The organism is Fictibacillus terranigra (assembly GCF_030412265.1).
Taxonomy (GTDB): Bacteria; Bacillota; Bacilli; order Bacillales; family Fictibacillaceae; genus Fictibacillus_C; species Fictibacillus_C terrinigri.
Genome location: NZ_JAUHLN010000006.1, coordinates 168,971 through 224,670 on the forward strand (window position 1 = coordinate 168,971; position 55,700 = coordinate 224,670).

A 55,700-nucleotide genomic window follows, 5' to 3' on the forward strand; every position below is an offset into this window, starting at 1 on the left:
CATTGGACAATCCGAGGCCCAGAACCGTTAAGCCATCCGTGTTTGCTGAAAAGCTTCGAATCATGCGCTTGTTGTCCCCAGTTGCCCGGAGTGCAAGCCCGATCTCCGTTTTCAGGAACCAATCGGCTGCCCATTTGATAAGCAGGGTCACAATGGCCATAACAATAAAGATGCCCCACGTTTTCGGCAGACTATCTCCCAGTCCAATCGCTGTGAACAGCTGATTAAGCATGCTGTCGAGTCCCAGCTTCTGCCAATAGGAAGTGGTTATAGAAAAGATAGTGCCCTCTCCTAATAGGGGCACATTGGACCGCTGCTCCATAATCCTGAGATTGATAGAATAAAGAGCGATCATCATTAGGATTCCGGAAAGAAGCGGATTGATTTTGCCTTTTGTATGTAAAATGCCGGTAAAACACCCTGCGATAAAACCAGCGAGCATTCCTGCCAGAGTGGCGATGAAAGGACTCTGTCCGTGTACAATTAAGCCGGCAGATATGGCCGCCCCCGTGACAAAGCTTCCATCTACCGTTAAGTCCGGAAAGTCGAGTATACGGAACGACAGGTAAACACCAAGTGCCATAATGGCATAGATCACACCAGATTCCAAAGCGCTAAAGAGTGCAAACATCTGAATTCCTCCCCTAGAAACCGTTTCTATCGAAAAAACGTACTGGGGTTTGGCCAACAGCGGTGCGCCAAACCCAGCACGCGAGACTTACTTTATATATTCAGCCATCGAGTCCCAATCAGGTTTCAGTTGGACATTCATGGCCTCTGCCGCCTTCTTGTTGATGACGAGTTTCAGCTTTTGAGGGTACTGAACGTTGATTTCGCTCGGCTTCTTTTCACCTTTTAGAATCTTGGCTGCCATCTGCCCGGCTTCATAGCCGATATCATAATAGTCGAATCCGTAAGCTGCAAAAGCTCCTCGTTTGACAGAATCCAGCTCTCCGGCAAACATCGGGATATCCTTGTCCTCAGATACACTGATCACCGATTCAAGGGCAGAAACGACAGTATTGTCAGTAATGATGTAGAATACATCTGCACGTCCTACCAGTGATTCCGCAGCCTGCTTGACATCTGCAGAGGTTGAAACACTGGCCTCCACAGGCTTAAGATTCGATTTCTTCAGCTCTTTTTTCACAAGGTCTACTTGTGCAACAGAGTTTTGTTCTCCTTTGTTGTAAATCAGCCCGACTGATTTGGCATCGGTCTGCTTGTCGATGAACTCTATCGTTTTTGGAATGGCATCAGGGTGGGTATCTGTTGTTCCCGTTATATTTTCCCCTGGCTTGTCAAAGCTTTGGACGAGCTTTGCACCTACCGGATCGGTTACGGAGGTAAATACGATCGGGATATCTTGTGTTGCGTTAAGAGCATGCTGGGCACTTGGTGTAGTGTTGGCAAATATAAGATCGACTTTTTCACCTACAAGGTTTTTAGCGATCGTCTGGGAATTGTTCTGATCCCCTTGTGCGTTTTGGAAGTCATATTTTACATTTTTCAGCCCGTTGGCTTCGATGGCTTTTTTAAAGCCTTTGTAGGCTGCGTCAAGCGATGGATGCTCAACAAGCTGAGTAACGCCGATCTTGATTTCCTTGCCGCTTTTCTCCTCACTACTCGTTTCTTTCGTTGCTCCACAGCCTGCAAGCAGAAGCATTCCAGCCAGTGATACACCGAGTAAACCTTTCCATTTCTTCATTCTCTTTTCCCCCTTTAACTTCAGCAGACGCTCGAAAAAAGTTTTCAAACTATTTTCAAAATTAATTATATTATAAATCCTTTTCCTTTTAAAGGTCTCTTACCGTTTTTGCCATTGGGACAGCGCGCTGTTCCTTTGGCTCACTGCCGTACAGGCATCATCCATCATTTTCTGTATCAGCTCACTTGCACTCGGCAAGTCGCGAATGAGTCCTGCAATCTGCCCGCTGTTGATGAAGCCTCGATCAAAATCCCCCTTTACAGCACCAGCAATGTGCTGGTCTTCCGTCGTCAATGCATTAAATTCTTCGAGCGTAATGCCCTTTGACTCCCGCGATAGCAGCTTCTCGGCATAAGGTGCTTTCATCAATCTCCGGATTCTGCCCACCGACCGGCCAACGACGACTGTGCCTCGGTCATCTGCGTGAATGAGCGCTTCTTTATACCGATGATGGAAAGGCGCCTCCTTAACCGCTATGAATCTCGTTCCGAGCTGCACGCCGTCTGCCCCGAGCATCATCGCGGCAGCGATACCTCTTCCATCCCCAATGCCTCCAGCTGCAATCAGTGGAACCTTAATCGCGTCGGCTACCTGCGGAATGAGCGTCATTGTGGTCGTTTCAAATGGAGAATTCAAACCTGCTGCCTCATACCCTTCTGCCACGATAAGGTCGGCTCCTGCGTCTTCTGCCTTTTTTGCATGATAGACGGAAGCGGCCACACAGATCACTTTGATGCCGTGTTCCTTCAGCTTCGGAATATAAGGAGCCGGATTGCCCGCTGATAAGGCTACGGCCGGCACGCAATGCTTCATGATCAGCTGAAAAATTTCTTTTACATTTGAAGCCACAGTGAGTGGGACATTGACAGCGAACGGCTTCGATGTTTTCGAAACCGTCTCAACGATCATCGCTTCCACTTCTTCAGGAAGCATTGTTCCCACCCCAATCGTTCCAAGTCCACCTGCGTTCGAGATAGCTGCCGTCAGCTGTGCGTTGCTGACATTTCCCATCCCTCCTTGGATAATGGGAAATTGGATGCCTAAAATTTTGCATACAGGGTTCATTTTGTTACTCCTTTCTACGAATCTGTTATACTTTTAATAACCATAGTCAAAACAACAGGGAGGATCTATTCTATGAATTACACATTTAACGGAAAAGAGCCGCAAGTTGATGAAAGCGCTTTTATAGCGCCTGGCGTACATATCATTGGCGATGTCAAAATCGGTAAAGAATCCAGCATCTGGTTTAACAGCGTCCTTCGCGCGGATGAAGGGCCGATCACGATCGGGGACCGGTGCAATGTCCAGGATAACTGTACACTGCATCTATACGAACAGTATCCTCTCGTTCTTGAGGATGAAGTTTCAATCGGCCACAATGTGATCCTTCATGGATGTACGGTCAGAAAAGGGGCGCTGATCGGCATGGGAGCGACAATCCTCGATGGCGCTGAGATCGGTGAACAAGCCTTTATAGGTGCTAACGCCCTTATTCCTCCCGGAAAAAAGATTCCGCCCCGTACGATGGTGATGGGTGCTCCGGGGCAGGTCATCCGGGAGTTGAACGCCAAGGACCTTGAGATTATCCGCATAACGATTGAAACGTATCAGCAAAAAGGACAGATGTTAAAGAAGGAGCTAAAATAAAGGTGAAAAAAGCACTTTCCCGCTCAGGATGAAAGTGCTTTTGTTTACAAATCTACAGTTCCTGGATGAGCGGATGGTTCATGGCGTTGTAGGATTTGTCTCTTTTCAGTTCATTGCCTTCTTGATAGATCTCTTCAAAAAACCGGCTGGAAGGTCCGGCGAGAGTTCTGTAATAGTCTCCAAATAAGGATGCCGCATAATCACCGAGCCAGTCTGATGGAAGGAGTTCCTGAGGAAGCCCGGGATCAACAAACAGGAACTTGCGGTATTCATGCACCAGCTTAGTCCGTTCCACAAAACACTCGCCATCTGTCATCTCGCCTTTTTCGATCTTATTCTTATCAATCACATACTTTTGGGAGTACGTTTTGATGAACTCATCATATTTTTGATTGGTTTCTGCCAGATCCCAGCACTCTTTAACAAGCTGAGCGTTTTCATGCGGCCCTTCGTATTTCGCCGTGAAAAAGTGAACAAAATCCTGAATCTCGTATTTCTCCATCATCTGCTTGATCTGCTCCTTCTGGTTGTTGGGAGAGATCCAGAAGCTGTTGGCCAAAAGACCGAACCCGCTCCATACCAATTCTTTTCTTAGTTCGTCCCTGATGCTTCTCTTTTCTTCCGGAATAGTATACGTAAACATGTACCATGTACCATCCCACTTCTCAGGCTGAAGCTTGAATATCCGTTTGGCTGCCTCATCCATTCGCCTGGCTCCGCGCGGAGTCAAGTAATAGAAACTCTTATTCCCCTGCTTTCGCGACACGATCCAGCCCTGTTTGTTCATACGGGAAATGGCTGCCCTTACCGCCTGTTCGTTGTGGCCGAACTCCTCCAGTAAACGGATTAGGCTTCCAATCCATATTTCATTGCCGTAATGGCGTATGTAATCTCCATACAGCGTAAAAATCATTGAACGCGTGTTTAAACTGTTTTGCATGACTGTCCCTCATTTGCTTACTGTCAATTTTGATGACTCTTATCCTACCAAAACAGCTTGAGCAGAACAAGCCCTACTCCCCTTTAAAAACAGGAGCCCTTTTTTCACTGAAGGCTTCCAGCGCCTCCACTCTGTCTTTTGTAGGGATGGTCACTTCATAGGCTTTAGCCTCGATCGCAAGCCCTGTCTGCAGGTCCGTTTCCATACCATGCTTGATGGAGTACTTCGCCTGCTGTACAGCGATCGGCCCGTTCTTTAGTATGGCCGCTGCATACTCTTCACAAACCGGTATGAGCGCTTCTCTCGATACCGTTTTATTCAGAATGCCGTATTCCCAGGCTTCATCCGCCCTCAGTTTTTTCGCTGTCAAAATCAGCTCCATCGCTTTCGCCTGCCCAATCAGCCGTGGAAGCCGCTGTGTGCCGCCTGCACCCGGAATAATCGCCCAGCTAAGCTCAGTGAGTCCCATTGAAGCTGAATCAACAGAAACTCTGAGATCGCAAGCAAGTGCCAGCTCAAACCCCCCGCCGAACGCATGGCCGTTAATCGCAGCGATCGTAGGCTGCGGAAGCGCCTCAATACTGGAGAACACATCCCTGATTTTCCGCACGTTGCGCTTAACATCCGCTTCCGGCAGAGTACGCCTCTCTTTAAGGTCCGCCCCTGCACTGAATGCCTTTTCTCCTGCTCCTGTGAAAATGACGACACGGATGCCTTGATCATGATGGATCTCCTCAACGACCTGACCCAACCGCTTCAGTGTGGGGTAGTTAAAACAATTGAGCACTTCCGGACGGTTTAACGTAACGTAAGCAATATGGTTTCTTACCTCAAAAAGTATGGCTTCCGGCATTTCATTCTCCCCTTACTCTATATTTTCAACGACGGCAGCGATGCCCTGGCCTACACCAATACACATCGTCGCGAGCCCATGCTGCACGTTTCTCTTCTTCATCTCATGAATCAGTGATGTAAGAATTCTTGCGCCGCTCGCTCCAAGCGGATGTCCAAAAGCGATGGCCCCTCCGTTCACATTTACTTTTTCAGGATCAAGCTCCAACTGTTTGATGCACTCCAGTGACTGTGAAGCAAAGGCTTCGTTCAACTCGATCAGTCCGAGGTCATCCAGCGTGATGCCGGCCCGCTGCACCGCTTTTCTGCTCGCTTCAATCGGGCCGAGCCCCATCACTGACGGCTCAAGTCCCGCCACAGCAGCAGCCTTATAACGCGCCAGCGGCTTCACACCCAATTCTTTCGCTTTTTCAGCGCTCATCAACAACAGCACTGCTGCACCGTCGTTCACGCCGGAAGCATTTCCTGCAGTAATCGTACCGCCGGCAAACAACGGCTTGAGTTCTGACAATTTTTCAGCCGTTGTACCTGGTCGAGGATGCTCATCCTTGTCAAAAATGCTTTCATTGCCTTTTCTATCTTTTAAGACCACTGGAACGATTTCTTCATTCAAGCGCCCCGATTCAATCGCTTTCTGGGCCCTGTGCTGGCTCTGTGCCGCAAAGCTGTCCTGGGCCTCACGGGAAATATTATAACGCTGCGCCACATTTTCTGCTGTCTGAGGCATGGAATCCGTGCCATATTTTTCGTCAAGGAACGGATTGATGAACCGCCAGCCGATCGTTGTGTCAAACATCTTCATGTCACCGCGCGGAAACTCTGCATCCGGCTTGGCCATGACAAAAGGTGCTCTCGTCATGCTTTCCGTTCCGCCGGCAATGAAGATGTCCCCCTCATTCGCCATGATTGCCCTTGCTCCATAAATAACCGCATCAAGACCAGAACCGCACAATCGATTGATCGTCGTACCGCCGACTTCTACAGGAAGTCCAGCCAGTAATGCAGCCATGCGAGCTACATTCCGATTATCCTCTCCAGCTCCATTTGCGTTTCCAAGTATAACCTCTTCAATGTCTGCGGCTGGTACATTCGGGTTTCTCTTCAACAGCGCCCTAATGGCAATACTCGCAAGATCATCCGGCCGGACATTTTTCAAACCGCCTTTGTATCGGCCGATCGGCGTCCTTACGGCATCGACAATTACCGCTTCTCTCATTTGGTTACGCCGCCCTTCTCCGTCATATAATCATAGACGCCGCGGCCGGTCTTGCGTCCAAGCCTTCCCGCCTTCACATACTTTACCAGCAGCGGGCATGGACGGTATTTTTCTCCCAGGGTCTGATGCAGATAGTTTAAATTGTTCAGTCGTGTATCCAGACCGACCAAATCGCCGAGTTCAAATGGACCCATCGGATAGTTGAGACCAAGTTTGACCGCTTTATCGATTTCTTCCGGAGTACCTACGCCTTCCTGCAGCATATAGAACGCTTCATTTCCGACCATGGCCGAGATGCGGCTCGTCACGAAGCCAGGAAATTCGTTAACAATGACTGTTTCCTTGCCCATCCGCCCGGCTGCCTCTTTAACAGCAGCTGCTGTTTCATCGCTCGTCTCATGTCCTCTGACAATTTCAACAAGCGGCATCTTATGGACCGGGTTAAAGAAATGCATTGCGATAACCTTCTCAGGCCGCTGTGTAAATGAACCAATCTCTGTCGGGCTCATGGTCGATGTGTTGGTCGCCAAATAACAATGGCTTGGCGCCGCTTGATCAAGCTCGGTAAATACCGCTTTTTTGATCTCAAGATTTTCCGGTACGGCTTCAATGATCAGATCCGCACCTCTTGCGGCTTCTGACATATTGCCTGAGTAAAAGAGACGCTGTTTCGCTGCTTCTGCTTCTTCTGCCGTTATCTTTCCTCTGGCAACCCCTTTCGAAAAAATGGATTCTATTTCGGCTTCAGCATTTTTTAAAGCTTTCTCCTGTACGTCCACAAGCTGTACGTGGAAACCGCCTGCCGCTGCACTGTAGGCAATCCCCCTTCCCATTACTCCTGATCCGATAACAACGATGGACTGCATCAATGGTTCTCCTCCTCTGCGTTCCCTGAATGTCGGCAAAAAGCGAGCCTTGCTGCAGCCCGCTTTTATATACGTATAAGCTTATAAAGCCACTTATTGAATCACTTTCCTGTAAAAACGGGCTTTCGTTTCTCCATAAAAGCTGTGACCCCTTCTTTATGATCCACTGTGCCCCCAGCGGTTTTCTGAGCAAGCGCCTCGTATTCCAAAACCTCTGTCAGATCGCTCTCCCAGCTTTTATTCATATAACGTTTGATCAAACCGATCGCCTTCGTCGGCATGTTGGCCAGCCGAACCGCAAACGTCTCCACTTCCTGAACGAACGTTGCATCGGAAACAACCTTAGTAACAAGGCCGAATTCCTTTGCCTGTTCAGCAGTAACCTTCTCACCTAAAACAGCAAGTTCCATCGCCTTGGCATGTCCTACCAGCCTGGGCAGGAAATACAGGTTGCCGGAGTCCGGTACCAGGCCTACATGGATGAATGCTTCAATAAAGCTGGCTTTATCAGAAGCCACCCTGAAATCACATGCAAGTGCCAGGCTCATTCCGGCACCTGCCGCCACTCCGTTTACAGCTGCGATGACCGGCTTCTCAATGGAAACAAGTGCCTGCACCATTGGATTATAGCCTTGGCGGAGAACTTCACCGTAATCCGGGTTTTCACTTCCCCCAAGGTCCTGTCCGGAGCAGAACGCTCGCCCTGCGCCGGTGATGACGACAGCACGGACTTCTTCATCTTTGCCAGCCATTTTTAAAGCGGAAAGCATCTCTTTGTGCATCACACTTGTGAACGCATTGAGCTTTTCAGGCCTGTTCAGTGTAATCCATGCCACTCCGGCTCTTGTTTCGTACATGATCGTTTCAAACATCGGTATCCCTCCTTATTTGCCTTTGAAATTAGCCCGCCGTTTCTCAGCAAAAGCTTTCATGCCTTCTTTTTGGTCTTCAGATGAAAACAGCAGGTAGAAGTTTTTCCTTTCAAACTGCATGCCGTCAAGAACCGAATCATCAACCGCTTTGTAGACCGTCTCTTTAATCAATCTTAAGGAGAGCGGCGCTTTTGAGGCGATGGTTCGTGCGAATTTCACAGCTTCTTCCAACACGAGTTCAGGAGCTACTACCCTATTGATCACCCCGTGCTGATGTGCTTCCTTCGCAGACATCGGTTCACCGAGCCACAGCCATTCCAGAGCCTTCTTCTGACCCATAAGCTTGGTCAGCTTCACAGTTCCTCCTGCGCCAGGCATCACGCCAAGCTTGATTTCCGGAAAACCGAACTGCGCTTTTTCGGATGCGAAAAGGATGTCACAGCACAGGGCAAGCTCAAATCCGCCACCGAAACAATATCCGCTTACTGCGCCGATGATCGGTTTTTTAATGGTGTGCAGCTGATCCCAGTCCTTAAACTGGTTAAGCAGTTCAAGCGTGATGGCGTCGTCATTCATCATCTCATCGATATCAGCCCCGGCCGCAAATGCACGGTTGTTTCCGGTAAGAACGATGGCTTTCACTCGGCCATCACGGTCAAATTGCTCAAAAGCAGACAGAAGCTCAGATACCATACTTCGGTTTATGGCATTCAGCACTTTAGGGCGGTTGAGCTCAATCAGTGCAATGCCGTCTTCTTCAACTTTTGCCGTTATCGTTGTAAATTTACTCATTCACTTCCTCACCGATCATCAAAGTGACAAGCTCACCGGCAAAGGACATCAAATCTTTTCCGGAAGCTTTTCCTTCAGCGGATTTCATGCCTGCTTTCAACGACTCATGATCGTCATAGTACATTTCACAGAGCAAGTAATATTTGCTTTCTCCCATCGGTGAACCTACAATCTTTGTGACCTCCATTTTGCGAAGCCCTGGAATCTTTTTCGTTACTTCTGTATGTGTGCCGAAATAATGGTCATCAAAACTTTCCTTGTTCTCCGGAGTTTTATAAAGTGCGATCAATTTTACCATCAGTATCTTCCTTTCGACTGTTTATTTGGTGGTTCGACGTATTGAGGCAGCATTAAACCTTTTCTATAAAACTGTCTTTTTCACCTTTTTCTTTCAGTTCATATCGGCTACTGGCTTCATCGCCTCGAATGGATTTTTGCAAGACTTGCAATACAGGATGCTGCGGCAGGCGGTCGGCCCAAATATATTTTCCATGGTTACATAGGCTGATCCGCAGTAAGGACAATCGATGCTCCAAGGTTCCCCCATCACATGGTCTGCCGGGGGAGGAGCGATTCCAAACTCTTTTAATCTCTTTTTTCCTTCATCAGTAATCCTGTCCGTCGTCCAGGCTGGTTTATACACAAACTTCACTACCACATTTTTCACACCTTCTACCGCACTGGCAGCCCGTTTGATATCCCTTTCAATGATCGGAAGGGCCGGACAGCCGACAAACGTAGGCAGCGCCTTAATAAGTACAGAGCCTTCGCTTTCCTCAATGTCTTCAATCATTCCAAGGTCCAATATACTGACTGAATCCATCTCGGGGTCTTTCACCTCTTTTAGCGCTAATAACACTTTATCCTTGAGATTCATAGGCTGTGTGACCATGCTGTCTCTCCTTTCCGGTCCCGCCTTTCTGTTACCAGCCGGATGCCGGGTTGGTCGCATAAACTTCGGATAGAGTGGCCAAAGCTTCCGCAAGATCCGGAGTATGCTCGCCTTTACGGCCGTTCCCGCTCTCGATCGCCGGTTCTCCGGCAAGCTCGATTCCGGTTTCCTTAAACACCTTCTCGATCCTGTTCAGCCAGCGTTTTTTCAGCAGTGGTTCATCTTCAATCAATCCGGCTTTTACAAATTCTCCATAGGAAGGACCGAGGGTCAGGACCCCGCCAAATTCCTTCCATACTTTATCCACGGCAATGAGCATGCGCTGCCTCGCATCATCTGTGCTCGTTACCAGCTGTTTAAACCAAATTTCCCAGTGCATCAAGTGGTAATATTGCTCCATCATGATCTTCTTTGCTGCATTTGCCAGTGGTTCATATGAAGAAACCCTCAGTGACTCCAGACGAACTTGTTTATGGATCGCATAAAAGTAATTTCTTACTACAGCAAATGCCCAGTCATAGTCCGGTTTATCAAGATAGGTTCCTCTTCCGTTCACCATTTCGAGAAGGATGGCATTGCGGAATTCCTCCGGCTTTCTAAGATGTGCAATGCGGTCCGCATCCCCTTCCCCAAGATCCTCGAGGAGATGATAGTACATAGAAGCATGCCCCATCATGTCCTGGTTGATGGAAGAAAAAGCCACGTCTTCTTCGATATGCGGGGCGAGCCCGAGCCATTCCGATCCTCTGTACGCGAGGATAAAATCATCATCTGCCAGCTGATAGATCAGTTCTTTCAGTTCTGTTCTTTCCTGTTGATGCATTGATTCAGTGTTCATCGGCTCTCTTCCCTTCCGCCCATGATGTGCTTTTCTGTAAACTGCTCCTGGTTGTAATCACGCCATTTTTTCTTCAGGTAGCCGTATCCTTTGGTTTCCCTATAATCTTTATCGAGCTTCTTGAGCATCTCCCTCTCTCCTTGCGATAATCCGCGGATGTTCTCCCGTTTGACGACCCAGATATCAGCCACTGGCTCCCTGCGAAAAAAATTTTCCTTTGCCATGACAAGAGCCATATCAGCGTTCGGCGCCAGAAGGCTGAACTGATGCTGAAACGGAGCTTTTTCCGTCTTCTTGCTGAAAACTTCATACACGTTGTAGAATTGATTTCCGTTTTCGCCCATGATTTATCCACTCTCCTCCGCTCTAGATCGCCTTTTGGGCAGCCAGTGCATCACGCACCCATCCATTGCTATCGTAGGACCGCCTTCTCAAATCCAAACGATCCTGTGAACGAGGGCCGTTTCCGGAAACGATCTGCTTAAATTCCTTCCAATCCACGTCCTCATACACCCACATCCTTGTTTCCTCGTCAAAATGTATCGTTTCATCCGGAATGGTGAGCCCGAGCGCCCAGATTCGCGGAATATATTTGGTGAAGAACTCCTGGCGAAGATCCTCATTGGTTTTCGTCCGGATTTTATACATAATGTTTTTGTCTGCATTAGAGTTGCCGGTTTCCTTTGCAGATTTTGGTCCAAAGAACATGATCAGTGATTTCCACCATCGGTTCAGGGAATCCTGCAGCAATGCACGCTGTTCAGGTGTGCCTTCAGCAAGAGCGAGAATAATGCTCTCTCCGTGCTGTGCATGGAAAACTTCCTCAGCGCAGATGCGTTTTAATGCTCTGGCGTATGGGCCGTAGGATGAGTCAAGCATCATGCTTTGTGAAATGATGGCAGCCCCATCCACGAGCCAAGCGATCATTCCTGCATCCCCCCACGTCGGAGCTTCCATGTGAAAAACATTATGGAATTTCAGCCGGCCGGAGAACAGGTCCTGCATGATGTCTTCTCTTGTTTTCCCGAGCGGGGCCATCAGGTCTTCTGCTACACGAAGCAGCAGCTGTCCGTGCCCCATCTCATCCTGAACTTTTGCCATAATGGCCAATTTACGGTGAAGTGACGGTGCTTTTGGCACCCACTCCTTTTCCGGAAGCGCTCCCATTATTTCCGAAATGCCGTGCATGGAAATGAGTCTGATCAAACTTGTTCTATAATCATCCGGCATCCAATCATCGGCTTCAATCTTTTCGCCGCGGTTGATCCGATCCATAAAGTGCTGGTGCTTTTCATCGTTCGTTAACTGTTCAAAGCTAAGACCTGCCTGCACAATTAGCCCCTCCTCATTATATTACGTTTATTTACCGTTATTATAAATTATCGTCATATAAATAACAACCAGCTAAACACCTAATTGAGCGGTTTTATGTCTGATCACACGAACCGCCTTCCCTTCAGACCTTGGAATGGAGCCTGGCGGAAGCAGATGGATCTCGAGATTTACAAGACAGCTGCTTTTAACCGCGTGTTTAACCCGTTCTTTGAGCAGTTCCAATTCCTCATGGTCAAGATTTTGTTCCATGCGTGTGAAACAATCCTCAGTGATTTCAACGTACAGGTGAACATTTTCTTTCAGCCCCTCGGAATGTACATGAAGCTGATAATGAGGTACAAGATCCGCTGCTTTCAGAAGACAATTTTCAATTTCAGAAGGGAAAACATTCACTCCGCGGATAATGAGCATATCATCAATCCGGCCTTTAACCCGAGACATCCGGACGGATGTACGCCCACATGCGCATTTCTCTGTTTGAAGAGAAGCAATATCACCGGTTCGATATCTAATGACCGGAAAAGCTTCCTTCGTTAAACTTGTAAACACCAGTTCTCCCGTTTCTCCTTCAGCAACCGGTTCAAGGGTTTCAGGATCGATCACCTCCACAAGAAAATGGTCATCCATAATGTGCAGTCCATCCTGTGCTTCATGGCACTCCATAGCTACACCTGGCCCCATTACTTCACTTAGCCCATAGATGTCCATCGCTTTGATATTCAGCTTATCCTCTAGCGCCGCACGCATTTCCTCTGACCATGGCTCAGCTCCAAAGATGCCGTATTTTAATGAAGTCGATCGGGGATCTTTCCCCATTTTCTCCATTCTTTCTGCGATGGTGAGAATATAGGACGGAGTACCGCATATCACTTCCGGCTCAAAATCTTCAATGAGTAAGATTTGGCGTTCTGTGTTGCCGCCGGAAACCGGCACCGTCACCATCCCAAGCCGTTCAGAACCGAAATGAAGGCCAAGCCCTCCGGTAAACAGTCCGTATCCGTAGGCGTTATGAAGAAATTTGCCCGGCTCTCCTCCTCCGATCGCGATACACCTTGCCACCATTTCGCTCCAGTTTTCAATATCCTTAGCGGTATAACCAACAACAGTAGGCTTGCCGCTCGTCCCCGAAGAAGCGTGAACGCGCGTAAGCTCTTTTGTCTCCACAGCAAAAAGGCCAAAGGGGTAATGATCCCTAAGATCCTTTTTTACGGTGAACGGCAATTTTTTTATGTCCTCCAGTGAATGAATCTCCTCGGGTGATATCCCTTTCTCTGCAAATGTTTTTCGGTAAAAAGGAACCCTTTCATATACCTTTTCAATCGTTTTCTTTAGTCCTGATAATTGAAGTTCCTGCTTTTCCTCTCGTTCCATGCATTCCATTTCCCGATTAAAAATCAACTTCATTCACCTCTTTTTTAGTATGAAAGCCCTTTCATTTTCAGCCGTTCAGTATGACGTTTTATTTTCGTTTAAATTATATATGTAATACTATTTACTAAATCTTATCGTTTTACAACTTTTCTGTCAAATGGAGCATGGGCAAAAAAAAGACAGCTGTGGCTTATGCCAAAGCTGTCTTTAAGCTGACTCGCACAGCAATTTATTCAATAGAGCAAGTCCAAAAATTCTTCTCTCGTTACATTTCCGAAATAATGACGCATGTCTGCGTCCTCCAGCGCTTTTTCGAGCTCTCCTCTGTCATAGCGGGTCCCTATGAGCCGTTGTTCAATGTCACTTACATCGCCTACCCCAAAGAAATCACCGTAAATTTTACATTCGCGAATGATGCCTTTTTCGATCTGAAGCTTTACATCCACTGATCCTCCAGCAAAACGGTTGGACAGCTCCACATTGGATTTTGGAGAGTTGCCATAGTTCCAATCCCAATTGCGGTACCTTTCTTCAGATATCTTATTGATTTGTTCCCAGTCTGCCTCGGTCAGTTCATAGCGCGGGATTTCCTCAAATTCTTCGAACAAATAGGAAAGAAGGATCTGCTTGAATTCCTCCATCGTCATCTCTTTATTCATATGCTCTTTAATGTTGGTAACCCGGCTGCGAATCGATTTGATGCCTTTTGATTGAATCTTGTCCAATTTTACATTAAGTGCAGACACAACATTTTCAATTTCAGAATCAAACATCAGTGTACCATGGCTAAACATTCTGCCTCTGGTCGTAAACATCGCATTTCCTGAAATCTTCTTCCCATCGACGAGAATATCGTTCCTTCCGCTAAGCTCCGCATGGACACCAAGCTTGTTGAGCGCCTTGATGACAGGGTCCGTAAACCTTTTAAAATCATGAAAAGAATTGCCGTCATCTTTCGTAATAAAACTGAAGTTCAAGTTGCCGGTATCATGATATACCGCTCCCCCACCGGAAAGACGGCGGACGACATGGATGCCGTGCTCACGCACATAATCGGCATTGATCTCTTCTACTGTGTTCTGGTTCTTCCCAATGATGATGGAAGGCTCATTAATATAAAATAAAAGATACGTTTCGTTAATATCCAGGTTTTTTAAAGCGTATTCCTCAATGGCAAGGTTTATCCTTGGATCCGTAATATTACGGTTATCAATAAACAGCATCGCTTATTCTCCTTCACTGCTCTGTTAGAAATAATTTCTCCTTTTTCGTTATACAACTCTTTTAGAAGAATAGCAAGCTGCCAGTCTTCTCAACACATAACAAATAATGGAAAATAGTTACTCTCCCCACGTCCATCCGGTACGCGCGGTTTCCACTTTACCCGAGTACCTTTCTGCCGCTTGCCCGATGAGCTGTCTATGCTCGCCGAAATGCGGCAGATGTGTGAGCAGGAGATGAGGAATTTCCGCTTGGGCTGCAATGTTTGCCGCATCATGAGAGTTCATATGCCCCGGTCCGCTTCCATCCTGATCGCTGTAAAAATTGCATTCTGAAATGAGCAGATCTGCATCTTTACTGAAGTGAACAAAGTCAGAAAGATAAGCAGAATCTGCTGTATAGACGAAGGTTTTGCTTCCATCTGTGATTCTCATCGCATAACATGGCGCAGGGTGCTTTGTCGCCATAAAGGAGATGTGAAACGGACCAATCTGCAGCAGCTGTTCCGGAAAATAGGCTTTACCCGACGTTGCGGAGCGATAGGTTAAACTCTGAAACCCTTTTTGGTCCTCTGTGTGACCATAAACGGGCAGTGTTGACACACCCTTTTGTAAAAAGGACTGAACGAGACGGCCATACTGCAGAACACCGATATCGGCCACATGATCATGGTGATAGTGAGACAGGATTACAGCATCCAATTCCTCAACCCCTATATAATTCTGCAAGCCGGACAAAACACCGCTCCCGCAGTCGATCAGCAGATTAAAACCCCCATGCTGGAGAAGATAACCCGAAGTGGCTTCTCCCTTTCCCGGATAACCGCCCCAAAACCCAATTACCGTTAGCTTCACTTGATTCACTTCCTTGTCTGTTTTGTTCTAGTATAACCTTAAAAGGTGCCAGGCACCGCTTTTTGACATCTGTCAAAAACGGGTGCCTGGCACCTAAAAACGAAAAGCTTATCTACTATTCTTTTACGGCTCCGGATGTAAGACCCGAAACAATCCTTCGCTGGAACAGCAGAACCATGATCACGAGCGGAATCGTCACAATAACCGTTGCTGCTGTGATGTCGCCCCAAGGCACGGTGAACTGTCCTTCAAACATCGCAATACCGACCGGAACGGTTTTCAATTTATCATCGGTGTTAATCGTTAAAGCGAACAGGAATTCATTCCATGCCGCAATAAATACGAGAATTGCTGTCGTAAAGATTCCTGGCACAGCCAGCGGCAGGATGACTTTCCAATACGTCTGCATCAAGCTTGCTCCGTCCATCTTTGCTGCTTCTTCCAGATCAAACGGGATCTTGCGGAAGAATGTGACCAGAATCCAGATGGACAGCGGAAGCGTAACCGTTGTGTAAGGAATGATCAGTCCCAAGTAGCTGTTGGTCAACCCGATATTTTTCAATAGAATATAGATCGGTGAGATGGTAGCGATCTGCGGGAACATGGATACCGAAAGCACCAGCCCGAGAATTACCGTTTTCCCTTTAAACTGCAGCCGTGCGATGGCATAGGCAGTAAATGACGCGATTAAAACGGTATATAAGGTTGTAATACCCGAAACAACGAAGCTGTTCCATAAGTATTTAAGAAACGGATAGTTAGTGAATACCGATACATAGTTTTCAAATGTGGGATGGCTTGTAAATGGTGTAAACGCCTTATCCCCAAACAGCTCTGTAATCGGCTTGATCGAACTTACGAGCATCCATAAAAACGGGAACATTACGGCAAATACAAAGATGGCAAGAAAGATATAAAACAACGGTCCTGCTTTTTTATTCACGAATTCTCACTCCTTTTTACAGTAACTGTCCTACTTGTCGTTTAACAGGTCACGGCCAAGAAACTTGATGAAAATCATGGAAATGACGGCAACACAGACAAAGACGATGACTGAGAGTGCTGAACCATCCCCAAAATTGGTCTGTTCGAACATCCTTTTGTACGCCAGAATTGATATCGTTTCTGTTGAGTTGGCAGGCCCTCCCCCTGTCAATACATAGACGAGGTCAAATACCCGGAAAGCATCAAGTGTACGGAACAGCAGCGCTACCAGAATACTGGATTTTAACAAAGGCAGTGTAATGGTCGTGAACTGTTTCCATTTGGTCGCTCCGTCGATCGAGGCGGCCTCATAGAGTGAAGACGAAATCGTCTGCAGGCCTGCTAGAAGCAATAAAGCCATATAAGGAGTCGTTTTCCAGACATCTGTAAAAATAATAGAGAACATGGCTCCAATATTGCTTGTCAGCAGATCGGTCGCATTGTCAACGAGGCCCACTTTTTCAAAAATCTTTGCAACAACCCCGTTCTGTCCATCGTAGAGGAACTGCCACATCTTCGCGGAAACGGCGGTTGGAATCGCCCATGGAATGAGGATCGTCGCCCTGACCAAGCCTCTTCCAAAGAAAGCTTTATTGATTAATAGAGCAATCGCAAGTCCAATTACCAGTTCGATAAATACGGAGATGATGGTAAACGCGCTCGTGTTCCAGATCGCCATCCACATCCTCTTGTCCGTCAGATTGCTTTTGTAATGGTCCAATCCGATAAAGTTAGGCTTGATTACCGCTTCGTTCAGGGAAGAAGACAGTCCGAGAGCATCCTCTTCATTTTCAAGTCCCTTAAGCGCCTTAACTTTTGCGGAAACCTTATGAAGCGTCTCATCAAGCTTCATCGCATCGGCTTTATCAACCTTTACCGAGCTTAGTTCATCACTTACCGGCTCCATGTTGGTCAGTTTATCATCAACTTGATCATATTGTTTCTTAACGGCGGCATCACTCTGTATGCCAGCATCTACATCCTTCAGTTCCTTAACCAAACCGTTCAGCGTGTCTGCCGCCGAACCCGCGGCTTTCCCTGCCTCGTCTTCGAGTGTAGTGATCAGAAATGGGTAGCTGTTCAAATACTTCTCTAGATCAATATGATAGCTCAAGTTTACTTCCGATTTCGTTGGATTATTTAGCCTGAGATCGAACATGCTGTAATAAAAAGATTGAAGTACAGGCCAGACTGCAATAAGGAGAATTAATATCAAGGATGGAGCAACAAGCATATAGCCCAATCTGCTTTCAGATGCTTTTCGTTTGTTGCCAGAAGAGGGCTTTACCGGTTTCGGCTGTTTTTTTGGATTTAGTTTAACTTCCACTTTTTCCACTCCTTACATTACGAATGCCATCGATGGACTGGCGAAGCATACAGCCCATCCATCTCATTCTGGAATCGATACCATTAATAATTTTGCATAAGCCCCCATTTAAATGAAGGCTTATGCATTTAATCGTTCAAGCTATTACTTATCAAGCTTTGCAGAAATTTCTTTTTGCATGTTTTTCGCTGCTTGTTCTGGTGTGATCTCTTTAGCGATTGCTTTAGACACCTGGATTTGAATGATATCAGAGATCTCTGTGTAGTTCGGCGCTACAGGACGGGAAACCGCTGATTTAAGGGCGTTGACAAATCCTTCTTCTTTAAAGTAAGGGTTTGCTTTTTGAACCTCTGGGTCTTCGAACAATTTGTTGATCGTTGGAGCATGTCCGCCGTTGATTGCATCAATCTTCTGTCCTTCTTCACCCGCCATGAATTTCAGGAACAACCAAGCTTCTTTCGGTACATCGGTGTTCTTGTTGATTCCCGCTTGCCATCCGCCAAGTGCAGCAGCAGGCCCTTTATCACCGGCTGGAAGTGGTGCCACGCCTACTTTACCTACGATTTTGGATTGTGATTTATCATTAGCAAGAGCAAATTGATACGGCCAGTTACGGATGAAAGCAGATTGACCGTTAATGAATGCGGTATGTGATTCAGGCTCAGCAAATGTTGTTACGTTCTTCGGAACCACATCTGAAGAGGCAACCTCCACGAGCTTCTTGATTCCTTTTACAGCTTCGGGAGAATCAACTACAACTTCTCCCTTTTCATTGATGATCTCTCCGCCATAAGAAGCGATAAATTCAACCGCATTACAGACAAGCCCTTCATATTGCTTCGCCTGCATCAAGTATCCGAACTTGGTGCCGCCTTTCCCTTTATCTGCTTTCGCCTGTTTTAAAAGATCATCCCACGTTTTAGGCGGTGATTTTACAAGGTCAGTACGATAGAAAAGCATACCGGCATCAATGAACTTTGGAAGCGCCCATTGTTTTCCTTTAAACTTCGAAGCGCTTAATGCACCTTCGTTATACTCGTCCAGTTTTACACCGTCTTTTTGGATGAAACGGTCCAGAGGCATAACGTAGCCCGCCTGTGCAAACTCTGCCGGCCATACAACATCCATATCGAAAACGTCGATCTCATCCGATTTCGCGTTGAATGCTGTTACATACGCATTATGCTGTTTTCCTGTGTCAGCAGGCATCTCACGGAATTTAACATCGATGTTCGGATACTTCTTCTCGAACGCTGCTACCATCTTTTGTGTAGCATGTGTATCGTCTTTACCGCGGGCATAAATCAACTCGACTTTTTTCCCTTTGCTGCCGGAATCCTTTGCCTTTTCGTCTGTGCTTGCTTTGTTGTCACTGCATGCAGACAAAACGAGTGAAAGAGCAAGAGATGTTGTAATGACCTTTGAGATCTTTTTGATGTTCATCAAGGTTATCCCCCTTTAATATAATTTGCGGGCCGCTGATTTAAATTCAGGTAGACCGCCGTTTAACCAATTTAAAATCAAGCTGAATTTCTTTTCTTTTGCTTGGCAGTTTCTTTTCTATGGTTTCAATCATTTGTTCCATTGCCCGCTTTGCGATTTCCTCGATCGGCTGTTCAATCGTCGTCAAACCGATTAATTCTGCAACTGGCTGGTCATCGAAACCTATGATGGCCAAATCATCCGGCACCCGCCATTGATGATTGACCGCTTCCTTCCAGATCCCTGCTGCTACTTCATCACTGCCGGTAAATACTGCAGTGGGCGGATCCTTCATGCTGGCTATTTCCTTGAAAATCCGTTTGCCATCTTCAATGCTGTACGCGCTTGTCAGGAACCACTTCTCGTTGAGTGGAAGGCCTGCCTCAGCCAATGCTTTTTTATAACCTTTGTACCGGTCAGAAGCTACACGAGATTCTGTGTTGTCTCCTGAGCAGTAGCCGATTTTTGTATGGCCCTGCTCGATGAGGTGGCGAGTCCCTATGTAACCGCCTTCAATTTGGTTTAAATAGACGGTCGGGACCTTGGCTTCATCATTGTACTCATTACAAAGCATTATCGGCCCAAAGTTCATGTACGGTTCAATGTCACTCCATTCGTTCTCGATGGATGTGAGGATCAGCCCGTCTACTTGCTTTGTTTTCAACAGCTCAAGATAATTGATCTCCTGGTTTCGGCTATAGCTCGTTTGGCAAAGAATCAGCTGGTATCCTTTTTCGGCTGCATAGTTTCCCATGACCTCAACCATTTGGCTGAAGAAGGGATTTGTAATCCTTGGGACATAAACGGCAATGGTTTCAGTCTGCTGTTTTCTTAACCGTCGGGCAGAAGAATTCGGTACATAATTTAATTCTTCCATCGCGTTCATAACGAGTCTTTTCTTTTCATCCGTAACATACGGATGCTGATTGATTACTCTGGAGACTGTCGTTCTCGATAACCCGGCAAGCTTTGCTACATCTTGAATAGTTGCCATTGCGTTCTCCTTCATTTCTCACTATGAAATCGAAATCATGAAATCGGTTTCATAGATTGAGTATAGGTTAAACTTCCCATACGGTCAATAAGTTTTCTAAAAATTTTTATTATAGTTTTAAATAAAACATTTATTCATCGCATTCTCTCCTTTCAAAAGGTATAATCGAGTTAACATCAGGAAAACGATAAAGAGATTGTGTGAATAGGGGGAACGTATTCTCAATGATTAAAGTACGAAACTTAAAAAAATCCTTTGGGGATTTAGAAGTATTAAAAGATATCAACTCTGAAATCAAGGAACGGGAAGTGGTCTGTGTGATCGGCCCGTCAGGTTCAGGGAAAAGCACGTTTCTCCGCTGTTTAAATAAACTTGAGGATATTACAGGCGGAGAAGTGATCGTTAACGGCTACAATCTTGTAGATCCGAAAGTGAACATTAACGTCGTGCGCCAGGATGTCGGCATGGTGTTTCAGCAGTTCAACCTCTTCCCTCATAAATCGGTTTTGGAGAACGTCACACTTGGACCGATTAAAGTAAGGGGAATGGAACCTGCCAAAGCTAAAGAAAAAGCGCTCGCCCTTCTATCCAAAGTTGGCTTGAAAGACAAAGCAGACAGCTATCCCGGACAATTATCCGGCGGACAAAAGCAGCGTGTAGCCATTGCCCGCGCACTGGCTATGGATCCTAAAGTCATGCTGTTTGACGAACCCACTTCAGCACTGGATCCCGAAATGGTGGGAGAAGTTCTTGAAGTTATGAAACAGCTCGCGAAGGAAGGAATGACGATGGTCGTAGTTACCCATGAAATGGGCTTTGCCCGCGAGGTCGGCGACCGTGTGATCTTCATGGACGGCGGATATATCGTCGAAGAGAACATTCCATCCGAATTATTCGGAAATCCTAAGCATGAGCGGACAAAATCGTTTTTAAGCAAAGTTTTATAAGAAAAGCGCAAGCGCCACGCTGAGGCCCGACAAGCGCCGCAGCTTTTACACTGCAACACGCTTTTTGTGTTGTGAAGTAAGAGTGAAGGCGACTAATGATGAAAAGAGGATCTTATTTTTCAATCTATCGAGGGCCTATGCTGAAAACTGAAGTTCGTTTTCAGCCTTGGGCGCTGAAGCTGGACATTACTCCATAGAAAAAAAGCCTGGCGATGCCAGGCTTTTTTTATGGCGCTTTTATTTGATCAACCTTCTGTCTTTAAGGAAATCCCTTGCAACGTCTCTATGTTCTTTCTTATAATGCCTGCTTTTGCGTTCATTTCTGACATGTCTTTTTCGCTGATTTTCCTGCAAGTTCGCCTTAATGTTAAATAGCACCCGCACTAGGTTCATCATTTCTGAACTTCTTCATTTTAACCGTGAAAAACAGCAGTGATGCTGCGAGCATCGGAACCATAAAGTACCCAAGCACGATAGCGTTCTTCCACATAAGGCTGTAATCTCCTGTTGTTATAACAGCTCGCAGCCCTGCGATAGAATAAGACATCGGCATAAAGAAGTGCACTTTTTGCAGGGAAGACGGGATCATCTCTGTCGGGAATGTTCCTCCGCTCGAAGTTAATTGGAAAATAAGCATGAGAATAACAATATAACGGCCGGGGTTCCCCATGGTTGTGACAAGGAACTGAATAATAGCCATAAAGGCGAGACTGATAATAATGCTGAATAGAACAAATCTGCCCGTGCTCTGAACTTCAAGGTCAAGTCCTTTAAGCAGAATCAGGTCAGCAATAAGAGCCTGAAAGATCCCCGTTACCGCCATAAAAGCATATTTACTGAAGAACCAGCTGAATGCATTGTTCGGTTTCACCGCGGGTTCCACCAGCGGAAACACGATGGTCAGCATGAGTGCACCAACAAACAATCCAAGAGATAAAAAGTATGGCGCAAGCCCTGTTCCGTAAGTCATATCCTTAACCGTGCTGGCATTCAATGTGTTTACTGGATTGGAAATCATATTTACTTCATCATCCGTTGCTTTTGCTTTTTGTGCCTGATCTGCGGCACTGTTCAATTCTCCAGCCAATTTCTCATTGCCGGATTTAAGAGAATCCACACCGGAAGCCAGTTTACCTGCCCCTTCGTTCAGCTGGCGGGCTCCATCACTCAGCTTGCCTGAGCCCTCTCTTGCACTTTGCAGCCCATTCGTAAGGTCTAGGCTCCCTTTTGCGAGTTTCGTCTGGCCTTCGCTGAGTTTGCCGACATTATCGACAAGCCCTGACCAGCCCTGAGACAAGCCTGCAGTACCTGCCGACAATTTGGCAGAACCGTCAGCTAATTGATCAGCTCCAGATTTGGCTTCACCCATCTTGGACATGAACATTTTGGTTCCATCAAGCAGCTTTTGCGATCCGGAAGCCAGCTGATCCGTGCCATCCACCAGTTTTTTCTGTCCCGCATGCAGTACCTCTACACCCTTTTGAAACATTTCTTGCCCTGCTGATAATTTGTCGGCTCCAGAAGAGAGATCATCAGCACCGGCTTTTATAGGGGCTGCTCCATCGGCTACTTCTTGAGTCCCGCCGCTTACTTGCTTGCTTCCTTTTTCTAGGGCTGCAATTTTTGCAAGAATGACCGCTTTTGGCAGTTCAGGATTTTGCTCCATTTCAGCTTTAAGAGCAGCAAGTCCTTCGTTCAGAGTTTTTGCTCCAGCTGCCGTTTCGTCAGCACCGTCTTTTAAAGATGTCATCCCTGCAGACAAGCGGGACGCTCCATCCTTAAGGTCATTTGCACCGTGCTCCAGATCTTTTCCTTTATTTTGGAGTACAGCTGATCCTGAATAGGCGTCGGCCGCTCCCTTTTTCAAATCATAAACACCTTTAGACAGCTGTTGTTGTCCGGATATAATCCCGCTTCCCTTTTGATCAAGCTGATCCAGTCCGCCGGAGAGACTGTTCAGGCCCTTTTCAAGGCTGTTTGCCCCATTGCTGAGCTGGTCGATTTCTGGAGATTTTTCTTTCATTCCAGTATAGAGTTGACCCGCTCCATCTCCTGATTGCTTCAAGCCTTCAGACAGCTTTGATGATCCTCCTGCCAGCCGGCCTAATCCGCTGTGAAGATCTTTTGTTTTGTTTGAGAATGTTTCAGTGCCTTTAACAAGATCGTGCGAACCGCCAGAAGCCTTGGATGAACCTTCGGCTAATTTACCTGCACCATCTGATGCTTTTTTATATCCAACACCCATCTCACCAATTTTATCGAAAATGAGACCGGTATACGTTTTAGAAATTTCATTTGAGAGCTTATGTTCAAGCTGTTCTACCCCCTTCTTGCCGATTTGGGAGGCGAGATAGTTGTATCCAGAATTTATTTTGTATTTTAACTGAAGCTTTTCTGGATGAGGATCCATTGCAGTCTTTGCTTTTTCTGAAAAGTTTTCCGGAACCTCGATCACTGCATAATATTGATTGTTCTTTAAACCTTTTTCAGCTTTAGCCGTATTGACAAACTTCCAATCGAAGTCTTGATTATCCTTCAGTTCTTTTACTAAATCATCACCGATCTGCAGCCTTTCTCCTTCAAGCTTCGCTCCCCTATCCTCGTTTACTACAGCAACAGGCAGTTTATCTGTATGTGAGTATGGATCCCAGAAAGCCCATAAGTAGATGCCGCTGTACAGGATTGGAATAAACAGTATCGCTGCAATCGGTATCAGTGCTTTTGGATTTCGGAGAACCGCCCCAAATTGTTTCCTTATCATTTGCATATCACCCATTCCTATCTATTCATACGATATGACTATTTTAGTCAATTGGTCATTTTAATTAAAAAAAAGAGAGATCTACAGAGAGATCACATGAAAAATGACTAAAATTAAAATTTAGTCATTTACAAAAATACCATGAATGGCGGAGCTTTACAACTGTTACTTCTTAAGCCCTGTGATCAGCATTTTTTCAAAAATATCAGCAATTTCTTCCTTGCTGAGGGGCTCATGTTCCTGCTCCCAGTCAAAAACGAGAGAAACATACATCTTCAGCATGACATAAGAAGTAATTTCTGTATTGCAATTCTTAATCTCACCTTTATCGATCGCCTTCCCCAACTCTTGCTTAATAAAGGTAAGGACGGCTTTCTCAAGCATGTCACTTGCTTCCTTTACAGCAGGTGTGTTCAGCTCCTTTCCTTCCTGTGCAATCTTGATTGCCAGCTGGTGGGACTTTCTGAAGTCCAGCACACCATACAAGGCGAAATGGAGGTTCTGGTGAAACGCATGGTCTTCCTTAATGGCATCATTGGCTACATGCCGGATCTGCTTGACAAGATCAGCTACAATCTCTTTGAACAGTTCTTCTTTATTTTCAAAAAAAGTATAGATCGTCCCTTTACCCACGTTGGCAATCTTAGCTACTTGATCCATAGTGGTGGCTTTATATCCAAACAGCGAAAATGATTTCGCTGCAGCTTCAATAATATTTTGTTTTCGATCAATCATGGACTCATTTCCTTTCATTGACCAATTTTAATATCTGGTCAATTTCAAACTTTACCATGTTATTGCCATTCACACAAGACCGTTAGGAAGATTTTAGAGGCAAGGACAGCAAAGCCTTCGTCCCTTTCTCCGGTCGGCTCTCATACCGCACACTCCCTCCAATGTCCCGGATGAGCCTGCTAATAATCATTGTACCCAAACCTGTGCCTTTAGTCTTCGTCGTATAAAAAGGAAGCCCGATCTGCTGAAGTTCTTGCTCAGACATCCCTTTTCCATTGTCCTCAATCGCAAGGGTGATAGAATCTTTGGAAATCGAATGTTTATAGATGGTAATCAAGCCTTCTTTGCCTTCCGTAGATTCAATCGCATTTTTAATTATGTTGATCAGGCATTGTTTTACATGCTGCTCATCGGCAACAATTTGTTCATTCTCACCTGTTTCTTTAAACAGGATGGCTGTATTATGCAGGTATCCGTACGGCCTCAGCAAAGAGAGAGTATCATGGATCAACACATTCAGATTTAAATTCTTTAGATTGGGCTTGCCAGGCTTCACCAAGGTTAAATAATCGGTGATGATTTTATTGGTACGGTCTAGTTCATCCAGGATAAGAGGTGCAAACTCTTCCAGCTTCTTATCTTCCGTATCTTTCGCCAAAAACTGAATAAGCCCCCGTACGGTAGTCAGCGGGTTCCTCACCTCGTGCGCAATCGCTGCCGCCATCTGCCCGACGACAGAAAGTTTGTCGAGGTACGCGGTTTCTTCCAGTCTCATATTGATCGCGGCCAGCCTCTCGATCAGCAAAATGGTAGAAAAGAAGGAAACATGAAAGCAGATGAAATAAACCAAATAAAAATCTCCTGGAAGAAAGTCCATCTCATAATGAATGATCATCATATAAATGATCGTGTATACGGCTCCCAGAACGATCGCCGCTCTCCATTTTTTCTTATCTCCGCTAAAAAAACCTTTGTATGCCGCTCCGATGATATACGCAACTAAAGCAAGCACAACGCCAATAACTGCAAACTGGCCGCCGAGCAAAAGCCTGGCAACGGAAACGACTATTGTGCAAATCGCCCCAGGCAGCCATCCTGCGTAAAGTGTCACCACCACAATCGGAACATTTCTCAGGTCAAAAAAAGAGTCCCTGAGCGTTTCAATCGGATACGCCATACAGAGCAAAGCACACACACCTGCAATCCCGCCATACAGAAGCTTCGCCTTTAGCGTCATCTTCCGATTCATTAAGAAAGGAGCGATTGTATTGCCAATATAGGTTAAAGAATAGATAACAGCTATATTCACAAAAAGCGGCTGTAAAAAGTGTTTCATCACTATTAAGTCCTTTCAGCAGGTCCCTGCAAAAAACAAGTATAACTACATTATTCCTATATTTTTAAAAGCTGAAACGGCCGTTTAGGGGTGACCGACGCTGGAGCTCTTGAGCATAAAAAAGAGCGATAGGTTCCATGGGCCTATCGCATGCTTTCAATGATATGGTTAACTGCCTTTTGAGCTGAAGCAGCACAATCCGGAAGTCCTACCCCTTCATAGGAAGCACCAGCCGCATAAACACCCGGATAATAGGCTGAAAGGTTGTCCTGCAGTTTTTGCCACCGTTGTTTGTGGTTAACCTCATATTGAGGCATGGATTGAATCCAGCGGGAAACATAATAAAATTCAGGTTCAGTGGTAATATCCATGATTTTATTCAAATCATTCATCACAGCTTTTAAAATCGTTTCATCCGACTCAAAAACGATATCCTGATTGTTCGCCCTGCCGACATAACAGCGGAGCAATACCTTTCCTCCAGGTGTTGTATGCGGCCATTTACGGTGTGTCCACGTGCAGGCGGTGATGGTGGTAGGTTCTTGTCTCGAAATGACAAAACCGGTGCCATTAATATCATTTTTTAGGGCGGACGCTGGAAAAGCCATAGCGATCGTAGCGACTGAAGTAGATGGCGTGGAATGAAACTCTTCCACTCTTACGGTTTCAGGCAGCAGCTGCTTGGCTACTGAATAAGGAGAAGCCAATATCACCGAATCGCCATGTGTATTCGTGCCATCTTCCAGTTCAACCCGGTATCTGCCAGTATCTTCTCTATGGATGCCTGAGACCTTTTTGTTTTTCCAGATGCTCTTCTCCTCCAGTAGCTCCTCAAGTCTTTCAACAAGGGATTCGAGGCCGGAGGAAAGGGTTAAGAACTGCCCTTGTTTCTTTTTGCCGTATGTCCCCGGCCGTTCAGGCTTAGGGATGTTCTGCTTCATACCGAGGATCAAGCTTCTTGATTTTCTTTCCACATCCTGAAACTGCGGGAACGTGGATTGCAGGCTAAGCCGGTCGATGTCCCCCGCATAAATTCCAGACAGCAAGGGCTCGATCAAGTTTTCAACAACCTGGTCGCCGAGCCTTCTGCGAAAAAAATGGCCGACAGAGATATCCTGATCTGCTCCATCACGGCGAGGCAGTACAAGGTCCATTGCGGCTCTTGCTTTTCCTGCTTTGGAAAATAATTTGGTTTTAATGAACGGACCTACCTTAGTCGGAACCCCCATTACTGCACCTTCAGGGATCGGATGCAGTTTGCCTCCAGACATGACGTACGCCTGACCTGTTTCGTTTGAAACGAGCTGACCTGCGAGGCCGGCTTCTTCAATTAGCTTCGTCAGGCTCTGCTTTCGCCCTAAATAAGAATCCGGTCCGCGTTCAATCACAAAACCATCCCGATGAATGGTTTTTATCTTCCCCCCAAGACGATCGGATGCTTCAATGAGCGTATAGGTGATCGGAAGGTTCTTTTCCTTCGCTTCTTTATGCAAGTAAAAAGCGGCGGTCAATCCTGTTATCCCACCGCCGATGATTACAACATGCTTCCGTTGAGGCATCATTATCACTTTCCTTTTTGAGTTAAGGCTTCTGAAACAACATCAGCAAGTGCATCGATAAATGTGTCTTTCGCATTCGGCATGGCTGGACGATAATAGTTTACGCCAAGTTCTTCCGTTACTACCTTGCACTCATAGTCATTATCAAACAGCACTTCCAAGTGGTCTGCGATAAATCCAACCGGGCAATACACGTAGGACGTATAGCCGTGCTCTTTATACAAATCTCTTGTTAAATCCTGCACATCTGGCCCGATCCAAGGTTCGGGCGTATTACCTGCGCTTTGCCAGCCGATCGTATAGTGAGGGATATCGGCTTTGGAAGCAATAAGATCTGCCGTTTCCTTCAGCTGATCCGGATAAGGATCTCCCATCTGCAAAATTCGTTCGGGCAGGCTGTGTGCCGAGAAAATCACGACAGTCTTTTCCTTTTCTCCGGATGGGATCCCATCCATTATCTTATTGAGTTCATTCACCCAATAATTAATAAATTTGGGATTGTCATACCATTGATCAATAGAGGTAATTTGAATGCCTCCAAGATTTTCCGCTTCCTCAGCCGCTCTGGAGTTGTAAGATTTTACACTGAACGTAGAATAATGAGGTGCAAGAACAACGGATACTGCTTCCGTAATCCCATCTTCCTTCATTTGTTTAACGGCATCTTCAATATATGGGTCAATATGTTTTAACCCTAAATAACTTTTAAACTCAATGTCTTCATGACGGCTGTTCATCATCTCTTCTAGCCTTAATGCCTGTTCTTCGGTAATCTTCGCTAGAGGAGAGATCCCGCCGATCATTTCATAACGGTGTGTTAAATCCTGCAGCTGCTCTTCCGAAGGCTTTCTTCCGTGTCTGATATGTGTATAATACGGCTCTACTTCATCAAGGCTTCCCGGAGTTCCGTAAGCCATGACAAGCAGTCCTACTTTTCGTTTTCCCAAAATGGTCACCCCAGTTTTTTAGAAGAATAATCATGTATAAATGCTGTTAAACGCTTAAGGGTCTCGACTTGTACCTGTGGAAATATCCCTTTTCCCACATTAAAAATGAACCCTGGCTCTTCCATTCCCTCGTCAAGGATCCGCTTCGCTTTCTCTTCAATAACCTTCCATGGGGCCAATAGAATGGATGGATCCAAGTTACCCTGCAGCGATTTCGTGATCCCCATCTGTCTTGCTTCTCTTGGAGATGTCCTCCAATCAAGACCGATGACATCGATCGGCAGATCATTCCATTCGAGAAGAAGATGACGGGCTCCCGTTCCATATAGTATAAGCGGAACCCCTTCGCCGCGAAGCGCAGAAAAAATCCGGTTCATGACTGGCTTGATATACGTACTGAAGTCTTCAGCATTCAGTGCACCCACCCAGGAATCAAAAATCTGAAACGCCTGAGCACCTGCAGCTATTTGGGCCTTGGCATAGGCAATGGTCATATCACCAAGCTTGTCCATCAGCAGGAACCACGCTTCAGGGTCAGAGTGCATCAATGCTTTTGTGTAGTGGTAATCTCTTGAGGGACCACCTTCTATCATGTAGCTGGCGATCGTAAACGGCGCACCCGCAAAGGTAATGAGCGGTACTTCCAGCTGCTCGCGAAGCAGTTTGATTGTATCCAGAACATAAGGAACATCCTTTTCCGGTTGAATCGTCCCGAGTTTTTCGACATCAGCCATCGTGCGCACAGGAACATCAATAACAGGCCCTACACCTGACTTGATCTCAACGTTTACGCCCAAGGCGGGAACCGGGGACATAATATCCTTATAGAGAATCGCAGCATCTACTCCATGCTGATCCACAGGAAGTTTCGTAACCTGAGCACAAAGCTCCGGGCGGTGAGTTATGTCAAAAAGCGAATATTTTTCCTTCAGTTTTCGATACTCCGGCTGTGAACGCCCTGCTTGGCGCATATACCAAACCGGTACAAAACTGTTGTTCTCTTTTCGGCAGGCTTTTAAAAACTCCTCATTAACTGTCATGATCAACACACCTTTCTGCTTTGAAGCAAAAGCCCGAACCACGATTCTTCCTATACTTTGTGTCCCGACCTACTTATGAATTCCTTAAATTTAAACTCCAGAAACCCGTTCGCTCCATATCCATTAAACATTGTAAAAGAATTCACAATAAATGTATAGCATCGGATTTTAAATGTCATGAATTTGACAAGGCACAGGATGCAAACAAGGTGCCACGCACCAGAAAGGCGGTGCCAGGCACCCCCTTTGTTATCTGAACCACTCCATGGAAACGGTGTTGGATGGCTCGCCTTCCTGATCGGTCTGTGGATTCAGAGGGACGACATAAAACTTCGGCATGCTGAACAAGTACTTTGGAGATACGTTGTAGCTTCCTCTGCCTGTAACGGTATCAATGTGCGTCGCCTTTCCTTCTTTGACAGAATAGATCTTGTACTGCAGCCGTTCATCATTTGATGGCGTCCATGTGAGTTTAATTCCTGGAACCCCAAAGGATCCCAATGCAAAGTCCGCCTTCAGATCCTTGATCTTGACGAGGTCGACTGGCGGCTCCAGCTCTTTGACTCCTTTCGGCTTCTTGAAGGTCAATCCGCGCTGTGAAGGCATCTGATTGATCACATCTTTAAAAAGCCTGGTGGCTTTCTCGCTGGATGTATTGAGGTAGCTTTCGTTTGTGGTTTTATCATATCCGATCCATGCGGCACCCACGACTTTCGGGGTATAACCGACAAACCATGCATCCTTGTTGGCATGCGCCACGCCCTCATAGTTAGTAGTACCTGTCTTCCCCGCCAGCTCTGTATTTACTGAACCATATCTTCCCGTGCCTTTTTCCACGACTACCTGGAGCATACGGGTCATGTACCACGCTGTTTGTTTCTTAAACACCTTCTTTTCTTTATGGCTCGCTTTACCGACAAGCTCACCGTTTCGGTCATAGATTTTAGCGATGACATACGGCTTGATCGTCTTGCCTTCCCGTGCAAATGAGCGGTAAGCTGACATCATTTGATAAGGGGTAACACCATGGTCCAGGCCGCCGAGCGCAATTCCGAGCCCTTTATCAGGAATATCCATACCGAGCTTTTTCAATGAAGCTTTTGAATCATCAATTCCCATTTCATTGAGCAGCCATACGGCGGGGGCATTGATGGAATCACGGATCGCTTCTGCCATGGAGACCCTTCCCCTATAACGCCCGTCATAGTTTTTCGGTTCATACCCGTTGTAGCTCAGCTGTTCATCTTTCAGCATGGAATAAGGTTTATAGGCTTTCGATTCCAGTGCAGGCCCATAAACCGCAAGAGGTTTAAACGATGAGCCAGGCTGACGGTTAACATATACCCTGTTCAGGCCCTCGGTCAGATAACCTCTTCCTCCCTGCGCAGCGATAATACCGCCTGTATCAGCATCCATGAGCACCATGGCTCCTTCAGGACGCTCCTTCCCTGTTCCTACGAAATAATCGGGTTTTAAAAAGGTCTGATACATCGCCTCTTGTGTACTTTCTTTCAGAGGAACGACGACTTTGTACCCGCCTTTTCGCATCTCCTCCCTGGAAAGATGATATTTCTGCTTCGCTTCATGGAGCACCATATCAATATAAGTAGTAAGTGCCGGATTACGCTCTTCCTTATGGATATTGAGAGCGATCGTCTTGCCCTTCGCCCTTACGGCTTGTTCGGCCGAAATAAAATGATGCTTCCCCATCAGATCCAAAACAAGGTCTCTTCTTTTCTTACTAGCCTCTTTATGTTCAATGGGAGAATAATAGCTCGGTGCCTTGGGCATCCCCGCCAGCATGGCTCCTTCTTCAACCGTCAGATCGCTGACGTCCTTATTGAAATAAAATTTAGACGCTGCCTGTATCCCGTAGGCGCCATGGCCAAAATAGATCTGATTCAAATACATCTCCAGAATTTTGTCCTTGCTGTACCTTCGTTCAAGGTTAATCGCGATTACGGCTTCCTTCGTTTTCCTTAACAATGATTTCTCATGAGACAAAAAAACGTTCTTAGCCAGCTGCTGAGTGATCGTGCTTCCGCCCTCAACTTTATGGCCTGCCGCGATATCACGATAAACGGCACGGGCGATCGAGCGAAAATCCAGTCCGTGATGCTCATAAAATCGGGTGTCCTCCACCGCTACAAAAGCATCCTTGACTTCATCTGGAATCTCATCTGCTGAGACCAGCTCCCTGTTTTCTGAATAAATCCTCGTAATGGTATTGCCCTTCAGATCGACAAGTGTAGAGGCAGAGCTCATTACAAGATCCTTATCATCGACAACATAATCGCCGGCCATAAGTATAAACAAATAGCCCATAAACCCCGCTACTAATATTCCAATTAATAAACCAATGCCAAGCATTCCGTTTTTAAACACGTCTGTACCTCTTTTCAAACACTGCCATACTTGATTGCTTATTTTACTATATTATTACAGAATCCGCTAAAACAAGGATAAACTCTTTTGTATTGCAGACGCTAGAAAGACATCGTTAACTATGCCGCTTTCCGTGGTGCTTTCGTTTATTATTTGCTTGCCTTGGGTAAATCATGAATTAGAGATGAAAACCGTTCAAATCATTAAAGAAGATAAGGAGCAGTTTACATGAAGCTATATATCTCGTATGGAACACAGCACTATTTAGAAAATCTTCCAGAAGCCGCTCTCGATCATTCGGTTCTGCTGGAAAGCAGCGGGGATGCCGTACTGATCGCAGAGCTTGATGGAAATAACCCCTTCAAAGAAGGCCATGCCTATGAGATTTTAAACTCAAGAGGAGAACTGAAGGACGGGTCCTTTGCTGTTTTGAACCACATACAAGTGACCGATGAGGGAAGATCGCTTTTCGAAGAACGTTTTAAGCAGCGGGCTGGGCTTGTCGAACAGGAACCTGGCTTTGCTGCCATCCGGGTCCTTCGTCCAGAAGAAAACCATCCTTATATCGTGATGACCCTTTGGAAATCACAAAGTGACTTTACGAGCTGGCAGCAGTCTGATGCTTATGCTGAGACGCATAAGAACAGAGGTACCGGACAGGGACTGCCCCAGACTCTTTTTTCCGGCCCATCGTTTGTAAAAGAATATAACGTGGTATCTAAATCGTAATGTGACATTCATCCATCGCTAAAGAAGCCTGCAGACTGATCTCTGCTCTGCAGGCTTATTCCGGATGACATCGAAACATAGTTCGAAGTATGTATAGTAACAAGTTAAGGAGGCGGCGGATATGAATAAAGCAGCCATTATCGTAAATCCGAATGCCGGAAATAAGAAGCTGGTTGAAAACATACATGAAGTAGTTAAAAGGCTTGAAGAAAAATATAGTAAAGTTATCGTTTATGAAACGAAAGAAGTCGGAGATGGCGGAGAATTCCTGACCAAGATCGCTGGGGAAGTCGATCTCGTAATCGGAGCCGGCGGAGACGGAACGGTCTATGAACTCGTTAATGCGCTTTGCCCCTTGAAGAAACGACCGTTGTTTGCCATTCTTCCCGGAGGAACATGCAATGATTTTTCAAGGGCGATCGGCATGGATCAGGATCCCTTTAAAGCTGTGGAACAGATATTGGAGCATAAGGTCGAACAGCTTGACGTTGGACATTGCAATGCTGATTACTTTCTGAACTTTTGGGGTGTCGGTCTCATCACACAAGTTTCCACCAATATAGACAGCCAGGTTAAGGATCGTTTCGGCCGGCTCTCCTACTACCTTTCAGCGGCCCAGACACTCAAAGATTATGAATCGTTTAACCTTGAAATTGAGAGCCCCGACTTTACGTATCAGGGAGATGCAGCTATGCTCATCGTTGGAAACGGTCCATTTACAGGAGGCGTTAGGGCCTTTTTTCCGGATACCGACATTCAGGACGGCAAATTCGATATTTTAATCGTGAAAGAACCATCCCTGCGTTTAATTTGGGATGCCCTCCAATCCAAGCTGCTGAAACAGATTCCTTCCAGTGAAGAGATTCACTACTATAAAACGGGCCGACTTAAGGTTAAAGCATCTCCTGGTCAATTGATTGACTGTGATGGTGAACGGCACGCTCATACCCCCGCTGAAATGGTTAACCTGGAAAAGTATCTGTCTGTTATTGTCGGCAATTTTCCATCATGAGGATCATCTGGGCCGTTTATAAAAATAAACGGCCTCCAGGGCTGCTATGCAAAGAAGAAGCCATACCATTCCTGCTGAATAACCTGCAATGATATCAGATGGATAATGAACACCGAGATAAATACGGCTAATGCCGATCCCAATGATAGCTACAGCAAATAATAGAGTCCAGAAGGCCTTTCGCAGAGGCTTTCTTTTACTTCTTACCACCAAATAGCCTAGAAATCCGTAATACACCATACTGCCCATTGCATGTCCGCTTGGAAAACTGAAGCCCAGTGCTTCCACCAGCGGATCTGCGTTTGGCCTTTTTCGTTGAAAAGCGTTCTTCAGCAGCAGATTCAATATGCCTCCCCCGCCGACAGTGAGCAGGAAAAATACCATCCCCCATAGGTTCTGCCTCTTAAATCCCAGCCAGAGCATGCCTGCAACCACCAGAATTCCAAGTGCAAGCGTAGAGCCGATCTCTGTAAAAAACAGCATGACACGGTCCAGGCCTGGAGATGAAAAGGATCTTACGGCATGAATAATCACCGGGTCAAAAGTAAAGGGCTCCTTCTCGATAAGTTCCTCAGAAAGGGAAGCGAAAATATAAATAGCAGTGGCCGCCAGAATGAATCCAATCAAAAGCAGCACTGCCGGCACGATGGGAAATGAAATTTTTTTCATCCATTTTTGGATCATGATTTAACACCTCTTGCTTCATCAGTTATTGAATCAACCATAGAAAAAAGCTGCTTAAGTTAGCAAAGCAGCTTTTTCTGCGCCTATTGTACAAGCTTTATCAGCATGTGTGCCAGCTGATGCCTTTGATTTTCATCGCCAACCTTCCACAGCTCTTTCAAAAGATTTTCTTCAGCATTGCGAGGCTCTTCTGTCTCCGCCAGATGATCCGCCACTCTTTGGGCAGCTTTAGCAAGAGTTTCTTCGTCAAGGCCAAGCTTCTCACCAAGGGCTACCCTTGTATGAAGATACGATTTAAACTCAGAAAAGTTTCGTAAGATTTCATCTTTCCGGCCTTCAGGAATTCGGTCAACGGTGTCATCTACTTTGTTTAGATTGACTGATTCATCTTTATGCAGGATATGCTTTTCTTCATTGCCCATAGCTTTCGACTCCTTTATTGATTTAATTTTGAAAGAATGGCAAGTGATTCTCGGTTGAATGCCGGTATATCATCAGGCTGACGGCTGGTTACTAGATTTCCTCCGCATACGGCGACTTCCTCGTCTACAAAATTTGCTCCAGCATTGATCAAGTCCACTTTTATGGAGTTATAGCCTGTAACTTTTCTGTCCTTCAATACGCCTGCTGTAATTAACAGCTGCGGGCCGTGGCAGATCGCAAAGATTGGTTTTCCGTTATCTGCAAAGTTTTTTGCGAAACTGACGAAACGCTCATCATCCCTTAGCTGGTCAGGGGAAAAGCCTCCCGGAATGAAGAGGGCATCAAAATCAGATGGGCTCACATCCCCTATTCCTGCATCTGCAGTAACGGTTGCTTCTTTTTGTTTGCCTTCGATTTTTTTGCCTTTTTCTGAGCTGATCACTACCACTTCGTGACCGGCTTCCTTCAAAGCTTTGGCTGGGTCTGTATATTCAACATCTTCAAATAAATTGGTCATCACAGTTGCAATTTTCGCCATTCAATATTCACGCTCCTTCGCATTTTCATCTGTCTACATCCCTTAACATTTCCTTTTGCCAACTTTAGTAAACCCCTTTTTTATAGTTTATCCTCCATTTAAACGGGGAAGAATATCCGAGAATGAATCATGGGAGGTAATGTAAAGATGGAAAAAGATTTACAGGCACTAATTGATGGACTCAATGAAGACTTAGCCAACGAATACTCCGCCATTATTATGTACAATCACAATGCAGCGACCGTATCAGGAATCTTTCGGCAAGTGCTAAAACCGTTTTTTGAATCAGAAATCGGTGATGAACAAGGCCATGCCCTTTACCTTGCAGAAAAGATCAGTACACTTGGCGGAACACCTACAACCACTCCAAAAGAAGTGAAGCCAGTAAATGATGTGCGTCAAATGCTTGAAGAAGCAAGAAATGCGGAGATCGATACCATCCGCCGTTATGAAGAACGAAAAGATCAGGCATCAAAGCTCAACATGACCGAACTGGTTGTGAAGCTTGAAGACATGATTGCCGATGAAACCACACATAAAGAAGAAATGGATCGCCTGTTAAAGGACAACCGTTTTTAATAGTGAATACATCGAAATAAAAAAACTGCCCCTTAAAACCGTTTGGTTTCAGGAGCAGTTTTTTCGTTACTCATTCAGCCAGCCTTTTTGTTTTAATTGATTGAGCGTCCTTAAACGAAAACAGTTCTTCGCAGTCTTTCCTAGTTCGTCCAAAAAACGGAAGTTTGCAAAAGCTCCCACCAGCGCACCAAAACCGGGAACCATCTGCAGCATTTTTACCAGGTCGATATGGTCTCTGTAGTCCTGCTGCAGAGATTGCCAATCGATGTTCTGCAAATACTGCTGCTCCGTGGGGAAATCTGTAATCGTACGGTCCCAATTTGCAATTTTCTCAAAGAGTTCTTTCCTTTTAAATGGGCTTGAGTAGGTAAGCTGAAAAATATACAAAATATACAATCGTTCCCGGTAATCTTTCACATCGTAGCCATAGACGCCAGCCGTATCAAACAAAAACTTCATTTTAATCCCGAGTAATATCGGAAAATCCGCGAGGCCAAGCAAAAAACCGGCCGCGCCGGTCCCTGCCCCTTCAACAGCAGCTGTCCGACGATAAGCGGTAATTAATGCATCTGCAGCCTGATCGCTCTCCTTTAAGGAAAGAGGAGCTGGAGGCTGCTTTTTCGAGATATATTCAGAACCGATCAGGGTGCCGTGCACCATTCCTTTAATGCTCTTTGTAATCATCTGATGCACTTTTTCTGGCAGAAGATCATTGATTCGATTTTGCAGCTTCTTGGCCGATCGATCCCACAAAGATGGATTTTTGTTGATTTCTGCTTCCCAATGACTCAGTTCAGCCAACACCTGTCTTTCATACTTGCTCATCTTCTTCCCCTCAATCCTCCCGCGGTTGCAAGCTTGTTTACTACTACATTACTCGCATAATCTGTTTTTTAGTATAGTAAGCGGTAAACAGCCAGACAAAAAGGAGTGCGGACCCTGCAGATAGCCCGCCGATCATCCAAGTTCCACCTATGAGAAACAAAAAAGCGACATAAAGGAAGGCCTGAATCAATAATAGGAAACGAAGCCATTTTTGAAACGCCTCAAAACGCCATTCGTGTTTCACGGGATATAGTTCAAACCAGACGTTGCCCCTATGATGTCTATAAAGCGGCAGCAGCTGCACGCCTGTGGCATGCAAAAACAGCAGGATAAGTATAGGATGCCACCAGCCGGAAGGAAACCAGAAAAGAAACAGACCACCGATGATAACGAGTCTGATATAGATTCCAAAATAATCGTTGGAACGAAAGAACGTCTTTCGGTACAAGCCTTCAAACGTATGCCTCTGTTTATAAGGCACTTTAGAAAACGCGGTAAGCCACTTTCTCGGTTTTACCTTTTGTGATAGCTGTGGAACATCCGTAAACAGATTGGCAATCCGATAGAGCTTCATCATCAAGCCGTTTTCAATTTCAAGTAAATGCTCCCACTTGTAGCCGTGCATTTTTTTAATAAATCCGAAAAAAAAGTGGGAAAGAACATACATGATCGCAAGAATTGCCAGGATGAACACATATGCCTTTTGAAAAAGAAGAAACAGGAACACAGCATTTACAGCCAAACGGATCACCATATAATTTCTTCGGGTTTGGTCAAAAGGAAGACGCTGCTCCTCCCATGAGGTTTTGATGTTCCACACTTTTGCTGTCAGCAGCAGAGCCAAAGTCAGCAGCATCTCGATGGGGTTGTCTGTGATAAACCTTGAAAACAGCGGCCCTAGTGCCAAAAAGAAAAAAACGATGGAAAAAGATTGAATAACGGCTGTATACCGTATGGAATGACGGAAATATTCCTTCATCCTCGATTCAACAGGCAGGAGAAAAACGAGATCTCCCTTTTTCAGGAAGGTTCGTACAGGGCTTTTTGTCAGCAAGTACGCATACACAGCGATAAGCAGCCAGGATGCCGGAAAATTATCAGGAAGCTGTTTAAGAATCCTGGCATAATAGAAGCTTCCCATGACAAACAGAATATAGAGCGAAAGCATGAATCCGCTGTTTCCGATCAAGCGGAAGTAACGGAGAGCGATGGCAAAATACTGGTCTTTTCTTCTTTGCCATATCTTTGTAAAATTCATCATGGTCTCTTCCCTCTGCTGGCATATATATAGATCTCGTCAAGTGTGGCTGCGGGATTTCCGATTTCATGTTTCAGTTCCTCTAAAGTCCCCTTCAAAGCGATTTTACCTTCATGCAGGATAATAAATCGGTCACAGTGCCGTTCGGCAGTGGCCAAAATATGGGTTGACATCAGGATACCGGCTCCATTCTGCTTGAATTTCTCCATCAGTTCCAAGAACGAATGAATACCGAGCGGATCCAGACCGACAAACGGTTCGTCAACGATGTAGAGTTCAGGCTCCACCAGAAAAGCGCATAAGATCATCACCTTTTGCCGCATCCCTTTTGAAAAATGTCCAGGAAACCATTTAATTTTATTTTCCATATTAAATTCTGCGAGGAGCGGCCTTACTCTAGCTAAAAATGTCTGTTCCTCCAGCCCATATGCCATAGCTGTCATCTCTAGATGCTCCCAGAGAGTGAGCTCCTCATAAAGAATAGGTGTTTCTGGTATGTATGATAATTGTCCCCGGTACTCCTCCGGCTCTTCCTGAAAGGTTTTCCCGTTGATTCTGGAGGTCCCCTTACTCGGCTCCATCAGCCCCAATACGTGTTTGATCGTCGTACTTTTGCCTGCTCCGTTCAATCCGATGAGGCCTACGATCTCATTCGCGTGCACATTAAAAGAAACATCGTGCAGGACAGGCCTGTCAGGTGAATAGCCACCTGATAACCCCCTGACTTCAAGAATTTTTTTCATGTTTGATCCCTTCTTTCCCAGCCTCTGTTCTATTCTTTATGTCTTCTATCATCGCCTTCATGTTATCTTCATCATACTATGTATCATTTTCCTTTTCCAACGAGGGAATTTTTTACGGATAAACTTTTTGAAACTTGGCAAACCTATGAAGGAAGAAGGTATCCCCCCTTCTTCGAGGGAGATTTTAGGTGCTATATAACGATTTGAACAACCAATTTCAGGGAGATGATTCTCTTGGAAAGATTATTGCTTACCTAAGCTTATAATCCAAAAGAATGAGGTGTTCGCCAAAAAATCGGAATGTATGTTTCCAGGTTCTCCTTTCTTCTCTAACCTCTATAAGGAAGAGGGCTCTACACACGTAGGGTCCTCTTTCTTTGTGCAAATTTCAAAATGTTCCAATAACATATTCTTTGTACTTATGCTAAAATGAGAAAAAACATTTTCAGAGGTGATAAAATGAAGCATGACGAGAACTGTATTTTCTGTAAAATCTTAAAAGGTGAAATACCGAGCTACAAAGTATATGAGGATGAAAACGTGCTGGCATTTCTTGATATCAGCCAAGTGACAAAAGGACATACTCTCGTTATCCCAAAGAATCATTATAAAGATATCTTTGCCCTGCCTTCTGAAGAAGCGGCAAAGCTGTTCTCAGCTGTTCCTGCCATAGCTTCAGCAGTGAAAGAAGCTTTCGATCCGATCGGGCTGAACGTATTGAATAATAATGGAGAACCTGCGGGACAATCCGTATTTCACTATCACGTACATATCATTCCACGCTATGGCAGAGGAGACGGCTTTGGTGCGGTTTGGGAAACTCATGATTACTCAAAGGAAGAGTTCAACGAGATTTCCACCAAAATTGCTTCCCGTCTTTCTTCATAAACCATCGTATCACTGCCTGAAGGCAGTTTTTTATTTAACAGCATTGGTTGAGACCACAAAAAGGAGAGGAAATGCATTCATGAAACAGGTTTACAATTTTAACGCAGGACCCGCAGCTCTGCCTCGTCAGGTATTGGAAAAGGCAAAGGAAGAATTTCTGAACTTCGATGACACCGGAATCAGCATTATGGAACACAGCCATCGTGGAAAACATTACGAGGCAGTACATGAGGAAGCCAAAAACCTCTTAAAGGGCCTGCTTTCCATACCGGATGATTACGAAGTGCTGTTTCTGCAGGGGGGCGCCAGCCTGCAATTTGCGATGATCCCCATGAATTTTATGAGACCCGATGAACAGCCTGGCTATATCCTAACCGGTTCATGGTCCGAAAAGGCGGTAAAAGAGGCAAGCAAATTTGGAGAGGTGAAAGAGATCATATCCGGAAAAGCTGGCAATTATACCTCCATCCCTGAGGTGCCTTCTTTGTCTCAAGACGAATATTCGTATGTCCACATCACATCCAATAATACGATCTATGGTACGCAATGGCCTTCATTTGAGGGCATTGAGCACCCTTTTTTAATCGCTGATATGTCCAGTGATATTTTAAGCAGGAGAATTCCGGTAAATAAGTTCGGCCTTATTTATGCAGGAGCTCAAAAGAACCTTGGACCTGCAGGAGTCACCGTTGTGATTTTCAGAAAGGATGTTGCTGAGCGTGCAAATCAAGGGATTCCGGCGATCCTTTCCTATGAGACTCACATTAAAAACCGTTCGCTTTATAATACACCGCCAACCTTCTCCATCTATCTTCTGAAGCTCGTTCTCGAATGGGCCAAGGGACTTGGCGGTCTGGAGGCACTCGAAAAACGCAATGAAGAAAAAGCGCAGCTGATCTATGACGCTATCGATGAAAGCCAAGGTTTTTACTCAGGGCACGCAGCTAAGAACAGCCGTTCACTGATGAACATTACGTTCACCTTAAAAAACCAAGAGCTGACGAAAGAATTTTTAAAAGAAGCAGAAGCTCAAGGATTTTACGGATTGGCCGGCCATCGTTCAATTGGAGGATGCAGAGCATCCGCTTATAACGCCGTTCCGCTCGAAGCCTGCGAAGCACTAAGGCATTTCATGGTGAATTTCCAGAAAAAACATGAGGAATAGGCTATATGTACTGTTCAAAAAGTTCTAGATTTGTTAAGATAAGAGTAACTTCTTTGCATGGGGCAGTAGTGCACCTATGAAAGAACTTAAGAGTTGAGTAGAGGAGAGATGAGTCATGAAAACTAAATCTTTAGTATTAACAGGAGTTCTACTGGCATTGGGGTATGTTCTTCACGCCATTATGCCGCCCTTCTTTTTAGGCATGAGGCCTGATATGATGCTTACCATGCTTTTTCTAACCATTATCATGTTCCCAACGCTGTCTAACGTCATTGTAGCTGCGCTGGCAACCGGTGTTATTACAGCCATCACAACTACATTCCCAGGCGGGCAGATTGCGAACCTGGTGGATAAACCCATTACCGCACTTGTTTTTTTAGGATTATTCCTTTTCGTTTCCCGTTATAAATTAAATGCTTTGACCGCTGCTGTTTTGACTTTTGCTGGAACCCTTGTGAGCGGGTCAATTTTCCTTGCAACGGCTCTATTCGTAGCCGGTTTGCCTGGAACCTTCTTATCGATCTTCCTGGCGGTCGTATTGCCGACAGCTGCTGTAAACAGCGTCGTCATGTTCGTTCTGTACCCGGTCGCACACAGCATCAGAAAGCGTTCCATGCCAGCACAATCGAAACAGATTCAGGCGTAATCTAAATATTATTGCAATAAAAAAGAGCCGGTACCTGATCTTAAGGTGCCGGCTTTATCGTTTGCTCTTCTTCTTCCCATTCCATGTAATGATCGATTTCTTTTTTGATCGTCTTGTATAAAAAGGCTAACACAGCAGCATCATCCAAAAGGCCGATTCCTGCCAAAAAATCTGGAACAGCATCGATTGGACTGACAAAATAAAGCAGGGCCGCAACGATGAGCATCATCGATTTTTTAGATACATGCCGGTAGGAACCGTCCCGATAATGCTTGACCAGCCTGATTAAAGCTTTTACCTGTGAAGTGAGTTCCCACAAGCCGCTGTTGCTTTGCGCAGATTGTGTTTTCTTCTCGGCATTGGTGATCAGTTCACCTGTTTGATGGTCATCATCCAGGATGACCGAAGCCTTGCTTTTCATTCTGTTAAAATAATTACCGATTGTGTGACGCTCCATAATACCCTCCTCCTGACCTGTTGTTATTATACCTTTATCTAATATATTTCTAACATAAAAAAGCAGATTCAAAAAGAATCAGCTTTCCCTATGATTCGTTATTTTGTGACAAAGGTCAGCAAACAGCCAACCAGCCCTGCGATTCCGATCAAACCGAAAATAAATGCTGATTTTCTCCTTTTTATAATCAATGTGTTACGAAAAGAATATCGGCGGGTAGTGTTTAAGGAGTACATCATTCGCATTATCAACAGCAGGCCCGCAAACATCAATAATATGATATTCCAATCCATGGTCCATCCCTCCCCATATTATAGATATGCAGGTGCCTGTCCAATCATGCCGAAAATCATCGTTAAATATTTATGATTTCGAGAAATTTCTCGATAGGAATTCATCTGATCCACCAAGAATGTAATACTAAGTATAAAAGAGGAGGAGTAAATCATGTCTAAAGCAAAATCTCTACTGTACGGCTTTGCCATCGGAACAATTGTTACAGCAGCAACTACTCTGCTGTCCGCACCCAAGTCAGGAAAGGACATCAGACAGGACATTAAAGACAGCGCAAACAAATTAAAAAACTCTGTTTCTAAAATGAAGCGTGAAAGCATCACGCTTAAGGAAAAAATAATGTTTGTTTCCAAAGAAGGAAAAGAAGCGTTCAAACAGGCTTCCGCTGACATAAAAAAGGATATCGATGATTGGAAGGAAGAAATTCAGCCGAATATGGAAAGCATCCAGGAAAACGTAAAAGAAATTCAGGACACACTCGAGGAAAGCAAAACGTCATTGGCAAATCATTAACTGTACAATTGAGGATCTCCCTTGAACGGGAGATTTCTTTATTATTCAGCAATTATGATCTTCCATCTGTTATCATACTTAAGTTTTATGCCTTTATTACCAATTTTTCTTTGAGTTTTGAAAAATTTTACTTTCTTATTATAGAAAATACTGGCATAATGAGGGATAGATTGATGTTCTTATATGTAGTAATGGAGGGCATTTAGTATGGAAAAGGATAATTTGTACAGTGTAAAGGAAGCCATGATTTTCAGTCATAAATTCGCACAGATCAGCAAAGCATTATGGAAAAGTGTAGAAAAAGACTGGCAGAATTGGATTAAGGATTACGGATTAAACATCAATGAACATCATATTTTGTGGATTGCTCATCAATTAGAAGGCGCAAGCATTTCCGATATTGCAAAATTCGGGGTTATGCATGTATCTACGGCATTTAACTTTTCAAAAAAACTGGAGGAGCAAGGCTACCTTTCATTTTCAAAAAAGGAAAATGACAAGCGAAATACATACATTCAATTGACAGATAAGGGTGAAGAGCTTCTCTTGAAAACGATGGAAACGTATGATCCGGCAAGCTTTGGCGTCTTTTCCTCAGCACTGCCGATCAAGGAGCTCTACGGTAAGTTCCCTGACTTCCCTGAAATCATGTGCATGATCCGTAACCTGTACGGAGAAGATTTCATGACGATCTTCAACAAGCTGGAGATGAAAATTGAAGAAACCATGGCGGAGAAAACACCTAACAACGTTATTCCGATCACTCCTGAGCTGGCCGGCGTTCACTCGTAACGCCGCGCCAAATCATACAGCTTATCCATAAGCTCAGGATAGACGCCTTGGGTACGGAGAGCTTGAATGGTTTCTCTCGGCTTCAGTTTCGAATTCAGCATTCCTGCAAAATGGAGAAGTAGAGGCAGGTACTGCACATAACCGCTCTCTTTCTGGACCTCAAAACGTCGTTGGAGTTCATCGCACAATGAAAGGACATCTCCCACTTCGACTTCGCTCAGATGTTTTTCCATCACCAGCGTATAAAAGGGATATGTCCTTAAATTTATCGATTGTACAGTAAGCTGGTTATAGTATTCCAGCCGTTCAACACGTTCTTCAATCGTTTCCATCTTCATCCTGCTTTCTTATAGTCGATCTTTAGTTTCTATTGTATAGTAAAGCCGCCTTTTTTGTAAGGCGGCTTTCTTCTTTTCTTCAAAAATTCTCCATTCGATTATTTTCCAAACACGTCGATTGAAATATTGTTATTCGGCAGATCGACCTCTTTGGCTTTTACTCTGATATGCTTTTTGTTGTCCATTTTGGTCAGCTGGACATGGATCACTTTTTCCTGCGGATATACTTTCACCCATTTTGGAAGTTTCACACTGTTTGATACCAGATTAAGCACTTGCTCACCTGGCAGATTTAACCGTCCAACCTGCACGTTTTTTTCATGTAAGGCTAGATCTCCATTAGGCAGCACTTCTGGTTCAAGGGACATCTGGTATACGATTTCACGTCCAAAAACATCTACACGCCCGAACAGCTTCATCTGATCCGTAAGCCTTACCTTAAGATCCAAATTTTTTTGTTCTTCAATTTCTTTGTTCATTAAAAAGACAGCCTGTTCTTTGCCGGTATGTATCGTGAATAATTTTTTGCCCGTCAGAGAGTCCCCTGCTTGTCCGGCCCGATCAAAGCCCTTCCCCCCCCCTGAAAATAACAGTGAGGCCACAACAACAATCACACTAACGATAACAGCAGCCAAGGCAAGGAAGCTCAGTTTCCATTTGTTATTCATTTTCGTCCTCCATAACGTTGCTTTTTCCTATTCTTATTCTCCAACTTTTGTTAAAGTAAGAATGGTAGCTTTTTATGGAGGTATTGTAACATGCCAGATATCATATTTGTAATTCTTGCCCCCGTTTTTTTATTTGTTTTTAATCTCCTCACCAATGAACTATGTTCTCGCAAATCCATACCGGCTGAAACACAGCCCAATGTGTTCCGTACGATAAATGTTCTGATTACCATCCTTTTAATCAGTGCCTATGTAGAAAATATCTATACATATTAAATTAATGAAAACAAGAGGGGCGGCTGTTACCGCTCCTCTCTTGTTTTCATTAGCAGAAACAAATGCATCCGATAATAATGAGTAGGATTATCAATACAACAATCAGCTCAAAGCCGCCAGAAACACCGCCCATTATATTACCTCCTCAGCAGAAAAAAAGCCCCCAGTTTACTACTATCACAGCCCGTGCTTACTTAGCACCAGCCTCCCCAACATACACAACCGACGATGATCAACAGAATAAACAACACAACGATTAACGCAAAGCCTCTTCCATGTGTAGAACCCATGATGCCACCTCCTTTATTTCTTACGCTATCCTATGCAGCCTATTCCGCGGGCGCTTAGGCTATTGCCTGAAAACCAAAAGAAATTTTAAACTCTTGCCTAACTCCTTGTCCTTACCATACGAAGCAAGTACATCCAATAATTATCAATAAAATGAAAAGAATGACCAGAATTAAAAAGCTATGTCCAAAACCAGCACCGCATCCCATCATCAATCTCCTCCTTTTTTCTTCTCCACATCATATAGTGATATGTCTAGGTTTGATTAGACGAATGTCACGGTTTTGAAAAATTTCCTTGCTGATATAACAGTAAATATGTGTAATTTTTCTCATAATTCCGAGTATGAATAGGATTTTGTCCAATGTTTATGCTATAGTAGATACTGTGAAAATATTACTCGAACAGTGGGAGTGTGTCAGATGAAAAAATGGTTATTATCCCTTGGACTTGCTGCGGGAGTCTTATCGCTGTCAGCGTGTAACTCCGGTGCAGGATCAGAGAAGGTTGTGGAATCCAAAGCTGGTGACATCACCAAGGATGAATTCTACAATGAGCTTAAGGCACAGTACGGAAATCAAGTCCTTAAGCAAATGGTAGATAACAAACTTCTCGAAAAAGAGTACAAGGTTACTAATAAAGAGATCGACAAAGAGATCGCCAACATCAAAAAACAGCTTGGCGGTGAAGACCAGTTCAAGCAGGCACTTCAACAAAATGGCATCAAGAATGAAAAAGACTTAAAAAAACTAGTGAAGACACAGCTTCTAAACAAAAAAGCAGCGACTGACGGTGTAAAAGTAACCGACGCTGAAATGAAAAAAGTATTTAACGAAAAATATAAAGAAGAAGTAAAAGCCAGCCATATCCTTGTGGATGACAAGAAAACAGCTGATGAAGTCAAAGCGAAACTGGATAAGGGCGAGGACTTTGCTAAACTTGCGGAGAAGTATTCTAAAGACCCAGGCTCTAAATCCAAAGGCGGAGACCTTGGTTTCTTCGGTAAAGGCCAAATGGTGCCTGAATTTGATAAAGTAGCCTTCAAATTGAAACCTGGCCAAGTCAGCAATCCTGTTAAGTCTCAATTCGGCTACCATATTATCAAAGTCGTAGACAAGAAGACGAACAAGTTCGAAGATAAAAAGAAACAAATCAGCGAAGAATTGAAGCAGCAAAAAGCCAAGCCAACTGATGAAGTTATCACGAAGCTTCAGAAAGATGCTGACATTAAGATCAAAGATAAGGATCTAAAAGACGCACTTAAAAAGCAAGACACTCAAATGCCAACACAGCCACAGCAATAATGAGATGCAAAACAGGGTGATTCCTTTCAGGAATCACCCTGTTTTGGCGAGGTATGCTCTTTTGTGAAAATGATATGATTGGTGAGTAAAGTTCGTAAAACCGTGAGTAACAGAGGAAAAACCGTGAGTAAATCGTGTCGAACCGCGAGTAAACGCATCAGTAAACCCTGCAAAACCGTGAGTAACCGCTCCCAAACAGCGAAAAAACCGGCCTCTTCTGGGCTTTATCAAAACCCCGAACGGCCGGTTTCTTTTTTAGTGATTTATTGGTTTACTTCTTCGCTCTCGCTCCTCAGCAATTCGTTTCATGAATACTTCCCCTTCTTGTTCGATCACTTTGAGGTCGAGTACCTTCTGTTCGGCACCGAGATTGTAGCTCCGATATCCGCTGAAGATGATGCCGGCGACTACAAAGTACACCCAAAACGGTGTCAGTTCAAAAAAATATTGAAGAGGAGCGATAAATTCTTTTAACACAAAAGCAGCAACAAGTAAGACCCCAAGACCCAGAGCTACATATCCTTTCATTCCTATTCCTCCTAAGACAAGCTTCGTATTCCCATCTTATGATGCAAGGAAGGAAGTTATGTCACCCTCTTTGTTTTTTTCTTAACCAGCCGCGTTGGGTGCAACAGCTTTTTGTTTTTTAGCACTCTGTTGTTTTTTGTCCAGCAGGTTGAACATGATGTGATATAATCCTGCCCCAACTACCGTCAACACGAAAAGCAGGAAGAACGTCCATCGAAATCCAATCCACATGGTTAGCGGTATGGTTAATGGAGCAAGGCTTCTGCCAATGGAATATCGAAGGCCAGCTGCAGCAAAATATTGCCCTCGCATATGTTCTGGAGCAAGCTTGGAGATAAAACTCTCCTGAATGCCGACCACCATCAACTCAGCGACCGTAAAGATGGTGATGGACAGGAACAGCAGCCAAAGCACGGTGGTGTTGCCGAACATCAGCATACTCACACCATATAAAAGTGTGGAGATCACAAAGACATTTCCTTCTCTGTACTTGTTCATCCATTTCGACATAAACACGGTTAACAGCGCGACCAATAAACCATTGGTGGATACGATGTAACCGAACGCTTTCTCTCCTGAAAGAGAAAATGACCAGTCACCGAGATGCAGCAGCGTCTGTACCGGCACTTTTTCTGTTGTATACACCGCGATAAGTAAATCAAGCTGCATAAAGGTCTGTGCGACAAGCACGCCGGCGAGAATAAACAGCAGGAACAGTTTATCCTTGGCGATGACCCGGTAATCTCTCAACTGATTCCACACGACCTCATTCCATTTTCTCTGCCCGCCGTTCTTATCCTCAACCAACGGTTTCTTTTCAGGAACCGTTTCCCTGATAAACTTTTGCAGCACGATCGTCAGGATGATACCAACAATCGTACAGGCCAGCAGCAATTCAAACCGGTAATCGAAAAAGAAGATGCTTCCTAATGCAGGTCCAAACACAACGGATATGTTTATGCTCGTATAGAAAACGGCAAACACTTCACTTCTGTTCTTCTCAGGCACAACGTCAGCGATCATGGCATGGCTTGCCGGCCAATATAGGGAGCCGAACAATCCTAACGCTGTAAACGCCATGAAAGTAAGTGCCGGTGAATCCAGCCATGGTGAATTAGCTAGAGCGAACACAGCAAAGGAAACGGCCTGCCCGGCTCCTGCAACCACCATCATTTTCTTTCGCCCAAAAGTGTCCGCACAGTATCCGCCGACCAGGTTAGTGACGACACCCACTAATTGGGAAGCTACGAGCAGCATGCCGGCTTGCTCTTTTCCGAGTTCATCGGAAAAGTATATCGCCATGTACGGGAAAAACATCCAAAACAATAGATTAATTACGAACTCGCCCAAAAGCCGGACTTTAATGTTTCTGTCCCAATCTTTCCACTTCATCCCTATCACTCTCTTTTCATATGTTTCAATCCAATTGCGATCAACCGATCTCCTGAGCGGATAACCATGGAAAAGCAGAATTGGGCATAAAAAAGCCTATAGCTGCGCATTCCACGTCAACTACAGGCTTCCATACGTGCTGAAGGCTATAGTATGACAAATGGTCCATTGCTCAAGAGAAAAGGTGATAACTAAATAAATCACACTGGTACGCTATAAACTTAAGGAAAAAATCGCCTTCCTTTAGCCATCAGGTACAGATTTTGATTTAGTTAGTTATTTAGCAGACACCTTTTCTTGAACAATGGGTTTCATTTGTCATAGCCTCCATCTCATTTATCTCTCTCTAAATTTACCATATTCAAATTGTTACGACAATTACTTTTTTGCTAATTCTTTTTCAAATAGTGGTTTATAAAGGCTTCGATTGTCCAGCGGGAAGATCTTTTCCGTGAATTCCCCAGGTTCTATCTTGCCGAGCGCCCTATCCATCATATTGATTTTGGCATCAAAATTATCGATCATATGCAGGATTTCTGCCTCACGGATCATTGGAGCCTTAGGGCTTCCCCATTCCGGTTTACTGTGATGGCTTAGGACAAGATGCTGGAGAACGGTGACTTCCTCCCCTTCAATTTCCAGTTCTTTTGCAATAATTCCAATCTCATTTACCATGATGGAAATATGGCCAAGAAGCTTTCCTTCCAATGTATAGTTGGCCGCCACCGGTCCGGACAGCTCGATAACTTTGCCCAAGTCATGAAGGATGATGCCGGAATAAAGAAGATCGGTATTCAGTGATGGATAAAGGGAGGCTATTCCCTTGGCCAGATCCAGCATAGACACAACATGATACGCAAGTCCAGAAACAAATTCATGATGATTCTTTACGGCTGCCGGAAACTTAAAGAAATCATCCTGATATTTCTTTAAGAGGTTCCTTGTGATTCGTTGAATATTCGGGTTCTGCATCTCAAAAATATACTGGGTGATTTTCTCCATCATTACATCCTCTGCGAGGGGAGCTGTTTCTACAAAATCACCAATTTTCACGCCGTCCATTTCTGTTGCGGGCCGGATATGTTTGAGTTTCAGCTGCAGCTTCCCTCTATAGCTGCTCATATCACCAGTAACTTTGATCAACGCCTGAGGAACGTATTGATGCTCGTCCTCCGGTGAGCAGTCCCATAGCTTGGCATCGATATCTCCTGTCTGGTCTTGAAGAATCAGATTTAAAAACGGCTTTCCGTTGCTTGCAGTAGATTTGGTCGATGATTTGATCATCAAGTAGGAATCTACCACTTCTCCTACTTTGTAGTGAGCAAGACCTTTTTTCATTATGTCACCTCATAGTTTTTATCGTTTTCCTCACGTTTGACGGTCTTTCGGAAGGATTACCTCAAAAAGAATGCCCTCCTCTATATTCGTTACTTTTGGCGTTCCGCCATGCAGCTCCGCAATCCGGTTCACAATCGCCAGGCCCAGCCCGAACTGCCCTTTATTGCCTTTTCGGAACGGCAGGAAAAGGTTCTCCCTGTCCCTGTCAGAAAGCTGCTCCCCATCATTCCATACGCCAAGGGAGATATTGTTTCCTTCTTCTTTTGCGGATAATATGATTTTGGACTTTGCGTATCTCATCGCGTTTTGAATGAAGTTCTCAAAAACGATGGTGATCTGCTCACGGTCGCCCCAGAATAAAACTTCATCACCCATGATGGAAAATTCGATATCATCCCGCTGAAAACGGAAACGGCTGATGATTTCCTCTGCCAGCACACCAAAATAGATCATTTCCCACTGCAGGGTCTGTTGTTTCAGTGTATCAAGCTTTGTAAAATACAGCATGTTCTTTACCCGATTCTCCATCCGGTCAGCTTCACTTAAAATGACATCCATCATGTCTTCGATGTTATTTTTCGGCATGATGCCGTCCTTGACCGACTGGGCATAGCTTTTAATCGTCATAACCGGAGTTTTCAGTTCATGGGAAGCATGCTGGATAAATGTCTTTTGAGCGGTGTCATACCGTATCAGGTTCTGGCGCATGGATTCAAACTGCTGCGAAAGCCTTTGAAATTCGTCATCTTCATGCCAGATAAACGGTTCTTTCCAGTTTCGCTTAGCGATCTGTTCAAAACGCTTCCCCAAAATCGTCAACGGAGCCCTAAGGTAGCGTGCCATCCAAAGAGCAGGAATGACCGCTATCATTCCGGTAAAGAATAAAATCCAAAGCAGCCGTGTCCATAGCCGGTCCACCATCTGATCACGGTACGTATCCCACATGTAGGAAATTAAATAAAAGTTCCCCTGAGAATTTGTTTCCAGCCTTTTCACGATGTAGAACAGTGTAGCATCGCCATACGTCAGTTCGTATTTCTTTTGATTGGCTCTTTGCTTGTAGGCATGTGAACTCATCTCTGCAAGCACATGATCAGGAATAAAATCCCCTTTTGTACCAAGATAGTCGTTCTTGATGACGACATGGCCAACAGAGCGGCCTAATTTTCTGCGCTCTATAAAATCGATCGATGTATCAGGCTGAGGAATCTCTTTATCCTGATCCATCAGTTGATCTTGTTCTATTTTGATAATTTTGTAGGTTTCATCAGTCATCGTCTTTTTAATAGAAAGCGGAAAGATAATTGCGAGAATAAGCCCTATGAGAAGGATTAAAAGGGCAAACGATATCCAGATTCTCTGTGTCAGATTCAAACGGATCATGAAGTAACAATCCTGTATCCGTTGCCGTAGACCGTTTCAAGATTCAAGCGCGGCATCTTCTTTCTTACCCGCCGTATTACATCATCAACCGCACGTTCTGAGCCGAAATAATCCGAGCCCCAAACATGAGACAGGATCTCTTCTCTCGCTTTTGAAGTGCCAAGATTTTCAATCAAATACAGCAGAACGTCCATTTCTTTGGATGTCAGGTTAATGAGCTCTTCATCAAAGGTGATTTTTCTTGCAACAGGATCAATAATATAGCCAGTGATCTCTATTTTCTTAGGTGCCATCGCTCCGCTTTCATACACCCGAATGAGAAGTTTTTTAGCTCTGATCACCAGTTCCCTCGGCATGAACGGCTTGGCAAGATAATCATCACTGCCTAATTCCAGACCGACTATGCGATCAAGGTCCTGATCACGGGCCGAAATAAAAATAACCGGAGTATCCGCATGCTGTTTGATTTTCCTTAATACTTCATACCCGTCAATTCCTGGAAGCATGATGTCAAGAATCCATAGATGAGGAGTATCTTCTACGTTTTTTGAAGCCTCTTCGCCATTGTCAAAAACGGTAACGTTCCAACCTTCTTGTTCCATATACGCTTTTAAAACCTGTGAGAGATTCTCTTCATCTTCCACAAGGTAAACCTGATAATCACTCATTGACCGTTCCCCTCCTGTTCGCAGGTTCAGCTCTAAAAGCACTTCTGCTACTCTTTTTATATCATAAACTCTTCACTTTATAAAAAAGCACCCTCTCCCGAACCGACAGACTGGAAATCCTTTAACTGAATGACAGGCTCGGATGGCCTGTCCCCAATAAGAGCTTCGTGGCAAGTGAAAAAGATGACCTGATGCGTTTTCCCGATCTCCATGAGCAGGTCCAGTGTCTGTTTCGTACGCATCGTGTCAAAGTTAACCGTTACATCATCCATAATCAGCGGCATGCTATCTCTTTGATGCAGCGATGCCAGGGCAAGCCGTACACATAAATATAGCTGTTCAGCTGTGCCTCGGCTTAATTCACCGGGATGAAAACGAACACCATCATTCCGCTCAATGACCAAGCCTTCCTTTTCTCCCGCCAGCAACACTTTCGCGTATTTTCCATCGGTAATTCTGGAGAAATACATGCTTGCCTTCTGAATAATTGCTGGCAGCCGCTCTGTATGAAACTGTTCTTTCGTTTGTTTCAGCAAATCTGCAGCCGTCTTGTAAATCGTCCATTTTCTTGCGTGCTCTTGCAAAGTATCCTTTAACGTTTCATAACGCTGAACGCATTCAGAGTAGCTTCCCTCTTCCTCCAGCTGACCAAGACGAAGGGAAAGGTCCGCACTTTTGTCCTTGAGGCTTTCCAATTCCTGTTCCGTTTCTTTAAGGGTTGCTTCGGTTGCTGCAATCTCCTTTTCCAGATTAAAAGATTTGTCGAGCAGCCTGTCAGATAGAATGGAAATTTCCTCATCTTTGTATCCATAAGCCTGCAGCTGCATCTCCGTCTGTAACAGTTGTTCCTGTGTTTTTTTTCTTAATATTGCTTCTTCGCCCTTTTTCCTGTACATTTCTTCATCATCCGCACAGGCTAGCTGAAAAAGACGCGCCTTTTCTGCACTGTAGCTTAACTGCTTGGTCAGCAGTTCCTGCTCATTTTCAAGTGCTGCCTCTTTTGCATCAAGAAGCGCTTCAAGCTTTCGCTGCTTCTCCTTTTCCTGCTGAAGCAGCATCTTGGCTTGTCCTATTTTTTCCGGATAAGAGGCAAATGCAGAAAGACCGAGTTGTTCCGAAAGAAGGTTGACCTCTTCTGAAATAAAGGAACAATTTTGCTGAACCTGAGAAAGTTTTTCCTCCAATTGGCCTTTTTCCATCCAAAGTTCCTTTAGTTTTTCAATCATTTCAAAATAACCGGGAAGCAGCAGGTGCTGCCAAGAACCGTTAAAACCATTTTCCCTGCACCATTCCTGAATGCCGGCTTCAATGTTATATTCCTCCAGCTCGAGTTTGTCATAATCCGCTGCGTTCTGCTGATAGGATTGCTCCAGAAGCTTCGTTTCTTCCAGAAGCCTGTCATAATCCTTAAGCTTTGCCTGCTCCTCCAGCCATTGTGTCTGTAAACGGTCAAGTTCATCAAAACTGGAGATGCCTGAAAGCTGCTCCTCCAGCCTTTGATGCTGTGACAAGAGATCGGGAAGACGTTCCTTCTCTGTCTGAGCCGTTCTGGTCAGCATCCAGAATAGAAAACCAGCGCCTATCGCCACAATGGAAAGGAGTGCCCCTGCCATCTCTCCTTTACTCACAAGATAAAGGATAATGGCGGAAATGAAGATCAAAAGAGCGCCGCCGCTAATCCAGGTTTTCTTTCGCGGATTCGACCGTGTTTGGGAGTCACCTTCCGCATTTTTCATTCGAATCTGAATCTGCTCTTTTTCAAGAAGAAGCCTTCGAAAGGTCTTATCATGGTCAGCGCGTCCTTTTAGTTCAAGAAACTTCGCCTCATCCAGCAGTTTGCCTTTCGCCAGCGTCGCCCGTTCCTCTGCTGCTTCCAGCCGGCTTCGGGAGGCTGACAGCTCCTGATCCAGCCATTCCCTCTTCTGCTGCAGCAACGCCTGTTTTTTTATTAAAAGAACAAGCTCGTTTTTGGCCGCCAGTCCGTTGTTTAATTCAGAAATGTTTAATTCATCCGCATCATAGTCTGTTTCACGGATCAGGCGGTGAATTTCTTTGCTGAGCAGCTCACCCTTTTGAATCAAGCCGGCCTTTTCGGTTAGGTAGCCCTCAAGATCATGAATCTTCTGTCCGGCAGTTTCAATCCGGGTCTCTTCTTCCAGAACACTTTCATTGATTGCCAGATTTGCAAGCTGTTTTTCAATTTCTGTGGTCTTATTCCTGCAGACGGATAGGTCACCTTCAAGATCAACCAGCTTTTCCTGCCAATAATCAAGCCGCTGCAATCCGTTTTCAGGAAAGTCTTCCTCTGGGAGATGGTCAAGGGCCAGCTTCGTTTCTTTCCACTTCTGCAGTGAGGGAAGCACTGATTTCCACTTTTGGAATTCATACCAGCGTTCCTGATGAAGCACCTTTTCCTTTTCCGCTCCATTAATGGCGTTCTTCACTTCTTTTAACTCAATAGCGGCAGGCTGAAATTCTGCAATCTTCCTTTTCCATTTCAACAGATCTTCTTCTGCTCTTTGAAGTTCATGAAGCATTTCATTTATGACAGGTTTTCTTCCGCCAGGCTTAAAAAGGGCTGCCTGCTGTTTTTCCAGCATCGCTTCAAGCTCCTGAAGCTCCTTGCTTCCCGTCATGCCTGCGCCGAGTAAATAGTTTCCAAGCCGATCCCTGCTGATTTTCTCAATCTCTTGAAGGCCGTCAATATCGAAGCAATAGATTCCTTGAAAAAGAGAACGGTCCAGTCCTTTTAGCAAGCTCTGCAGAATATTCTCATCTGCTTGTCCACCGTTCCCCAAATAGACCGTAACATCACCTGCCGCTTTTCCTGCTACCCGCTCGATGGTCACCTCTCCGTGCGATTCTGTCCACAGGGTAATTGATCCGCCCATGCGGTTTCCATCCCTTGGCTCATATCTTCTTTCATTCGTAAGCTTGGATGGAAACCCAAAAAGCATACACCGAATAAAACTCATCAAGGTTGATTTGCCCGCTTCGTTTTTTCCAAAAATAAAGCCCGCTCCCTGGGACAAGTCATACAGTTTGAGGTTTTGAAACTTGCCAAAATGATAGATATGCAGTTTCTTAATCCACATCTCTCCATACCTCCTAATCTTTCAGCAAAAACCGTAAAAGAAGTGTTTCTGCCTCCTTGATGATTTCTTCAGCCTCTTCCGGTTCAAACGGCTTTAAATATCGTCTCGCCCTTTTATGCAGGAACAGCTCTCTTGCAGTATTAGGCATGTCCTCGTATGCACTGCTGTTATTCAAAAGAGCCCCGACAAATCCCCCATCGTTTACTAGCTGATCCCGGTTCCAGCTTCTCTTCATCTGATTAACAAGAGCGAATGGATATACAAAAGAGGAAACCTCCTCTTCACTGTCCTGAAGAGTCTCCATCAGATCCTCCAGCAGCCGTTCATCGGTCATCTCCTGAAATAATGAAGAATTACCCTCAATGATGAGTTTAAGAAGGACACCCTTTCCTTCTATTCTGGCATTCTCTTTCACCTCGATGCACGTTTCAATCATCTTGGACATTGCCGAGTATCCAGTAAGATCGATGAACTCTTCTTTCCAGATGATATCTTGAGTTTCATGGAAGATCCGCAGCCGGTTCTTTGTATCGATGATATAACAGCCCTTCTCTCCTGTTTCCTTTGGATTCCTCCCCTGAATGTTACCCGGATAGATTACAGGAGGATTCTGGCTGAGCTCCATTCTTTTATGAATGTGCCCCAGGGCCCAGTAATCATAGCTTTTATTCAAGAGCTCCACCACTTTAAACGGAGCGTAGGGTTCATGATCACTATGTCCGTCTGCATTCCCGTGAAGAATGCCAATATGATAAGCCTCATCTTTTTTTTCCGGAAATAAAGGAACACGGTTCTCCGGTACAGAACGTTGTTCATAACTGAACCCGTGCAGCATGGCAGTCAATTTTCCATTCTTATAAAAAGGAACACTGCTCGGAGCCCCGCCATTAAAAATATGAACGCTTTCTGGCCATTCAATATCAATCCATGAACCTTCAAGGTGATCATGGTTCCCGTGAACCATAAAAGTCC

The 55,700-nt window shown here is 45.0% G+C and carries 60 protein-coding genes (2 of these 60 running past the window's edge); 12 read left to right on the forward strand and 48 right to left on the reverse strand.

Going from position 1 to position 55,700, the window contains the following annotated elements; genetic code table 11:
- The 3 genes from QYF49_RS22315 to QYF49_RS22325 all read right to left on the reverse strand — a co-directional run.
- Positions 1–631 carry the 5' portion of an ABC transporter permease gene (locus tag QYF49_RS22315; RefSeq protein WP_290401802.1) on the reverse strand. 389 nt of this gene lie to the left of the window's left edge, so the window shows 631 of its 1,020 coding nt (coding positions 1–631); its start codon is at positions 629–631; its stop codon lies beyond the left edge, outside the window.
- 87 nt (positions 632–718) lie between these two features.
- Complete coding sequence (locus tag QYF49_RS22320) at positions 719–1,708, reverse strand: ABC transporter substrate-binding protein (RefSeq protein ID WP_290401803.1); 990 nt, start codon at positions 1,706–1,708, stop codon at positions 719–721.
- Positions 1,709–1,807: 99 nt separating this feature from the next.
- Positions 1,808–2,773, reverse strand: a complete 966-nt coding sequence (locus tag QYF49_RS22325; RefSeq protein ID WP_290401804.1) for an NAD(P)H-dependent flavin oxidoreductase — start codon at positions 2,771–2,773, stop codon at positions 1,808–1,810.
- A gap of 72 nt (positions 2,774–2,845) precedes the next feature.
- Here QYF49_RS22325 and QYF49_RS22330 point away from each other — a divergent pair, with 72 nt between their 5' ends.
- Positions 2,846–3,358: a gamma carbonic anhydrase family protein gene (locus QYF49_RS22330; protein WP_290401805.1), complete on the forward strand. Its 513-nt coding sequence runs from the start codon at positions 2,846–2,848 to the stop codon at positions 3,356–3,358.
- 52 nt (positions 3,359–3,410) lie between these two features.
- Here the strand turns inward: QYF49_RS22330 and paaX are convergent, their stop codons facing one another.
- From paaX to QYF49_RS22420, 18 genes are all read right to left on the reverse strand, one after another.
- Positions 3,411–4,298 (reverse strand): phenylacetic acid degradation operon negative regulatory protein PaaX, encoded by an 888-nt coding sequence (gene paaX / locus QYF49_RS22335; RefSeq protein ID WP_290401806.1) that lies wholly within the window; start codon positions 4,296–4,298, stop codon positions 3,411–3,413.
- A 73-nt stretch (positions 4,299–4,371) separates the two neighbouring features.
- Positions 4,372–5,151 carry an enoyl-CoA hydratase-related protein gene (locus QYF49_RS22340; RefSeq protein WP_290401807.1) on the reverse strand — a complete coding sequence of 260 codons (780 nt, stop codon included), beginning with the start codon at positions 5,149–5,151 and terminating at the stop codon, positions 4,372–4,374.
- 12 nt (positions 5,152–5,163) lie between these two features.
- Positions 5,164–6,366, reverse strand: a complete 1,203-nt coding sequence (locus QYF49_RS22345) for a thiolase family protein (RefSeq protein ID WP_290401808.1) — start codon at positions 6,364–6,366, stop codon at positions 5,164–5,166.
- On the reverse strand, positions 6,363–7,232 hold the full coding sequence (locus QYF49_RS22350) for a 3-hydroxyacyl-CoA dehydrogenase (RefSeq protein ID WP_425589632.1): 870 nt from the start codon (positions 7,230–7,232) through the stop codon (positions 6,363–6,365). Before QYF49_RS22350 ends, QYF49_RS22345 begins: the two co-directional genes overlap by 4 nt.
- Positions 7,233–7,333: 101 nt before the next feature.
- Complete coding sequence (locus QYF49_RS22355) at positions 7,334–8,104, reverse strand: enoyl-CoA hydratase-related protein (RefSeq protein ID WP_290401810.1); 771 nt, start codon at positions 8,102–8,104, stop codon at positions 7,334–7,336.
- 12 nt (positions 8,105–8,116) lie between these two features.
- On the reverse strand, positions 8,117–8,896 hold the full coding sequence (locus QYF49_RS22360) for an enoyl-CoA hydratase/isomerase family protein (protein WP_290401811.1): 780 nt from the start codon (positions 8,894–8,896) through the stop codon (positions 8,117–8,119).
- Complete coding sequence (locus tag QYF49_RS22365) at positions 8,889–9,194, reverse strand: EthD family reductase (RefSeq protein WP_290401812.1); 306 nt, start codon at positions 9,192–9,194, stop codon at positions 8,889–8,891. The genes QYF49_RS22360 and QYF49_RS22365 overlap by 8 nt, the downstream gene beginning before the upstream one ends.
- 93 nt (positions 9,195–9,287) lie before the next feature.
- Positions 9,288–9,788, reverse strand: a complete 501-nt coding sequence (gene paaD / locus QYF49_RS22370; protein ID WP_290401813.1) for a 1,2-phenylacetyl-CoA epoxidase subunit PaaD — start codon at positions 9,786–9,788, stop codon at positions 9,288–9,290.
- 31 nt (positions 9,789–9,819) lie between these two features.
- Positions 9,820–10,626: a 1,2-phenylacetyl-CoA epoxidase subunit PaaC gene (gene paaC, locus QYF49_RS22375; RefSeq protein WP_290401814.1), complete on the reverse strand. Its 807-nt coding sequence runs from the start codon at positions 10,624–10,626 to the stop codon at positions 9,820–9,822.
- Entirely contained in the window at positions 10,623–10,970 is a 348-nt protein-coding gene (paaB, locus tag QYF49_RS22380; RefSeq protein WP_290401815.1) for a 1,2-phenylacetyl-CoA epoxidase subunit PaaB, read from the reverse strand. Before paaB ends, paaC begins: the two co-directional genes overlap by 4 nt.
- Before the next feature lie 22 nt (positions 10,971–10,992).
- Positions 10,993–11,901 (reverse strand): 1,2-phenylacetyl-CoA epoxidase subunit PaaA, encoded by a 909-nt coding sequence (gene paaA, locus QYF49_RS22385; RefSeq protein WP_425589633.1) that lies wholly within the window; start codon positions 11,899–11,901, stop codon positions 10,993–10,995.
- Positions 11,902–12,030: 129 nt separating this feature from the next.
- Positions 12,031–13,356, reverse strand: a complete 1,326-nt coding sequence (locus tag QYF49_RS22390) for a phenylacetate--CoA ligase family protein (protein WP_290401935.1) — start codon at positions 13,354–13,356, stop codon at positions 12,031–12,033.
- A gap of 209 nt (positions 13,357–13,565) precedes the next feature.
- Positions 13,566–14,555: a lipoate--protein ligase gene (lplA, locus tag QYF49_RS22395; protein ID WP_290401817.1), complete on the reverse strand. Its 990-nt coding sequence runs from the start codon at positions 14,553–14,555 to the stop codon at positions 13,566–13,568.
- Between the two features lie 117 nt (positions 14,556–14,672).
- Positions 14,673–15,407 (reverse strand): MBL fold metallo-hydrolase, encoded by a 735-nt coding sequence (locus QYF49_RS22400; protein ID WP_290401818.1) that lies wholly within the window; start codon positions 15,405–15,407, stop codon positions 14,673–14,675.
- Positions 15,408–15,522: 115 nt separating this feature from the next.
- Positions 15,523–16,350 (reverse strand): carbohydrate ABC transporter permease, encoded by an 828-nt coding sequence (locus QYF49_RS22405; RefSeq protein ID WP_290401819.1) that lies wholly within the window; start codon positions 16,348–16,350, stop codon positions 15,523–15,525.
- Between the two features lie 30 nt (positions 16,351–16,380).
- Positions 16,381–17,625, reverse strand: a complete 1,245-nt coding sequence (locus tag QYF49_RS22410) for a carbohydrate ABC transporter permease (RefSeq protein WP_290401936.1) — start codon at positions 17,623–17,625, stop codon at positions 16,381–16,383.
- Between the two features lie 237 nt (positions 17,626–17,862).
- Positions 17,863–19,161, reverse strand: a complete 1,299-nt coding sequence (locus QYF49_RS22415) for an ABC transporter substrate-binding protein (RefSeq protein WP_290401820.1) — start codon at positions 19,159–19,161, stop codon at positions 17,863–17,865.
- A 46-nt stretch (positions 19,162–19,207) separates the two neighbouring features.
- Positions 19,208–20,194, reverse strand: a complete 987-nt coding sequence (locus QYF49_RS22420) for a LacI family DNA-binding transcriptional regulator (RefSeq protein WP_290401821.1) — start codon at positions 20,192–20,194, stop codon at positions 19,208–19,210.
- Between the two features lie 224 nt (positions 20,195–20,418).
- On the opposite strand from QYF49_RS22420, the gene QYF49_RS22425 reads away from it, so the two are divergent.
- Positions 20,419–21,141, forward strand: a complete 723-nt coding sequence (locus tag QYF49_RS22425; RefSeq protein ID WP_290401822.1) for an amino acid ABC transporter ATP-binding protein — start codon at positions 20,419–20,421, stop codon at positions 21,139–21,141.
- Positions 21,142–21,508: 367 nt separating this feature from the next.
- Here the strand turns inward: QYF49_RS22425 and QYF49_RS22430 are convergent, their stop codons facing one another.
- The 7 genes from QYF49_RS22430 to QYF49_RS22460 all read right to left on the reverse strand — a co-directional run bounded on the left by QYF49_RS22430 (position 21,509) and on the right by QYF49_RS22460 (position 31,904).
- A complete protein-coding gene (locus tag QYF49_RS22430) occupies positions 21,509–23,902 on the reverse strand; it encodes a YhgE/Pip domain-containing protein (RefSeq protein ID WP_290401823.1) in 2,394 nt (797 codons plus the stop codon).
- Between the two features lie 165 nt (positions 23,903–24,067).
- Positions 24,068–24,637: a TetR/AcrR family transcriptional regulator gene (locus QYF49_RS22435; protein WP_290401824.1), complete on the reverse strand. Its 570-nt coding sequence runs from the start codon at positions 24,635–24,637 to the stop codon at positions 24,068–24,070.
- An 82-nt stretch (positions 24,638–24,719) separates the two neighbouring features.
- Positions 24,720–25,973: an ATP-binding protein gene (locus QYF49_RS22440; protein ID WP_290401825.1), complete on the reverse strand. Its 1,254-nt coding sequence runs from the start codon at positions 25,971–25,973 to the stop codon at positions 24,720–24,722.
- Between the two features lie 143 nt (positions 25,974–26,116).
- A complete protein-coding gene (gene hemY / locus QYF49_RS22445; RefSeq protein WP_290401826.1) occupies positions 26,117–27,535 on the reverse strand; it encodes a protoporphyrinogen oxidase in 1,419 nt (472 codons plus the stop codon).
- A 2-nt stretch (positions 27,536–27,537) separates the two neighbouring features.
- Positions 27,538–28,479, reverse strand: a complete 942-nt coding sequence (hemH, locus tag QYF49_RS22450; protein WP_290401827.1) for a ferrochelatase — start codon at positions 28,477–28,479, stop codon at positions 27,538–27,540.
- Between the two features lie 5 nt (positions 28,480–28,484).
- Positions 28,485–29,519 (reverse strand): uroporphyrinogen decarboxylase, encoded by a 1,035-nt coding sequence (hemE, locus tag QYF49_RS22455; RefSeq protein WP_425589623.1) that lies wholly within the window; start codon positions 29,517–29,519, stop codon positions 28,485–28,487.
- A 249-nt stretch (positions 29,520–29,768) separates the two neighbouring features.
- The gene (locus QYF49_RS22460) at positions 29,769–31,904 is read right to left on the reverse strand and encodes a transglycosylase domain-containing protein (protein ID WP_425589624.1); all 2,136 of its coding nucleotides are present in this window, start codon (positions 31,902–31,904) and stop codon (positions 29,769–29,771) included.
- Between the two features lie 228 nt (positions 31,905–32,132).
- On the opposite strand from QYF49_RS22460, the gene QYF49_RS22465 reads away from it, so the two are divergent.
- Positions 32,133–32,633 carry an antibiotic biosynthesis monooxygenase family protein gene (locus QYF49_RS22465; protein WP_290401828.1) on the forward strand — a complete coding sequence of 167 codons (501 nt, stop codon included), beginning with the start codon at positions 32,133–32,135 and terminating at the stop codon, positions 32,631–32,633.
- 121 nt (positions 32,634–32,754) lie between these two features.
- Entirely contained in the window at positions 32,755–33,645 is an 891-nt protein-coding gene (locus tag QYF49_RS22470) for a diacylglycerol/lipid kinase family protein (protein ID WP_290401829.1), read from the forward strand.
- A 3-nt stretch (positions 33,646–33,648) separates the two neighbouring features.
- Here QYF49_RS22470 and QYF49_RS22475 read toward each other — a convergent pair whose 3' ends face one another.
- From QYF49_RS22475 to QYF49_RS22485, 3 genes are all read right to left on the reverse strand, one after another.
- Entirely contained in the window at positions 33,649–34,329 is a 681-nt protein-coding gene (locus QYF49_RS22475; RefSeq protein WP_290401830.1) for a phosphatase PAP2 family protein, read from the reverse strand.
- 83 nt (positions 34,330–34,412) lie between these two features.
- On the reverse strand, positions 34,413–34,751 hold the full coding sequence (locus QYF49_RS22480) for a DUF3243 domain-containing protein (protein WP_290401831.1): 339 nt from the start codon (positions 34,749–34,751) through the stop codon (positions 34,413–34,415).
- A 14-nt stretch (positions 34,752–34,765) separates the two neighbouring features.
- On the reverse strand, positions 34,766–35,290 hold the full coding sequence (locus QYF49_RS22485) for a type 1 glutamine amidotransferase domain-containing protein (RefSeq protein ID WP_290401832.1): 525 nt from the start codon (positions 35,288–35,290) through the stop codon (positions 34,766–34,768).
- Positions 35,291–35,437: 147 nt separating this feature from the next.
- Between QYF49_RS22485 and QYF49_RS22490 the strand changes: the two genes are divergently transcribed.
- On the forward strand, positions 35,438–35,869 hold the full coding sequence (locus tag QYF49_RS22490) for a ferritin-like domain-containing protein (protein WP_290401833.1): 432 nt from the start codon (positions 35,438–35,440) through the stop codon (positions 35,867–35,869).
- Between the two features lie 66 nt (positions 35,870–35,935).
- On the opposite strand, the gene QYF49_RS22495 is transcribed toward QYF49_RS22490, so the two are convergent.
- The 3 genes from QYF49_RS22495 to QYF49_RS22505 are packed head-to-tail and all read right to left on the reverse strand — an operon-like array spanning position 35,936 to position 38,695.
- Complete coding sequence (locus QYF49_RS22495) at positions 35,936–36,694, reverse strand: EcsC family protein (protein ID WP_290401834.1); 759 nt, start codon at positions 36,692–36,694, stop codon at positions 35,936–35,938.
- A 43-nt stretch (positions 36,695–36,737) separates the two neighbouring features.
- The gene (locus tag QYF49_RS22500; protein WP_290401835.1) at positions 36,738–37,955 is read right to left on the reverse strand and encodes an ABC transporter permease; all 1,218 of its coding nucleotides are present in this window, start codon (positions 37,953–37,955) and stop codon (positions 36,738–36,740) included.
- Positions 37,952–38,695 carry an ABC transporter ATP-binding protein gene (locus QYF49_RS22505; RefSeq protein ID WP_290401836.1) on the reverse strand — a complete coding sequence of 248 codons (744 nt, stop codon included), beginning with the start codon at positions 38,693–38,695 and terminating at the stop codon, positions 37,952–37,954. The genes QYF49_RS22500 and QYF49_RS22505 overlap by 4 nt, the downstream gene beginning before the upstream one ends.
- A gap of 459 nt (positions 38,696–39,154) precedes the next feature.
- Here QYF49_RS22505 and QYF49_RS22510 point away from each other — a divergent pair, with 459 nt between their 5' ends.
- The 3 genes from QYF49_RS22510 (at position 39,155) to QYF49_RS22520 (ending at position 41,394) form a co-directional block, all read left to right on the forward strand.
- Entirely contained in the window at positions 39,155–39,583 is a 429-nt protein-coding gene (locus tag QYF49_RS22510; protein ID WP_290401837.1) for an HIT family protein, read from the forward strand.
- A 79-nt stretch (positions 39,584–39,662) separates the two neighbouring features.
- On the forward strand, positions 39,663–40,748 hold the full coding sequence (gene serC / locus QYF49_RS22515) for a 3-phosphoserine/phosphohydroxythreonine transaminase (RefSeq protein WP_290401838.1): 1,086 nt from the start codon (positions 39,663–39,665) through the stop codon (positions 40,746–40,748).
- 115 nt (positions 40,749–40,863) lie between these two features.
- Positions 40,864–41,394, forward strand: coding sequence for a tryptophan transporter (locus QYF49_RS22520; RefSeq protein ID WP_290401839.1), 531 nt, complete (start codon positions 40,864–40,866; stop codon positions 41,392–41,394).
- 40 nt (positions 41,395–41,434) lie between these two features.
- On the opposite strand, the gene QYF49_RS22525 is transcribed toward QYF49_RS22520, so the two are convergent.
- Together QYF49_RS22525 and QYF49_RS22530 are read right to left on the reverse strand one after the other, a co-directional pair.
- Positions 41,435–41,851, reverse strand: coding sequence for a YkvA family protein (locus tag QYF49_RS22525; RefSeq protein ID WP_290401840.1), 417 nt, complete (start codon positions 41,849–41,851; stop codon positions 41,435–41,437).
- A gap of 98 nt (positions 41,852–41,949) precedes the next feature.
- Positions 41,950–42,144: a hypothetical protein gene (locus QYF49_RS22530; protein WP_290401841.1), complete on the reverse strand. Its 195-nt coding sequence runs from the start codon at positions 42,142–42,144 to the stop codon at positions 41,950–41,952.
- A gap of 154 nt (positions 42,145–42,298) precedes the next feature.
- On the opposite strand from QYF49_RS22530, the gene QYF49_RS22535 reads away from it, so the two are divergent.
- Both QYF49_RS22535 and QYF49_RS22540 read left to right on the forward strand, forming a co-directional pair.
- Positions 42,299–42,658, forward strand: a complete 360-nt coding sequence (locus QYF49_RS22535; RefSeq protein ID WP_290401842.1) for a YtxH domain-containing protein — start codon at positions 42,299–42,301, stop codon at positions 42,656–42,658.
- Positions 42,659–42,865: 207 nt separating this feature from the next.
- Entirely contained in the window at positions 42,866–43,450 is a 585-nt protein-coding gene (locus QYF49_RS22540) for an HTH-type transcriptional regulator Hpr (RefSeq protein WP_290401843.1), read from the forward strand.
- Here QYF49_RS22540 and QYF49_RS22545 read toward each other — a convergent pair.
- Both QYF49_RS22545 and QYF49_RS22550 read right to left on the reverse strand, forming a co-directional pair.
- Positions 43,441–43,782, reverse strand: coding sequence for a DUF1878 family protein (locus QYF49_RS22545; RefSeq protein ID WP_290401844.1), 342 nt, complete (start codon positions 43,780–43,782; stop codon positions 43,441–43,443). The genes QYF49_RS22540 and QYF49_RS22545 overlap by 10 nt on opposite strands.
- Positions 43,783–43,886: 104 nt before the next feature.
- Positions 43,887–44,456 (reverse strand): YpmS family protein, encoded by a 570-nt coding sequence (locus QYF49_RS22550; RefSeq protein ID WP_290401845.1) that lies wholly within the window; start codon positions 44,454–44,456, stop codon positions 43,887–43,889.
- Between the two features lie 90 nt (positions 44,457–44,546).
- On the opposite strand from QYF49_RS22550, the gene QYF49_RS22555 reads away from it, so the two are divergent.
- Positions 44,547–44,732 carry a hypothetical protein gene (locus tag QYF49_RS22555; RefSeq protein ID WP_290401846.1) on the forward strand — a complete coding sequence of 62 codons (186 nt, stop codon included), beginning with the start codon at positions 44,547–44,549 and terminating at the stop codon, positions 44,730–44,732.
- Between the two features lie 49 nt (positions 44,733–44,781).
- Here the strand turns inward: QYF49_RS22555 and QYF49_RS22560 are convergent, their stop codons facing one another.
- From QYF49_RS22560 to QYF49_RS22570, 3 genes are all read right to left on the reverse strand, one after another.
- Positions 44,782–44,865 carry a YjcZ family sporulation protein gene (locus QYF49_RS22560; protein ID WP_290401939.1) on the reverse strand — a complete coding sequence of 28 codons (84 nt, stop codon included), beginning with the start codon at positions 44,863–44,865 and terminating at the stop codon, positions 44,782–44,784.
- Between the two features lie 61 nt (positions 44,866–44,926).
- Entirely contained in the window at positions 44,927–45,022 is a 96-nt protein-coding gene (locus tag QYF49_RS22565) for a YjcZ family sporulation protein (protein ID WP_082316024.1), read from the reverse strand.
- Between the two features lie 111 nt (positions 45,023–45,133).
- Complete coding sequence (locus QYF49_RS22570) at positions 45,134–45,232, reverse strand: YjcZ family sporulation protein (RefSeq protein WP_290401847.1); 99 nt, start codon at positions 45,230–45,232, stop codon at positions 45,134–45,136.
- 210 nt (positions 45,233–45,442) lie between these two features.
- Here QYF49_RS22570 and QYF49_RS22575 point away from each other — a divergent pair, with 210 nt between their 5' ends.
- Positions 45,443–46,324, forward strand: a complete 882-nt coding sequence (locus QYF49_RS22575; protein ID WP_290401848.1) for a peptidylprolyl isomerase — start codon at positions 45,443–45,445, stop codon at positions 46,322–46,324.
- 255 nt (positions 46,325–46,579) lie between these two features.
- Here the strand turns inward: QYF49_RS22575 and QYF49_RS22580 are convergent, their stop codons facing one another.
- From QYF49_RS22580 to QYF49_RS22610, 7 genes are all read right to left on the reverse strand, one after another.
- Positions 46,580–46,852, reverse strand: a complete 273-nt coding sequence (locus QYF49_RS22580) for a sporulation YhaL family protein (RefSeq protein ID WP_290401849.1) — start codon at positions 46,850–46,852, stop codon at positions 46,580–46,582.
- Positions 46,853–46,933: 81 nt separating this feature from the next.
- The gene (locus QYF49_RS22585; protein ID WP_290401850.1) at positions 46,934–48,244 is read right to left on the reverse strand and encodes an MDR family MFS transporter; all 1,311 of its coding nucleotides are present in this window, start codon (positions 48,242–48,244) and stop codon (positions 46,934–46,936) included.
- Positions 48,245–48,622: 378 nt separating this feature from the next.
- Entirely contained in the window at positions 48,623–49,582 is a 960-nt protein-coding gene (gene yhaM, locus QYF49_RS22590; protein WP_290401851.1) for a 3'-5' exoribonuclease YhaM, read from the reverse strand.
- Positions 49,583–49,612: 30 nt separating this feature from the next.
- Positions 49,613–50,965: a sensor histidine kinase gene (locus QYF49_RS22595; protein WP_290401852.1), complete on the reverse strand. Its 1,353-nt coding sequence runs from the start codon at positions 50,963–50,965 to the stop codon at positions 49,613–49,615.
- Positions 50,962–51,633: a response regulator transcription factor gene (locus QYF49_RS22600; protein WP_290401853.1), complete on the reverse strand. Its 672-nt coding sequence runs from the start codon at positions 51,631–51,633 to the stop codon at positions 50,962–50,964. The genes QYF49_RS22595 and QYF49_RS22600 overlap by 4 nt, the downstream gene beginning before the upstream one ends.
- Before the next feature lie 77 nt (positions 51,634–51,710).
- Entirely contained in the window at positions 51,711–54,728 is a 3,018-nt protein-coding gene (locus QYF49_RS22605) for an ATP-binding protein (protein ID WP_290401854.1), read from the reverse strand.
- 13 nt (positions 54,729–54,741) lie between these two features.
- Positions 54,742–55,700, reverse strand: partial view of a metallophosphoesterase family protein gene (locus QYF49_RS22610; protein ID WP_290401855.1) — the 3' portion only. 253 nt of this gene lie beyond the right edge of the window; 959 of the gene's 1,212 nt are visible here — the last part of the coding sequence; its start codon lies off the right edge, out of view; its stop codon occupies positions 54,742–54,744.

Excerpts from the sequence above, each read along its gene's own strand:
- QYF49_RS22500 (WP_290401835.1), bottom strand. The coding sequence starts at position 37,955 with ATGATGAATTTTACAAAGATATGGCAAAGAAGAAAAGACCAGTATTTT.
- QYF49_RS22435 (WP_290401824.1), bottom strand. The coding sequence starts at position 24,637 with ATGATTGATCGAAAACAAAATATTATTGAAGCTGCAGCGAAATCATTT.
- QYF49_RS22330 (WP_290401805.1), top strand. The coding sequence starts at position 2,846 with ATGAATTACACATTTAACGGAAAAGAGCCGCAAGTTGATGAAAGCGCT.
- QYF49_RS22600 (WP_290401853.1), bottom strand. The coding sequence starts at position 51,633 with ATGAGTGATTATCAGGTTTACCTTGTGGAAGATGAAGAGAATCTCTCA.
- QYF49_RS22605 (WP_290401854.1), bottom strand. The coding sequence starts at position 54,728 with ATGTGGATTAAGAAACTGCATATCTATCATTTTGGCAAGTTTCAAAAC.
- QYF49_RS22565 (WP_082316024.1), bottom strand. The coding sequence starts at position 45,022 with ATGGGTTCTACACATGGAAGAGGCTTTGCGTTAATCGTTGTGTTGTTT.
- paaC (WP_290401814.1), bottom strand. The coding sequence starts at position 10,626 with ATGAACACTGAATCAATGCATCAACAGGAAAGAACAGAACTGAAAGAA.
- QYF49_RS22580 (WP_290401849.1), bottom strand. The coding sequence starts at position 46,852 with ATGAAAGGATATGTAGCTCTGGGTCTTGGGGTCTTACTTGTTGCTGCT.
- QYF49_RS22340 (WP_290401807.1), bottom strand. The coding sequence starts at position 5,151 with ATGCCGGAAGCCATACTTTTTGAGGTAAGAAACCATATTGCTTACGTT.
- QYF49_RS22325 (WP_290401804.1), bottom strand. The coding sequence starts at position 2,773 with ATGAACCCTGTATGCAAAATTTTAGGCATCCAATTTCCCATTATCCAA.
- paaB (WP_290401815.1), bottom strand. The coding sequence starts at position 10,970 with ATGGGCGAAAACGGAAATCAATTCTACAACGTGTATGAAGTTTTCAGC.
- QYF49_RS22585 (WP_290401850.1), bottom strand. The coding sequence starts at position 48,244 with ATGAAGTGGAAAGATTGGGACAGAAACATTAAAGTCCGGCTTTTGGGC.
- paaD (WP_290401813.1), bottom strand. The coding sequence starts at position 9,788 with ATGGTCACACAGCCTATGAATCTCAAGGATAAAGTGTTATTAGCGCTA.
- QYF49_RS22530 (WP_290401841.1), bottom strand. The coding sequence starts at position 42,144 with ATGGATTGGAATATCATATTATTGATGTTTGCGGGCCTGCTGTTGATA.
- QYF49_RS22420 (WP_290401821.1), bottom strand. The coding sequence starts at position 20,194 with ATGGCAACTATTCAAGATGTAGCAAAGCTTGCCGGGTTATCGAGAACG.
- QYF49_RS22465 (WP_290401828.1), top strand. The coding sequence starts at position 32,133 with ATGAAGCTATATATCTCGTATGGAACACAGCACTATTTAGAAAATCTT.
- QYF49_RS22410 (WP_290401936.1), bottom strand. The coding sequence starts at position 17,625 with ATGCTTGTTGCTCCATCCTTGATATTAATTCTCCTTATTGCAGTCTGG.
- hemE (WP_425589623.1), bottom strand. The coding sequence starts at position 29,519 with ATGACAGTTAATGAGGAGTTTTTAAAAGCCTGCCGAAAAGAGAACAAC.
- QYF49_RS22345 (WP_290401808.1), bottom strand. The coding sequence starts at position 6,366 with ATGAGAGAAGCGGTAATTGTCGATGCCGTAAGGACGCCGATCGGCCGA.
- QYF49_RS22360 (WP_290401811.1), bottom strand. The coding sequence starts at position 8,896 with ATGAGTAAATTTACAACGATAACGGCAAAAGTTGAAGAAGACGGCATT.
- QYF49_RS22570 (WP_290401847.1), bottom strand. The coding sequence starts at position 45,232 with ATGATGGGATGCGGTGCTGGTTTTGGACATAGCTTTTTAATTCTGGTC.
- QYF49_RS22520 (WP_290401839.1), top strand. The coding sequence starts at position 40,864 with ATGAAAACTAAATCTTTAGTATTAACAGGAGTTCTACTGGCATTGGGG.
- QYF49_RS22560 (WP_290401939.1), bottom strand. The coding sequence starts at position 44,865 with ATGGGCGGTGTTTCTGGCGGCTTTGAGCTGATTGTTGTATTGATAATC.
- QYF49_RS22485 (WP_290401832.1), bottom strand. The coding sequence starts at position 35,290 with ATGGCGAAAATTGCAACTGTGATGACCAATTTATTTGAAGATGTTGAA.
- QYF49_RS22575 (WP_290401848.1), top strand. The coding sequence starts at position 45,443 with ATGAAAAAATGGTTATTATCCCTTGGACTTGCTGCGGGAGTCTTATCG.
- QYF49_RS22355 (WP_290401810.1), bottom strand. The coding sequence starts at position 8,104 with ATGTTTGAAACGATCATGTACGAAACAAGAGCCGGAGTGGCATGGATT.
- QYF49_RS22535 (WP_290401842.1), top strand. The coding sequence starts at position 42,299 with ATGTCTAAAGCAAAATCTCTACTGTACGGCTTTGCCATCGGAACAATT.
- QYF49_RS22425 (WP_290401822.1), top strand. The coding sequence starts at position 20,419 with ATGATTAAAGTACGAAACTTAAAAAAATCCTTTGGGGATTTAGAAGTA.
- QYF49_RS22470 (WP_290401829.1), top strand. The coding sequence starts at position 32,755 with ATGAATAAAGCAGCCATTATCGTAAATCCGAATGCCGGAAATAAGAAG.
- QYF49_RS22525 (WP_290401840.1), bottom strand. The coding sequence starts at position 41,851 with ATGGAGCGTCACACAATCGGTAATTATTTTAACAGAATGAAAAGCAAG.
- QYF49_RS22505 (WP_290401836.1), bottom strand. The coding sequence starts at position 38,695 with ATGAAAAAAATTCTTGAAGTCAGGGGGTTATCAGGTGGCTATTCACCT.
- hemY (WP_290401826.1), bottom strand. The coding sequence starts at position 27,535 with ATGATGCCTCAACGGAAGCATGTTGTAATCATCGGCGGTGGGATAACA.
- serC (WP_290401838.1), top strand. The coding sequence starts at position 39,663 with ATGAAACAGGTTTACAATTTTAACGCAGGACCCGCAGCTCTGCCTCGT.
- yhaM (WP_290401851.1), bottom strand. The coding sequence starts at position 49,582 with ATGAAAAAAGGTCTTGCTCACTACAAAGTAGGAGAAGTGGTAGATTCC.
- QYF49_RS22350 (WP_425589632.1), bottom strand. The coding sequence starts at position 7,232 with ATGCAGTCCATCGTTGTTATCGGATCAGGAGTAATGGGAAGGGGGATT.
- QYF49_RS22365 (WP_290401812.1), bottom strand. The coding sequence starts at position 9,194 with ATGGTAAAATTGATCGCACTTTATAAAACTCCGGAGAACAAGGAAAGT.
- QYF49_RS22430 (WP_290401823.1), bottom strand. The coding sequence starts at position 23,902 with ATGATAAGGAAACAATTTGGGGCGGTTCTCCGAAATCCAAAAGCACTG.
- QYF49_RS22490 (WP_290401833.1), top strand. The coding sequence starts at position 35,438 with ATGGAAAAAGATTTACAGGCACTAATTGATGGACTCAATGAAGACTTA.
- QYF49_RS22320 (WP_290401803.1), bottom strand. The coding sequence starts at position 1,708 with ATGAAGAAATGGAAAGGTTTACTCGGTGTATCACTGGCTGGAATGCTT.
- lplA (WP_290401817.1), bottom strand. The coding sequence starts at position 14,555 with ATGCTGTTTATTGATAACCGTAATATTACGGATCCAAGGATAAACCTT.
- paaA (WP_425589633.1), bottom strand. The coding sequence starts at position 11,901 with ATGGATCGGATCAACCGCGGCGAAAAGATTGAAGCCGATGATTGGATG.
- paaX (WP_290401806.1), bottom strand. The coding sequence starts at position 4,298 with ATGCAAAACAGTTTAAACACGCGTTCAATGATTTTTACGCTGTATGGA.
- QYF49_RS22550 (WP_290401845.1), bottom strand. The coding sequence starts at position 44,456 with ATGAATAACAAATGGAAACTGAGCTTCCTTGCCTTGGCTGCTGTTATC.
- QYF49_RS22540 (WP_290401843.1), top strand. The coding sequence starts at position 42,866 with ATGGAAAAGGATAATTTGTACAGTGTAAAGGAAGCCATGATTTTCAGT.
- QYF49_RS22495 (WP_290401834.1), bottom strand. The coding sequence starts at position 36,694 with ATGAGCAAGTATGAAAGACAGGTGTTGGCTGAACTGAGTCATTGGGAA.
- QYF49_RS22595 (WP_290401852.1), bottom strand. The coding sequence starts at position 50,965 with ATGATCCGTTTGAATCTGACACAGAGAATCTGGATATCGTTTGCCCTT.
- QYF49_RS22510 (WP_290401837.1), top strand. The coding sequence starts at position 39,155 with ATGAAGCATGACGAGAACTGTATTTTCTGTAAAATCTTAAAAGGTGAA.
- QYF49_RS22480 (WP_290401831.1), bottom strand. The coding sequence starts at position 34,751 with ATGGGCAATGAAGAAAAGCATATCCTGCATAAAGATGAATCAGTCAAT.
- QYF49_RS22555 (WP_290401846.1), top strand. The coding sequence starts at position 44,547 with ATGCCAGATATCATATTTGTAATTCTTGCCCCCGTTTTTTTATTTGTT.
- QYF49_RS22440 (WP_290401825.1), bottom strand. The coding sequence starts at position 25,973 with ATGAAACACTTTTTACAGCCGCTTTTTGTGAATATAGCTGTTATCTAT.
- QYF49_RS22415 (WP_290401820.1), bottom strand. The coding sequence starts at position 19,161 with ATGAACATCAAAAAGATCTCAAAGGTCATTACAACATCTCTTGCTCTT.
- QYF49_RS22475 (WP_290401830.1), bottom strand. The coding sequence starts at position 34,329 with ATGATCCAAAAATGGATGAAAAAAATTTCATTTCCCATCGTGCCGGCA.
- QYF49_RS22545 (WP_290401844.1), bottom strand. The coding sequence starts at position 43,782 with ATGGAAACGATTGAAGAACGTGTTGAACGGCTGGAATACTATAACCAG.